This is a genomic window from Neisseria flava (genome assembly GCF_982712965.1).
Genome location: NZ_CEXQBZ010000114.1, coordinates 1 through 57,030 on the forward strand (window position 1 = coordinate 1; position 57,030 = coordinate 57,030).

The 57,030-nt window shown below is 51.7% G+C and carries 53 protein-coding genes and 1 pseudogene (1 of these 54 only partly in view); 14 read left to right on the top strand and 40 right to left on the bottom strand.

The window, feature by feature from the left end; genetic code table 11:
• The first annotated feature begins 159 nt into the window (after positions 1-159).
• Complete coding sequence (locus AC5M9B_RS06835; protein ID WP_019270061.1) at positions 160-378, top strand: tautomerase family protein; 219 nt, start codon at positions 160-162, stop codon at positions 376-378.
• A gap of 194 nt (positions 379-572) precedes the next feature.
• Here the strand turns inward: AC5M9B_RS06835 and AC5M9B_RS06840 are convergent, their stop codons facing one another.
• Entirely contained in the window at positions 573-1,031 is a 459-nt protein-coding gene (locus AC5M9B_RS06840; RefSeq protein ID WP_101809709.1) for a c-type cytochrome, read from the bottom strand.
• 126 nt (positions 1,032-1,157) lie between these two features.
• Between AC5M9B_RS06840 and AC5M9B_RS06845 the strand changes: the two genes are divergently transcribed.
• Positions 1,158-1,985 (top strand): SDR family oxidoreductase, encoded by an 828-nt coding sequence (locus AC5M9B_RS06845; RefSeq protein WP_455007382.1) that lies wholly within the window; start codon positions 1,158-1,160, stop codon positions 1,983-1,985.
• Positions 1,986-2,047: 62 nt separating this feature from the next.
• On the opposite strand, the gene AC5M9B_RS06850 is transcribed toward AC5M9B_RS06845, so the two are convergent.
• The 19 genes from AC5M9B_RS06850 to leuC all read right to left on the bottom strand — a co-directional run bounded on the left by AC5M9B_RS06850 (position 2,048) and on the right by leuC (position 17,573).
• Entirely contained in the window at positions 2,048-2,716 is a 669-nt protein-coding gene (locus AC5M9B_RS06850; RefSeq protein WP_455007381.1) for a DUF3108 domain-containing protein, read from the bottom strand.
• A gap of 51 nt (positions 2,717-2,767) precedes the next feature.
• Positions 2,768-3,805, bottom strand: coding sequence for a hypothetical protein (locus AC5M9B_RS06855; protein ID WP_455007380.1), 1,038 nt, complete (start codon positions 3,803-3,805; stop codon positions 2,768-2,770).
• 37 nt (positions 3,806-3,842) lie between these two features.
• Complete coding sequence (gene purN, locus AC5M9B_RS06860; protein WP_455007379.1) at positions 3,843-4,469, bottom strand: phosphoribosylglycinamide formyltransferase; 627 nt, start codon at positions 4,467-4,469, stop codon at positions 3,843-3,845.
• A 225-nt stretch (positions 4,470-4,694) separates the two neighbouring features.
• A complete protein-coding gene (locus tag AC5M9B_RS06865) occupies positions 4,695-5,516 on the bottom strand; it encodes an FKBP-type peptidyl-prolyl cis-trans isomerase (protein ID WP_107825368.1) in 822 nt (273 codons plus the stop codon).
• A gap of 129 nt (positions 5,517-5,645) precedes the next feature.
• Positions 5,646-6,086 carry a DNA polymerase III subunit chi gene (locus AC5M9B_RS06870; protein WP_019270068.1) on the bottom strand — a complete coding sequence of 147 codons (441 nt, stop codon included), beginning with the start codon at positions 6,084-6,086 and terminating at the stop codon, positions 5,646-5,648.
• Positions 6,087-6,210: 124 nt separating this feature from the next.
• Positions 6,211-7,821 (bottom strand): NAD(P)-binding protein, encoded by a 1,611-nt coding sequence (locus AC5M9B_RS06875; protein WP_487648418.1) that lies wholly within the window; start codon positions 7,819-7,821, stop codon positions 6,211-6,213.
• Between the two features lie 67 nt (positions 7,822-7,888).
• The gene (gene speD / locus AC5M9B_RS06880; RefSeq protein ID WP_487648419.1) at positions 7,889-8,281 is read right to left on the bottom strand and encodes an adenosylmethionine decarboxylase; all 393 of its coding nucleotides are present in this window, start codon (positions 8,279-8,281) and stop codon (positions 7,889-7,891) included.
• A complete protein-coding gene (locus AC5M9B_RS06885) occupies positions 8,278-8,439 on the bottom strand; it encodes a hypothetical protein (RefSeq protein WP_167333215.1) in 162 nt (53 codons plus the stop codon). The genes speD and AC5M9B_RS06885 overlap by 4 nt, the downstream gene beginning before the upstream one ends.
• A gap of 3 nt (positions 8,440-8,442) precedes the next feature.
• Positions 8,443-9,963, bottom strand: coding sequence for a DUF4178 domain-containing protein (locus AC5M9B_RS06890; protein WP_487648420.1), 1,521 nt, complete (start codon positions 9,961-9,963; stop codon positions 8,443-8,445).
• 160 nt (positions 9,964-10,123) lie between these two features.
• On the bottom strand, positions 10,124-11,146 hold the full coding sequence (locus AC5M9B_RS06895) for an SPFH domain-containing protein (RefSeq protein ID WP_455007375.1): 1,023 nt from the start codon (positions 11,144-11,146) through the stop codon (positions 10,124-10,126).
• Between the two features lie 86 nt (positions 11,147-11,232).
• Positions 11,233-11,631, bottom strand: coding sequence for a DUF350 domain-containing protein (locus tag AC5M9B_RS06900; RefSeq protein ID WP_186805608.1), 399 nt, complete (start codon positions 11,629-11,631; stop codon positions 11,233-11,235).
• A gap of 377 nt (positions 11,632-12,008) precedes the next feature.
• Positions 12,009-13,079 carry a 3-isopropylmalate dehydrogenase gene (gene leuB, locus AC5M9B_RS06905; RefSeq protein WP_039855700.1) on the bottom strand — a complete coding sequence of 357 codons (1,071 nt, stop codon included), beginning with the start codon at positions 13,077-13,079 and terminating at the stop codon, positions 12,009-12,011.
• Positions 13,080-13,145: 66 nt separating this feature from the next.
• Positions 13,146-14,009 carry a DUF1444 family protein gene (locus AC5M9B_RS06910; protein ID WP_146736498.1) on the bottom strand — a complete coding sequence of 288 codons (864 nt, stop codon included), beginning with the start codon at positions 14,007-14,009 and terminating at the stop codon, positions 13,146-13,148.
• Between the two features lie 37 nt (positions 14,010-14,046).
• Positions 14,047-14,508, bottom strand: a complete 462-nt coding sequence (locus tag AC5M9B_RS06915) for a NanQ anomerase/TabA/YiaL family protein (RefSeq protein ID WP_070656611.1) — start codon at positions 14,506-14,508, stop codon at positions 14,047-14,049.
• Between the two features lie 95 nt (positions 14,509-14,603).
• The gene (gene leuD, locus AC5M9B_RS06920; RefSeq protein WP_049230214.1) at positions 14,604-15,245 is read right to left on the bottom strand and encodes a 3-isopropylmalate dehydratase small subunit; all 642 of its coding nucleotides are present in this window, start codon (positions 15,243-15,245) and stop codon (positions 14,604-14,606) included.
• A gap of 76 nt (positions 15,246-15,321) precedes the next feature.
• Complete coding sequence (locus AC5M9B_RS06925; RefSeq protein ID WP_009311431.1) at positions 15,322-15,459, bottom strand: lipoprotein; 138 nt, start codon at positions 15,457-15,459, stop codon at positions 15,322-15,324.
• 32 nt (positions 15,460-15,491) lie between these two features.
• A complete protein-coding gene (locus tag AC5M9B_RS06930; protein WP_003742168.1) occupies positions 15,492-15,629 on the bottom strand; it encodes an entericidin A/B family lipoprotein in 138 nt (45 codons plus the stop codon).
• A 216-nt stretch (positions 15,630-15,845) separates the two neighbouring features.
• The gene (locus AC5M9B_RS06935) at positions 15,846-16,067 is read right to left on the bottom strand and encodes a lipoprotein (RefSeq protein WP_029609583.1); all 222 of its coding nucleotides are present in this window, start codon (positions 16,065-16,067) and stop codon (positions 15,846-15,848) included.
• Between the two features lie 96 nt (positions 16,068-16,163).
• The gene (gene leuC / locus AC5M9B_RS06940; RefSeq protein ID WP_487648421.1) at positions 16,164-17,573 is read right to left on the bottom strand and encodes a 3-isopropylmalate dehydratase large subunit; all 1,410 of its coding nucleotides are present in this window, start codon (positions 17,571-17,573) and stop codon (positions 16,164-16,166) included.
• Positions 17,574-17,840: 267 nt separating this feature from the next.
• On the opposite strand from leuC, the gene gshA reads away from it, so the two are divergent.
• The 3 genes from gshA to AC5M9B_RS06955 all read left to right on the top strand — a co-directional run bounded on the left by gshA (position 17,841) and on the right by AC5M9B_RS06955 (position 21,791).
• Entirely contained in the window at positions 17,841-19,193 is a 1,353-nt protein-coding gene (gene gshA / locus AC5M9B_RS06945) for a glutamate--cysteine ligase (RefSeq protein ID WP_487648422.1), read from the top strand.
• A gap of 137 nt (positions 19,194-19,330) precedes the next feature.
• A complete protein-coding gene (locus AC5M9B_RS06950; RefSeq protein ID WP_487648423.1) occupies positions 19,331-21,556 on the top strand; it encodes a DNA internalization-related competence protein ComEC/Rec2 in 2,226 nt (741 codons plus the stop codon).
• A 13-nt stretch (positions 21,557-21,569) separates the two neighbouring features.
• The gene (locus tag AC5M9B_RS06955; RefSeq protein ID WP_487648424.1) at positions 21,570-21,791 is read left to right on the top strand and encodes a hypothetical protein; all 222 of its coding nucleotides are present in this window, start codon (positions 21,570-21,572) and stop codon (positions 21,789-21,791) included.
• A gap of 124 nt (positions 21,792-21,915) precedes the next feature.
• Here the strand turns inward: AC5M9B_RS06955 and clpP are convergent, their stop codons facing one another.
• The 4 genes from clpP to ppsA all read right to left on the bottom strand — a co-directional run bounded on the left by clpP (position 21,916) and on the right by ppsA (position 27,575).
• Positions 21,916-22,536 (bottom strand): ATP-dependent Clp endopeptidase proteolytic subunit ClpP, encoded by a 621-nt coding sequence (clpP, locus tag AC5M9B_RS06960; RefSeq protein WP_487648425.1) that lies wholly within the window; start codon positions 22,534-22,536, stop codon positions 21,916-21,918.
• Between the two features lie 87 nt (positions 22,537-22,623).
• Positions 22,624-23,934 carry a trigger factor gene (gene tig / locus AC5M9B_RS06965; protein ID WP_487648426.1) on the bottom strand — a complete coding sequence of 437 codons (1,311 nt, stop codon included), beginning with the start codon at positions 23,932-23,934 and terminating at the stop codon, positions 22,624-22,626.
• Positions 23,935-24,266: 332 nt separating this feature from the next.
• Complete coding sequence (locus tag AC5M9B_RS06970; protein WP_487648427.1) at positions 24,267-24,953, bottom strand: peptidoglycan DD-metalloendopeptidase family protein; 687 nt, start codon at positions 24,951-24,953, stop codon at positions 24,267-24,269.
• Between the two features lie 237 nt (positions 24,954-25,190).
• A complete protein-coding gene (gene ppsA / locus AC5M9B_RS06975; protein WP_146736306.1) occupies positions 25,191-27,575 on the bottom strand; it encodes a phosphoenolpyruvate synthase in 2,385 nt (794 codons plus the stop codon).
• A gap of 418 nt (positions 27,576-27,993) precedes the next feature.
• Between ppsA and ppsR the strand changes: the two genes are divergently transcribed.
• Complete coding sequence (gene ppsR / locus AC5M9B_RS06980; protein WP_487648428.1) at positions 27,994-28,815, top strand: posphoenolpyruvate synthetase regulatory kinase/phosphorylase PpsR; 822 nt, start codon at positions 27,994-27,996, stop codon at positions 28,813-28,815.
• 220 nt (positions 28,816-29,035) lie between these two features.
• Positions 29,036-29,875, top strand: a complete 840-nt coding sequence (locus AC5M9B_RS06985) for a DUF4198 domain-containing protein (protein WP_146736307.1) — start codon at positions 29,036-29,038, stop codon at positions 29,873-29,875.
• Between the two features lie 83 nt (positions 29,876-29,958).
• Here the strand turns inward: AC5M9B_RS06985 and fghA are convergent, their stop codons facing one another.
• Positions 29,959-30,807 carry an S-formylglutathione hydrolase gene (gene fghA, locus AC5M9B_RS06990; protein WP_146736308.1) on the bottom strand — a complete coding sequence of 283 codons (849 nt, stop codon included), beginning with the start codon at positions 30,805-30,807 and terminating at the stop codon, positions 29,959-29,961.
• Positions 30,808-31,256: 449 nt separating this feature from the next.
• Here fghA and AC5M9B_RS06995 point away from each other — a divergent pair, with 449 nt between their 5' ends.
• Entirely contained in the window at positions 31,257-32,969 is a 1,713-nt protein-coding gene (locus AC5M9B_RS06995; RefSeq protein WP_146736309.1) for a proline--tRNA ligase, read from the top strand.
• A 326-nt stretch (positions 32,970-33,295) separates the two neighbouring features.
• On the opposite strand, the gene ubiT is transcribed toward AC5M9B_RS06995, so the two are convergent.
• The 7 genes from ubiT to alaS all read right to left on the bottom strand — a co-directional run bounded on the left by ubiT (position 33,296) and on the right by alaS (position 42,345).
• Positions 33,296-33,736, bottom strand: coding sequence for a ubiquinone anaerobic biosynthesis accessory factor UbiT (gene ubiT, locus AC5M9B_RS07000; RefSeq protein WP_003756427.1), 441 nt, complete (start codon positions 33,734-33,736; stop codon positions 33,296-33,298).
• Positions 33,723-34,640, bottom strand: coding sequence for a U32 family peptidase (locus AC5M9B_RS07005; protein WP_487648429.1), 918 nt, complete (start codon positions 34,638-34,640; stop codon positions 33,723-33,725). The genes ubiT and AC5M9B_RS07005 overlap by 14 nt, the downstream gene beginning before the upstream one ends.
• 12 nt (positions 34,641-34,652) lie before the next feature.
• A complete protein-coding gene (gene ubiU, locus AC5M9B_RS07010; protein ID WP_094574703.1) occupies positions 34,653-35,660 on the bottom strand; it encodes a ubiquinone anaerobic biosynthesis protein UbiU in 1,008 nt (335 codons plus the stop codon).
• Positions 35,661-35,942: 282 nt separating this feature from the next.
• Positions 35,943-36,548, bottom strand: a complete 606-nt coding sequence (locus AC5M9B_RS07015; protein ID WP_487648430.1) for a class I SAM-dependent methyltransferase — start codon at positions 36,546-36,548, stop codon at positions 35,943-35,945.
• 204 nt (positions 36,549-36,752) lie between these two features.
• Positions 36,753-37,574, bottom strand: coding sequence for a CPBP family intramembrane glutamic endopeptidase (locus tag AC5M9B_RS07020; protein WP_487648431.1), 822 nt, complete (start codon positions 37,572-37,574; stop codon positions 36,753-36,755).
• A 461-nt stretch (positions 37,575-38,035) separates the two neighbouring features.
• Complete coding sequence (locus AC5M9B_RS07025; protein WP_261729525.1) at positions 38,036-39,700, bottom strand: DUF262 domain-containing protein; 1,665 nt, start codon at positions 39,698-39,700, stop codon at positions 38,036-38,038.
• Between the two features lie 20 nt (positions 39,701-39,720).
• Positions 39,721-42,345, bottom strand: coding sequence for an alanine--tRNA ligase (gene alaS, locus AC5M9B_RS07030; RefSeq protein ID WP_487648432.1), 2,625 nt, complete (start codon positions 42,343-42,345; stop codon positions 39,721-39,723).
• Positions 42,346-42,573: 228 nt separating this feature from the next.
• On the opposite strand from alaS, the gene AC5M9B_RS07035 reads away from it, so the two are divergent.
• A complete protein-coding gene (locus tag AC5M9B_RS07035; RefSeq protein WP_141752069.1) occupies positions 42,574-43,704 on the top strand; it encodes a polyamine ABC transporter substrate-binding protein in 1,131 nt (376 codons plus the stop codon).
• Positions 43,705-43,776: 72 nt separating this feature from the next.
• On the opposite strand, the gene AC5M9B_RS07040 is transcribed toward AC5M9B_RS07035, so the two are convergent.
• The 4 genes from AC5M9B_RS07040 to trpS all read right to left on the bottom strand — a co-directional run bounded on the left by AC5M9B_RS07040 (position 43,777) and on the right by trpS (position 48,201).
• Positions 43,777-45,300, bottom strand: a complete 1,524-nt coding sequence (locus AC5M9B_RS07040; protein ID WP_070656705.1) for a phospholipase D family protein — start codon at positions 45,298-45,300, stop codon at positions 43,777-43,779.
• A gap of 146 nt (positions 45,301-45,446) precedes the next feature.
• On the bottom strand, positions 45,447-46,451 hold the full coding sequence (locus AC5M9B_RS07045) for an adenosine deaminase (protein ID WP_070656706.1): 1,005 nt from the start codon (positions 46,449-46,451) through the stop codon (positions 45,447-45,449).
• Between the two features lie 17 nt (positions 46,452-46,468).
• A complete protein-coding gene (locus AC5M9B_RS07050) occupies positions 46,469-47,008 on the bottom strand; it encodes a hypothetical protein (protein WP_070656707.1) in 540 nt (179 codons plus the stop codon).
• Positions 47,009-47,190: 182 nt separating this feature from the next.
• A complete protein-coding gene (gene trpS, locus AC5M9B_RS07055) occupies positions 47,191-48,201 on the bottom strand; it encodes a tryptophan--tRNA ligase (protein WP_070539253.1) in 1,011 nt (336 codons plus the stop codon).
• Positions 48,202-48,460: 259 nt separating this feature from the next.
• Here trpS and clpB point away from each other — a divergent pair, with 259 nt between their 5' ends.
• A complete protein-coding gene (gene clpB / locus AC5M9B_RS07060) occupies positions 48,461-51,034 on the top strand; it encodes an ATP-dependent chaperone ClpB (RefSeq protein WP_070656708.1) in 2,574 nt (857 codons plus the stop codon).
• A gap of 114 nt (positions 51,035-51,148) precedes the next feature.
• On the opposite strand, the gene AC5M9B_RS07065 is transcribed toward clpB, so the two are convergent.
• Entirely contained in the window at positions 51,149-52,057 is a 909-nt protein-coding gene (locus tag AC5M9B_RS07065) for a Dyp-type peroxidase (protein ID WP_070656709.1), read from the bottom strand.
• 133 nt (positions 52,058-52,190) lie between these two features.
• On the opposite strand from AC5M9B_RS07065, the gene AC5M9B_RS07070 reads away from it, so the two are divergent.
• Together AC5M9B_RS07070 and AC5M9B_RS07075 are read left to right on the top strand one after the other, a co-directional pair.
• Complete coding sequence (locus AC5M9B_RS07070; protein ID WP_070656710.1) at positions 52,191-53,288, top strand: metallophosphoesterase; 1,098 nt, start codon at positions 52,191-52,193, stop codon at positions 53,286-53,288.
• A 191-nt stretch (positions 53,289-53,479) separates the two neighbouring features.
• A complete protein-coding gene (locus AC5M9B_RS07075) occupies positions 53,480-54,076 on the top strand; it encodes a LemA family protein (RefSeq protein WP_019269977.1) in 597 nt (198 codons plus the stop codon).
• A 127-nt stretch (positions 54,077-54,203) separates the two neighbouring features.
• Here AC5M9B_RS07075 and AC5M9B_RS07080 read toward each other — a convergent pair whose 3' ends face one another.
• Positions 54,204-54,350: a hypothetical protein gene (locus AC5M9B_RS07080; RefSeq protein WP_003767024.1), complete on the bottom strand. Its 147-nt coding sequence runs from the start codon at positions 54,348-54,350 to the stop codon at positions 54,204-54,206.
• 164 nt (positions 54,351-54,514) lie between these two features.
• Here AC5M9B_RS07080 and AC5M9B_RS07085 point away from each other — a divergent pair.
• Positions 54,515-54,640, top strand: a pseudogene (locus AC5M9B_RS07085) (IS5/IS1182 family transposase); the annotation flags it as partial.
• Positions 54,641-54,658: 18 nt separating this feature from the next.
• Here AC5M9B_RS07085 and lgt read toward each other — a convergent pair.
• The gene (gene lgt, locus AC5M9B_RS07090; RefSeq protein WP_070656712.1) at positions 54,659-55,513 is read right to left on the bottom strand and encodes a prolipoprotein diacylglyceryl transferase; all 855 of its coding nucleotides are present in this window, start codon (positions 55,511-55,513) and stop codon (positions 54,659-54,661) included.
• A 112-nt stretch (positions 55,514-55,625) separates the two neighbouring features.
• Positions 55,626-56,756, bottom strand: coding sequence for a M14 family metallopeptidase (locus AC5M9B_RS07095; protein ID WP_070656713.1), 1,131 nt, complete (start codon positions 56,754-56,756; stop codon positions 55,626-55,628).
• A 92-nt stretch (positions 56,757-56,848) separates the two neighbouring features.
• Here AC5M9B_RS07095 and AC5M9B_RS07100 point away from each other — a divergent pair, with 92 nt between their 5' ends.
• Positions 56,849-57,030 carry the 5' portion of a pseudouridine synthase gene (locus AC5M9B_RS07100; protein WP_070656714.1) on the top strand. Its footprint extends 4 nt past the window's final position, so the window shows 182 of its 186 coding nt (coding positions 1-182); its start codon is at positions 56,849-56,851; its stop codon lies off the right edge, out of view.

The following is a 57,030-nucleotide window of genomic DNA, read 5'->3' on the forward strand; positions in this document are numbered from 1 at the left end:
TTCAGCACCTTAGAGAATCGTTCTCTTTGAGCTAAGGCGAGGCAACGCCGTACTGGTTTAAAGTTAATCCACTATATTTTTCTTCCTGCGCAGGCGGAAGCAAGAAGGACGGTATGAATCGGTTTATTTGAATTTACTACATTTTCAGAAAGGACAATGATGCCTTACGTCAATATCAAGGTAACGGGCGGCAGCGAGGCTCCGAGTGCCGAACAGAAAGCCAAGCTTATCCATGGCGTTACCGAGTTGCTTGCCCGTGTGTTGAATAAAAACCCGCAGACCACGGTCGTCGTCATTGACGAAGTGGATATGGATAACTGGGGTATCGGGGGCGAGAGCATTACCGTGCGCCGCGCCAAATCGAAAAAATCAGGATAAGCGCGCCTTGTCGGGAATGGATAGCGTCATATCGGCTTGCGTCTGCGTGAAAAGAGAAATGACAGCGGTACAAAAAGCCGGTTTGGGATACTTGTCCGCAATGTTCGGATATGACTTTTTTCCTGTTCATTGAAACTCAAAAGGTCGTCTGAAACTGAATTTCAGACGACCTTTTTGTGTTTCTGCGCAGCGGTTTATTCTTCCGGAGCGCGGAAGGTGTCGTGGCAGGATTTGCAGCTTGCGCCGGTTTCGCTGTAAGCGGCTTTGATTTCTTCCAACTTGCCAGTTTGTGCGGCGGCGTTCAGTTTCTCAACGGCTGCGGCGAATTTGTCTTCTTCGGCTTTGAATTTAGCCGCATCAGACCAAACCGCAGGCAGGGCGCGGCCGTTGCCTTTGTCGTCAGATTGGAAGAAGGTGAAAGGTTTTTTGCTGCTTTCGGCAAAGGTTGCCGCAGCCTGCTTGAATTTCTCTACGTCGTAAGGCTCTTCGCCTTTTACCATTTTGCCCATGCCGGAGAACTCGGGCATCATGGATTTGAACGCAGTGGTACGGTCTTCGGAGATCGGGCCTTTGGGTTGCGCGGGTGCGCCGCCACCGCAGGCGGAAAGGGTCAGGGCAGCGAGCAGCGCCGCTGAGAAGAGTTTGGTATTCATGGCTTTTGTGTCCTGTGATAGTATTTTGTTATTCATATTTTTCAGACGACATCCGAAGAGGTCGTCTGAAAAGTTGCAATCATACCTGAAATGGGTTTACAAAACGAGAAAAGAAAGGAAATAGTTATGGCGATTTTGGTTACCGGCGCGTCGGCAGGTTTCGGCGAGGCGATGTGCCGCACGTTTGCTCAGGCAGGTTATTTCGTTATCGGCGCGGCACGGCGCGGCGAGAAACTGCAGGCATTGGCGGCTGAGTTGGGCGAGCGGTTTTATCCTTTGGAAATGGACGTTTCGCGTACCGAGTCGATACGCAACGCGCTCGACAGCCTGCCTGAAAATTTTGCCGAAATCGATTGCCTGATCAACAACGCCGGATTGGCGTTGGGTTTGGAAACGGCGGACAAGGCGGATTTCAGCGATTGGGAAACCATGATTCAAACGAACATCGTCGGTTTGACTTTCCTGACGCGTCAAATCCTGCCGCAAATGGCGGAGCGCAAACAAGGCTATATCATGAATCTGGGTTCGATTGCCGGCAGCTATGCCTACGAGGGCAGCAACGTGTACGGCGCGACCAAGGCATTTGTGCGCCAGTTCAGTATGAACCTGCGTGCGGAATTGGCGGATAAAAACATCCGTGTCACCAACATCGAGCCGGGTTTGTGCGGCGGTACCGAGTTTTCCAACGTCCGCTTTAAGGGAGATGACGAGCGGGCGGAAAAGGTTTATGAAAACGTCGAATCCATTCAGCCGCAAGACATCGCGGATACGGCTCTATGGCTTTATCAGCGTCCGGCATACATGAACGTCAACTCCATCGAAATCATGCCCGTCGCCCAAACGTTTGCCGGTATGAAAGTGATCCGCAATGCGCCGCCCGTACCTGTACAGGCGGAGAATTTCGAGAAACAAAGCATGTCTTTGTTTGCACGGATTAAGTCGTGGTTTAAGTAGGGTTTTGAAAGAAGAAAGGTCGTCTGAAAATGGTTTTCAGACGACCTTTTTAGTTAGGGATTTCAGGGTTTGACAGGTTTGCCGTTGATGCTGACGGAAGTCAGTTTCAAATCGTAGGTTTTGCCGTCGTCGGTATAGCTGATTTGGGCAGGGATGTTGCCCAAGGCGGTGGCGAAAGAATAGATTACAGTGTCGTCGCCGCGTTGTACGCGGTATTTTTCGACGGGTGTGGCTTTGCCGTTCAGGGTATAGCTGCTGCTGCCGATTTTGCTCATACCGCTGACGGGATAGATTTTTTTGCCGTTGGTGATACTCAGGCGGGCAGGCAGTTTTGCATCGTTGGCGGCAAGCTGCCATGCCAGCGTGAATAAATCGCTGATGTTGCCGCCGACGGTTTCGGTTTGCAGCTCGCCTGTTTTACCGTAGGTAACCTGATTACCTCTAAATTTGGCTTCAGCATAGGTTTTGCCGCCGCGGACGTCTTTGTAGTAACTCGGGCGGATGGTGTTGCCGCTGATGGTGCCGCCGGATTCGAAGCGGATGCTGTACATCGGGACTTTGATTCTGGAAACGATGGTGTATTGGTTGCCGCTGCGTGTGAAGGTCATGGTGGCGGGGATGCCGTAGCTACCGGAATATTTCAGGGTGGCTGATTTGGGCAGCTCTGCGGCATAGACGCTTGTGGCGCTCAGGACGAGACCGGCGGCGATAAGCAAGGCTGGTGTTTTCATGATATTTCCTCCTGTTTTGGGTCGTCTGAAAGGGTTTCAGACGAGCTTGGTTTATTGGAGATTGCCCGAACCGAACATAAATTCTATCTGGCTTTGGTAATGGCTGTTGCCGTTGCGTTTGTCGAAGTCGGCGGCAAGCTCGTGGGCATGTTGCGCCGCATCTTCGTCAAAGGGGTAGAGTGCGATGAGGTAGTCCAAATAGAGCATATTGTCGTTTTGGGCATGTTGAATAATGGCGTCGCCGTGCCGGTTCATCAAATCGAGGGCGCGTTGCGACTGTCCGAGTTTGTAAGCCAGTTGGGAGAAGAGGGGGATAAGGCGTACGAAAATTTCGTCTTCTTCGGCGTTGATTTTGTCTATGGCTTCATCCAAAAGACGCTCTGCTTCCGGATATTTGCCCAGCCGTATCATGCTGTCGATGACGGGATGGTAGGTAATATGCGGCACTTCGGCGCAGGTCACTTCGCCCGTTAAGATGGGTTGGGCGGTGTCGATGGCTTTTTGATACTGTCCGATGAAATGGTAGAAGTTGACTTGTTCGGTCTGTTCGCACGCGGGACAGTCGGAAAATTCGTCCGTCGCGGTTTGCTGCCATTTTTGGAAATTTTCTTTGGCGGCGGTGTGGTCTCCGGTCAGGATGTTTTGCAGCATCAGGGTTTTATAAAATGATGAAAGACTGAACCGCATGTTTTCATAGTGGTAACGCATTGTTTCGTTCGCTTCCTCGATTTCCTTTTTGTCGAGAAAAAGGTCGCGGGCAAGCGTAGGAATGATCCATTTGAATTTCCACTGGCAATCGATTAAATCGTAGAAGCCTTCGGGAAAGCCGTCGTCTTCAGGATGCTGCTCGTAGCTTTCGTCACAGCGGTCCAAGTGATGGTCGATCAGCCAGTTTAGGCAGTGCAGCTTGAAACCGGGAGAAAAGGATTGGTTGCTGAGTACGTCGCCGACAACAAAATTGCATAATGCCAACGTTGTTTCAGGGTTGTTTTTGAGGCTTTGGTTGAATAAATCGATGGCTTTGCTTTGGCGTTGACGGTAGTCGGATTCGGAAATGATATCCAAAAGGGTCAACTGGTTTTGGCTCATGGTTTTTCCTTGTATTGTGTCGCGAATTGGGAGTGGATTACGCGAGCAGGGTTTGCCCTTCGGCGTTGCGTGCTGAATTGAAAACTCGGTTGCCTTCGATTTTCAGACGACCTGCGACGAAATCGGCAACGGCTTGCGGGAATAGGCGGTGTTCGACGGTAAGGACGCGGGCAGCAATGTCGTCGGGTGTGTCGCCGTCAAGTATCGGGACGATGCCTTGCGAGATAATCGGACCGCAGTCCAGCTCGGGGGTCACGAAGTGGATGGTACAGCCGGCAACGCGGCAGCCGGCTTCGAGGGCGCGTTCGTGGGTGTGCAGACCGGTGAAGGCGGGAAGGATGGACGGGTGGATGTTGATCAGGCGGTTTGGGTAATGGGCGCAGAATTCGGGCGTGAGAATGCGCATAAAACCTGCAAGGACGACCAAATCAGGTTGATAGGCATCGATTTTCTCCATCATGGCTTGGTCGAAATCGAGGCGGCTAGGGAAGTCTTTGTGGTTGAGGCTGTCGGTGGAGATGCCGCGCTCGGCTGCCCAAGCCAGTCCGGCGGCAGTTGCGCTGTTGCTGAGGACGGAGGCGATGCGGGCATCGGGAATGGAGGCATTGACGATGGCCTGCATATTGCTGCCGCGGCCGGAGATGAGGATAACGATGTTTTTCATGGTGTCGGGCTTTCGGTTTTTTTTCAGGCAGTCATTGTATAGCAAAATAAAATCGGAATGCTATGTGTGATACGGATGGGAATCGGATTTGCAAAGGTCGTCTGAAACGGATAAACCGTACCATTGCTGCCTGAAAACAGATAACGGCAGTTGGGAGTTGGGGTGGATTTGTAATGAAAAATGCCCGAAACAGATTAGGTTCGGGCATTGGGTTAAAGCGCGGGCTTATTGGACTTTTTTGATGTCAACTTGACCGGGGGCAGGCTGGAAGTCTTCGGGTTTGCCGATTTTAACCAGCTTCACGTCGAATACCAAAGTGGAATTCGGACCGATTTTACCACCGGGAACTGCCTGATCGCGGTAGGCAAGTTTGGACGGGATATAGAATGTGGCTTCGCCGCCTTCTTTCAAGAGTTGAATGCCTTCGGTCCAGCCAGGGATGACTTGGCTGACGGGGAAGGTAGCAGGGCTGCCGCTGGCTTTACTGCTATCGAAGACGGTACCGTCAATCAGGCGGCCTTCGTATTCGACAACGACGATGTCGTCTTTGGTAGGCTGTTTGCCTTCACCTTCTTTGGTGATTTTGTATTGCAGGCCGGAGGCGGTGGTTTTCACGCCTTCTTTAGTTGCATTTTCTTTAAGGAACGCTTCGCCTTTTTCCAAGTTGGCTTTGGCGTCAGCTTGAAGTTTTTCTGCGGCTTTGGTTTGTTGTTCGGTCAGGAATTTCATCATGACTTCTTGCGCTTGGGCTTCGGTCATTTTGTTTTCTTTGCCTTCATAAGAAGCCTGCATGGCTTCGATGAAGACTTTCATATCGATTTCCGCACCTTGATCTTTCATTTGTTTCAAAGATCTGCCGATGTCCATACCCATTGCGTAGCTGGCTTGTTGGGTCGGTGTGCCGATAGAAGATGCGTCTGTTGCAGCAGAAGCTGCGGATGCGGGAGCAGAGGCAGCCGCAGGTGTATTGGCGTCTTTTTTATCGCAGGCGGTCAGTGCCAATGCGGCGGCGATTGCCAATGCGCTAAATTTGAAAGTTTTGTTCATGGTGTTTTCGTCTTTTAAAAGGGTCAGTAAAAGAAAGTCGGGATTATAGCCCAGTTTGATTCAAAAGGAATCAAAGCTGTTTAAATTTTTGGCTTGGAGTGTAAAGCTGTTTTCAGACGACCTTCGGTTTCAGGCTTTTCCAGTCATATTGTGGTGTTCGATGGTAAAGCCGCTTTTTCTGTATGCGCTGAAGCGTTCGCGTGCGTCGGCGAGTTCTTCTAAACTGCTGCCTACGATTTCGAGTACGCGGGCGGGGATGACAGGGGCTTCGTTCCAAAAGTCGGGCGAGAGGTTGAGGACGGTGGCGTTTTCAAGTACGGTGGGCAGTGTGTTGCCGAATGCGAGCCATACGGGTGTTTCAGACGACATGGGTTGGTCAGGCTGCCAGATTTCGTGCGGAATGAAACTTTCGGGGATTTGCTGCCAAAGGTCGCGGTCGAGGCGGCGGATGGTCTCGGCAGAATCTGACCACACCAATATCTGTCCGCCGTCGCGTATGGCGCGCGCAATCAGGCGGCAGGCGAAGGCGGCGGGGTCGGCGGCGTGGGTGTAGAAAGTGGCTTTAGGCATGGCGAGGGAGTGGGGTGGGGAAATGGGGATTATAGTGAAAACGGGTTGAAAGGGCTATCGGGCTTCCTGCATTGGATTTCAAACCTTTTGTCTTTGTTTTTTCAGACGACCTTTTTTGCGGCTCTCAGCCCCGTTCCAACACCTTCCGTGCTGCTTCCACGCCCCAATACAAGGCTTCTTCAAATACCGAATAGCCGCTTAAATCGCTGTGGGCAAACAGCAATCCTGACGCTCGGTTTCTGATTTTTAACAAAGATTCATCGTTCAGATAACCGACTTTCGGCACACTCATGCCGTGTCCGCGTACCGTAACATCGACGTGTGAAACGTGTTGCCAGAAGCCCTCTCCGTAGGCGGTAATCAAGTCTTTAGCGGCCAAGTCGCGCAGTTCTTCGTCGGTGGCTTCGAGCAGTTGGCGGCGGACGGCTTGCGGGGTGTCGTGGTTGAGTGCGGCGTAGGCGGTGAAGATGGTGCGCTCGGGGCGGGCGACGCGGATGAGCTGGTTGGTGGCGACGACGTAGCCGAGCCCTTGGCTGCCGTAGATGACGTTATCCCACGCCGTTTCGCTGTTGTTTTTTTCTTTCGGGAAGCTGTGCAGCTCGAAATTGGCGACCAACCACGGGGCGTATTCGGGAATGTTCAAACCGTATTGCGCGGGATTTTCGACGATGCGGGCGGCGACCATCAACGGCATGGCGGAGATAACGTGTTGCGCGGTCAGGGCGACGGTTTCGCCGCTTGAATTGTCGCGCAGCCAAACTTCGATACGGTCGTCTGAAAGGGGTTTGATTTTGACGGCGGATGCGTTGACGGAAGCGGGTTTGTCGAAGCGGATGCGGTTTTCAGACGACCGTTGCCAACCTTCCTGCAAACCGGCATGGCGACGCAGGTTTTCAGAAAGGTGCGCCAGACCTTCGGGCCAGGTGAGGACGGTTTCCGCGCTGTTGCGTGCGGCGAAGTAATGCAGTCCGGCAAAGGCGGATACTTGCGCTATGCCCTGCCCGTAATCGTCGCGGCAGCAGTAATCGAGATACCACAAGAGTTCGGGCGAGGTGTAGCCCTCTTGCGCAAGCCATTGTTTGAACGTCAGGCTATCAAGTTTGCGCCACGTTTCGTCTGCCGATGACAAGGCAATTGGAATGGCGAAAATCTTTTTGCCGTCGCTGCCGTAAGCCTGTTTCAGACGACCGATCAAATCGAAAAAACGTTTGGAATCCGCATCTGTTTTCGGCAACAGGTGTTCCTGCCATTTATCCTGATACAAAAGGCGCGATTCGGGCGCATAAACCAAATCGGTTTCCCTGAAACTGCCGTCCGATTGCAAGATACCAAAATCCGCCAGCATCTCGCGCACATACGCGCTCTCTTTCGACGGCAACGCAAGATAATGCGCGCCGCTCGGCGCTTGCAGGTCGTCTGAAGCGGCGTAGGCGGCATTGTTGCCGTTGCGCTCGAACCCTTCCGCCAACAAAACATCACGATGACCGTGTTTCGCCAAATACCACAACGCCCCCAAACCCGCCGCGCCGCCGCCGAGTATCAACGTATTGCATTCGTAACGGCGGGTCGGCGGGCTGAGCAATTTCCCGTCGCGCAACAAATGCCCCAACGGCAGCCCGACGCGGTTGACGGAAACCGGCGGTTTACGGTTGAGGCGGTTGTAAGTCAGCCAAGAGAAAGAGGACGCAGCGGCAAGCGCGGCGGTATAACTGAGAAATTGACGGCGTGTCGGCATGGAGTTGAATGTCGGTTTAGGGTTCTGAGAGGTCGTCTGAAAACATCAAGACGGTTTCAGACGACCTTTACAGGTTTTGTTGTTCTACTGGCAGCTGAGTATCGTCCAATATTCCTTCGCCACGTTGCGCAACCGTCCAAACAGCCCATTCTGCCGTCAATTCCCTGCACAATATTTCCTTCACTTTTTCCAATTTCATGCCGCCGCAGATAAATGCGTCTATGGCGGCGAAGCGGTGTTCCGGCCAAGTGTGGATGCTGATGTGGGATTCGGCGAGCAGTAGGATGCCGGTAATACCACCTGCGCCGCCGAAGGTGTGGAAACGTTCGGCGAGGATAGTCGCTTCTGCGGCTTGGGCGGCGGCTTTGAGGACGGTTTTCAGACGACCCTCGTCTTTCAAGACGGCTTCATCACAGTCATATAAATCCAAAAGACCGTGGTTGCCGGGGATATGGGTCATTTATGACCTCCGGAATAACCGCTACCGCCGTAATAACCGCCGCCGTAATAGCCGCCGGAGTGCATACGTGAGCCGTCGGAGTCGGAAGAACCGTAGCTGATAATCATGGAAATGACGATGATGATGGTACTGAAAATGATGTAAGTAGTTCTCGACATGGTTTAATCCTCGTCCTCGTCTTTTTTGCCCATAGTCCACATTAACCAGGCTCCTATGAAGATGACGGAGGGGGTGGCAGGATTGTCGCTGATTATCAGAGCAGGGAGGTTGACGACAACCAAAATGGCGGTCATTACGATTCTCAGTGATTTATCAATACCGTCTGCCGCCATTTTTGCGGTGTAATGCGGTGTGCGGCTGCTCAGGCTAAATGCTTCGGCAACTTCGCTGTAATCAATCGGCACGCTTTTGCTCCATGCCATTTCGTGCGTGTTCAATTCGGCAGAAAGTTTGCGGTTTTGTCCGTCGCGGTAGTCGCTGTAATAGTTCAAATCGCCGCTTCGGATGCGCCAGTAGAACGCGCCGGCAGCGACTTCGACCCTGCCGCCGTAGTCGTAAAGTTTGCCGCAGCCTTGCGGTTGGCGGTTGCGGTCGAGGCGCGGCCATGTATTTTGGGTTTGGGAAAGGCTCCAGCCGTCATCGGATTCGACCAGCCACAGGAACCCCTGTGTCGGGTTGTAAAGCAGATATTCCGACCATTGGCCTTCGGGCGTGAGCGTGCGATTGGCGCCGCTGAACAGGTTGTCGAATGTTTCCTGTGCGTCGGTTTCGGCATATCTGACCGCCCCCATAACGTAAAATTCGCGGTTTTTCAGACGACCTTTCGAACCGACGGGCAGGGTAAACAGGCTTTGCTGCGCGGTGCGCATGGCGTTGGCAGTAATGAGTTCGGCTTTGTCTTTGCCGATTGCCAATTCGCTGCCGCAGCTTGGGCAGTTGAGATGGGAGGTGAGGCCGTTGACCCAGTGGACGGACGAGCCGCAGTTGGGACAGTTTTCTGAAGCGATGCTGCCTTTCAGACGACCTGCACTTTCTTTGATTTCGTCTTCGCTGCGGGTATTTTCCAGCTTCAAATCATCCAAGTTCACCATGCGGCCGAAGAAGGTTTCGGGGGTGTCGTCGCTGTAATCGAGCGTGATGAAAAGGTCTTCGCAACGCCAGTCTGCGACTTTGTTCTGACGGTCTTCGTTCAAAACAAACGGCAGCTCGCCTTGCGCGGCAGCGCGTTTCAGGCTGATGTGGCGCACGTCTGAGGCGACATAGCGTTTGTTTTGGAAAGTCAGTTCGCTAAATCCCGCCCGAATGTCCTCAAAGCGCGGCGGGTTGTCGGTTTCGACGGGCATGGTCATCACATACAAATCGCCTGCTTCCGAAAGCCAGCCCGTCCTGCCGTCGTCAAACAGCGCGTACCATTCGTTCCATGCACCGTCGTCGTATTGCACCTGAAGCCGCCCGACCAGGGTGAAGCGTTGCGTAACGAATGTGCCGGCCGTACCGATTTGCAGCGGGCTGAAATCTTCCAGCAATGCGGAATCGCGGCCGGAATCGACGATACCGTCATCCTGCCGCACCAGCATGCTGTTGCAGTAGCCGCACACCAGCGTAACGGCTGAGGCGGAATGCGCTTCGACAGGCGCGCCGCAGCTCGGGCAGTCGGTTTTAAAGAAGGGGGTGTTTGACATGTTTGCTTTTCGGAAGTGGGGTGGAAGTTTCAGACGACCTTGCAATAGTATGGGACGGATTGGGTTTTAAAAGTCGAAATATCGGCGGTTGAGTTCATCATAAATAAACTGACCGAACCGGTAAAGGCCGTCTGAAACCGTTTTCAGACGGCCTCTTTGATCAGCCGATCAACTGCTTCAACACTTCCGCTTTGGCTTTATCGTAATCCTCTTGAGCAATCAAACCGCCGTCCAACAGAGATTTGAGTTTCGCCAATTTTGCCTGCGGGTCTTCGGAGGCCGTCTGAACGGTTTGGGCGGGTTGTGCTGCCGGTTGTGCCGCGGGTTGCATCATACCCGCCATCGCGCCTGCCATTGCCTGACCGACGCCTGCGCCCACGCCCAAGCCTGCGCCGATTCCGGCAAGTCCACCTTCGTTTTGCGCGGCGAGCGGGATGGATTCGGCGGTTTGGTATTGGGTGTAGCGTCCCAAGTCGCCGATGACGCCCATGGAAATTTTCTTATCCAAGGCTTCTTGGATGGCGGCAGGCAGAGTGATGCTTTCGACGGTGAAGTTTTCCAGCGTCAAGCCGAGTTTGGCAAATTCCGCGCCGAGCAGTTCGCCGATTTTTTGCGACAGCAAAACTTGGTTTGCCGCCATGTCCAAAAACGGAATACCGGAGCTGCCGAACGCCGCCGCGAGTTGGGTGACGGCGATATTGCGCAACTGGGCTTCCAACTCCGCGCCGCTGTATTCTGCCGCTACACCGCTGACTTCTTTAAAGAATTTTGCCGGATCGCTGATGCGGTAGGCGTACATACCGAACGAGCGCAACTGTACCGCGCCGAATTCGGCATCGCGCACGGTAACGGGTTGCGACGTCCCCCATTTCCGCGCAAGCTGTTGTTTGGTATTGAAAAAATAAACATCGGATTTAAACGGGGATTCAAAGAGTTTGTCCCAGTTTTTCAGGTTGGTCAGCAGCGGCAGCGTTTGCGTGTTGAGCGTGTAACGCCCCGGTCCGAACACGTCGGCGGTTACGCCCTCATCGACAAACATCGCCATCTGCGCCTCGCGCACGGTCAGGCTCGCGCCGTTTTGGATTTCCTCATCGGCAATCGGGAAACGCCACATCAGCAGGCTGTCGTCGGGATTCGGCCATTGGATGACGTCGATAAACTGTTTCTTGATAAAGTTGAACATTGCGGTTCCTTATTTTGAAGAATGGGATAACACGGAGCGGGGCGGAAATGCGGGCAGCCGTATATTTTGCAAACTGTTTATATAAATCAGGTCAAACAAGCGGCATTCAAGATACCGATGGACACGGATACCGCGCCATAGAGTGCGCCGACGGCGGCGTTGTTGCCGATAAGTTCTTCCGTTGCGCCTTTAATCATCATCGTGGCGGCAAAATACACCAAAATCTGAATCACTGCCGCGGCAAAGCCCCACAAGATAAAATCGACGAAACTGACGCTGTGGGCAATGCTGGACGCGAGTGTCAGACAAAATCCGACCAGCGCGCCGCCGAATGACAAGGCGCAGGCAAGGTTGCCGTTTTTAATCAGCCGCAACTCTTCCGCAGGCGTAATACGCAGATACACCGCGCCGAAAACGACAGTCATCACTACACCCGCAAGCATATATTGCAGGTAAAGCAGGTATTGGGGCAGGGAAATACTCACGATAGGGATTCCTTGTCAGATATTTTTGATGCTTTTGATTATGCCATATTTCAATAGTAAAGGTCGTCTGAAAAGGGTTTCAGACGACCTTTTACTGTTTTTTGCTTTGTTTTGGGCTGTCAGGCTGGCGGAGGCAGAAGAGGGAATGAGACTATAGTGGATTAACTTTAAACCAGTACGGCGTTGCCTCACCTTGCCGTACTATCTGTACTGTCTGCGGTTTCGTCGCTTTGTCCTGATTTAAAGTTAATCCACTATATAACCTGTCCCGCACCATTCTCGATAAGGCCTCAAAAAGCTATAAAAATCGTTTGAAAAAATGCGCGGAGTTTTCCGCGCATTTTGCTTAAAACGTACTCTCGTTTTCAGATGACCTTTCACAAGGCGGCGAGTACGGCATCGCCCATTTCGGAGCAGGAAACGAGTTTTGTACCTTCTTCGTAAATATCGCCGGTGCGCAAGCCTTGTTGTAGCACTTTTTGGACGGCGCTTTCAACTTGTTGCGCGCGCGCTTCGTCGTTCAGGCTGTAACGCAGCAGCATGGCGAGGGAGAGGATGGTGGCCAGCGGGTTGGCTTTGTTTTGTCCGGCAATGTCGGGAGCGGAGCCGTGCGACGGTTCGTACAGGCCTTTGCCGTTTTCGTCCAGCGAGGCGGAGGGCAGCATGCCGATGGAGCCCGTCAGCATGGAGGCTTCGTCGGAGAGGATGTCGCCGAAGATGTTGCCGGTGGCGATGACGTCGAATTGTTTGGGTGCGCGCACGAGCTGCATGGCGGCGTTGTCCACATACATGTGTGAGAGTTCGACGTCGGGGTATTCTTTGCCGATTTCTTCAAAGATTTCGCGCCACAGTTCGGTGGTTTCCAAGACGTTGGCTTTGCCGACGGAGCAGACTTTTTTGCTGCGTTTTTGGGCGGATTGGAAGGCGACGTGGGCGATGCGGCGGATTTCGCTTTCGCTGTATTTCATGGTGTTGTAGCCTTCGCGTTCGCCGTTTTCCAAAACGCGGATGCCACGCGGTTCGCCGAAGTAAATGTCGCCGGTGAGTTCGCGCACGATGAGGATGTCGAGGCCTGCGACGATTTCAGGTTTGAGCGTGGAGGCGTTGGCAAGCTCGGGGTAGAGGATGGCGGGACGCAGGTTGGCAAACAGGTTCAGGTCTTTGCGGATTGCCAATAGGCCGCGCTCGGGACGCAGCGGGCGGTCGAGGTTATCGTATTGCGGGCTGCCGACCGCGCCGAGCAGGACAGCATCGGCTTTGCGGCAGAGGTTTTGCGTGAATTCGGGATAGGGATGGCCGTATTCGTCGTAGGCTTCGCCGCCTAGTGGGGCGTATTCGTAGCTGGCGTCCAGACCTTGGGCGATGAGTTTGTCGAGTACGCGGACGGTTTCGGCGACGATTTCGGGGCCTATGCCGTCGCCTCGGAGGATGGCGATATGTTTGGTCATTTTGGGTTTCCTTACGGGAAAGTTTTAGGTAAAGGGTAGGGTACCTGTTTGTCAGACGGCCTTAAATCAATTTGCTCTGAAAACGCTGATTGTACCATTATGGTACTGGTAAAGCTGGGTAGAAATCGCGTAGGCAGATTCTTCAAATGCCTGCAGGGTAATATTCGCCATCGCCTGCAAAGCTTCTTCATCGGACGGGCTGCAAACGAGCAAGGCGTTGCGTGCCGGGACTGCAAAAACAGGATTGGCGGGCAGCATAGGATCGTCTTTAAGTACTTCGTCTAAAAGCAAAATCAGGGAGGCATCATAGTCGTTGTCCAAATGAATTTGAGCCAATGACCAACCTTCAGCATGATGAATTTGGACACGTCCATTTATCCGTTGGCGCAGATTATCCATGGCGGTACGATACAAGGCGTCTTCATCTTCAATACCGGCCTCTTTCATATGTTCATGGTTGAGCGTATGCATGGATTCATCCGTATCCACCATATAAAGCAACATGATATCGCCCGCAATCGGTTTGAATACCAGGTAATCGATAGGTTCGGTTTCGTCCTTATTTGCGATCAGTCTGGTGTTTTCCAGATAAATCGTATTTTTAATCGTCGGAAGAATTTGTTGTGCTGAAACGCTGGCTTTAGTGTCTTGAATCTTACGGATAACCGCTAAATTGGCAGCAACAATGGCATTCAAGGCATCAGGATTTTGCAGATAACTTGTGTAATGGCTGCTCAAATATGTGCTGAACGACGCTTCATTATCTTCGGGAAAATGGACAATGATAGGCGAAGAAGCAATATCTTCACCCCAGTCGATTTTAACTTCAAAATGTAATTCGTCTTGGATACGACGGGCAAAGTATTCGACAAATTCCTGCCAGTTCATTAATTTGGGTTTGGAACGGAACAACCTGCTGAAAAAAGACATATTGTGTCCTGAATAAGGGTGTGAGGTCGTCTGAATATTACAGACGTTCAGTTTCAACACGGATTTTAAAAACGGCTTTGCGTATGTTTGGCCTGTCGCCGACCAGCGGAGCATGTGCGTCGTTGGGAAAGAAGAGGGCAAACTCGCCCGGTTGGAGCGTGAGCCAGGTTTCCGATTCGCAGTCGAAAAATTCGATGTCGCGCTTTTCGTCGTAGCCCAAACCGTTTTTCAGACGACCTCTGTCTATCCAGCCGTAGGTTTCCTCTCCGCTGATGGGAGCTTGGATGTCGATGTGTTTCAAATGCGCTTCCGGCTTGGCATCGGCTTTGCTCCTCATCGGTTCGCTGCCGATAAAGAGGCGGATGTTTGGATTTTCACACGGCACTTGTCCGTCGGGCAGGGCGGCGAAATCCAGCGTTTGCAACAGGCGGACGGCGTCGGCGAAGTCAGGGTGCAAAGCGGCGTAACGGGCGGCGTTGGTGATGGTGTCGGTAATCATGTTTTGAGGGAGGAGACGAAAAAAGGTCGTCTGAAAACTGTTTTTGCGTTTTAGCGAAATTCGCTACACTCGTTTTCAGACGACCTTTTTATGTATCAACCGTTAAACAGCCAAGGCTGGCTTTGGCGGCGTTTTTCTTCGAAATCGCGGATTTCGTCGGCGTGTTGCAGGGTTAAGCCGATTTCGTCCAAGCCGTTTAAGAGGCAGTGTTTGCGGTGTTCGGTAATGTCGAATTTAAATGTTTCGCCGTTAGGCGTGGTCAGGGTTTGCTCGGCAAGGTCGATGGAGAGCTGATAGCCTTCGTTGGCTCCGACTTCTTTGAAAAGCTGATCAACTTGTTCTTCAGTCAACACGATAGGCAGGAGGCCGTTTTTGTAGCAGTTGTTGAAGAAGATGTCGGCGAAGCTGGGGGCGATGACGGCGCGGAAACCGTAGTCGTCCAATGCCCAAGGGGCGTGTTCGCGCGAGGAGCCGCAGCCGAAGTTTTTGCGCGTCAACAGGATTTGCGCGCCTTGGTAACGCGGCTGGTTCAGCGAGAAATCGGGGTTCAGCGGGCGTTTGCTGTTGTCCATGCCCGGTTCGCCGTGGTCGAGGTAACGCCATTCATCAAAGGCATTGGGACCGAAGCCGCTTCGTTTGATGGATTTTAAAAATTGTTTGGGGATGATGGCGTCGGTATCGACGTTGCTGCGGTCGAGCGGGGCGACGATGGCGGTGATTTTGGTAAAGGCTTTCATGTTCTGTACTTTTTCGTTTGTCGAGGATTATAAAATGCCCCGATTTCCGGGGCATTTACGTTTAAATTTTGTTTAGTCAGTAGGTTTTGACATTTTCAGCGGTATTGCTGACAGCAGTACCGGCGGCGCTGACGTCTTTAGCTACGCCTGAAATAGTGTTGCAGGCAGAGAGCAAGGTCATCGCGGTCAGTGCGATTAGGGCAAATTTCTTCATGTATGGATTCCTGCGTGAAATTGGATTTTGGATTAGTAATTTTTTACAGACTCAGCGGAACCGCTGACTGCGTTACCGGCGGCGCTGACATCTTTGCCCATGCCGGAAATGGTATTGCAGGCAGACAGCAAGGTCATAGCGGTCAAAGCAATGAGGGCGAATTTTTTCATTTGAAGCTCCTAATAGTTTGAAAAGTACAGTCTGTGTTACTGTATTACTAATAATATTCGGCATCTTCACAAAAGGCAATAGTTGGTATAAATGAAAAAATGCGGAGTTACATGAATATAAACGGTGGTTTGAGTAAAGGTTTTTATAACTCTTATTGTTTGCGTAGTAGGCTGCCTGAAAATATATTTTAGGCAGCCTTGTGTAAAGATAGCAGTTTATTCAGTAGCTTCTTCAATTTTTTCGCCGACATGGGTCATGCCGCGGCCAACAGCGTTACCGCCTTTTTTCACGGCAGCTTTGGTTTTGTCCCAGCCGCGCTCGGCAGCGTTTTCTGTTTTATCCCAGTTGCGGCTGGCGTCATCTTTCGCTCCGGACCAAGTGCTGGAGCAGGCAGCCAGGGTAAGGGCAGCAAGGGTGGTTATCAACAGTTTGTTCATCATTGGATTCCTTGATTTAAGAGTTGGAGAATCTCCTTTGCGCGGAGATAGTGGTTACAGCCGGCCTTTGGTGGTTATGCAAGGTCGTCTGAAAGATTATGCCATGGTACGGATGTCGGTAAAGCGTCCGTTGACCGCCGCGGCAGCAGCCATAGCAGGGCTGACCAAGTGCGTGCGCCCGCCGTTGCCTTGCCGGCCTTCGAAGTTGCGGTTGGAAGTGGAGGCGCAGCGTTGGCCCGGAGTGAGGCGGTCGGCGTTCATGGCGAGGCACATTGAGCAGCCCGGTTCGCGCCATTCGAAACCGGCATCGATGAAGATTTTGTCCAAACCTTCTTGTTCTGCCTGCCGTTTGACCAAGCCGGAGCCGGGAACGATTAACACGCGCTGTACATTGTCGGCTTTTTTACGGCCTTTGGCGACGGCGGCAGCTTCGCGCAAATCTTCGATGCGGCTGTTGGTGCAGGAGCCGATGAATACGATGTCGACGAGGATTTCGTTCAGCGGCGTACCGGCTTGCAAACCCATGTATTCGAGGGCGCGTTCCATGCCGCTGCGTTTGACGGGATCGGTTTCTTCGGCAGGGTTCGGCACTTTGCCGCTGATGTCCAAAACCATTTCGGGCGATGTGCCCCATGTTACTTGTGGTTCGATGTCTTCGGCTTTGAAACGGTATTCTTTGTCGAATACCGCGCCCTCGTCGGAAACCAGCGTGCGCCAGTATTCGACGGCTTTGTCCCACGCTTCGCCTTTGGGTGCGAAGGGTTTGTCTTTGACATAGTCGATGGTGGTTTGATCGACGGCAACCATGCCGGAGCGCGCACCTGCTTCAATCGCCATGTTGCACAGGGTCATGCGACCTTCCATCGAAAAGCTGCGGATGGCTTCGCCGCCGAACTCAATGGCATAGCCCGTACCGCCTGCTGTGCCGATTTGTCCGATGATGTAGAGGGCGACGTCTTTGGCGGTAACGCCCGGTTTCAGACGACCTTCAACGGCAATCAGCATGGATTTGGATTTTTTCGCGGTAATGCACTGGGTCGCCATAGTGTGTTCGACTTCGGAAGTGCCGATACCGTGTGCCAGCGCACCGAACGCGCCGTGGGTAGAAGTGTGCGAGTCGCCGCAGACGACGGTCATGCCGGGCAGGGTTGCGCCTTGTTCCGGCCCCATGACATGAACGATGCCCTGACCTTTATCCATAAATGGGAAGTAGGCGAGTGCGCCGAACTCTTTGATATTTTTGTCTAAAGTATCGACTTGCAGCTTGGAAATTGGGTCTTGGATGCCTTTGTCCCAATCGCCGGTCGGGGTGTTGTGGTCGGCGGTGGAGACGACGCTGTCGATACGCCACAGCTTGCGTCCCGCCATTTTCAGACCTTCAAATGCCTGAGGGCTGGTGACTTCGTGTACTAAATGGCGGTCGATATAGAGCAGGACAGTGCCGTCTTCTTCTTCGCGGACGACGTGGCTGTTCCAGAGTTTGTCGTAGAGGGTTTGTGCGCTCATGATGGGTTATCTTTACTTATTAATAATAGGAGTAGATGGTTTGTTTTAATGGGCGGATTTTAGGCTTTTTACAGGGGTAGTGCAATAGAAATTTGTCTAATTTCTACATTTTCATATAAAAATCTAAAAATCAATTTCAAAAATTAGACAAATTGTAGAATTGTTGACAAAAAGAGGTATTTTATTTGAAACAATGCTTGTCGTACCGCCTAAAAAGGCACTATCATTTCCATCCGTATCCAACATCCGACATCAGAGGTATAGAGAATGAAATTACCGGTTATGGCTGCCGAACATCTGTCGCAACTTCAGGCGTTTGAAGCGAAAATCTTGTGCAACCACGCCAAAATTGAAGCATGGTTCCGTTCGCAATGGAACGCACACCGCCCGCCGTTTTACGGTTCGGTCGATATCCGCAATGCCGGTTACAAAATTTCGTCTATTGATATGAACCTGTTTCCCGGCGGTTTCAACAATCTGAATCCGAATTTCATCCCGCTGGCGGCAGTCGCGGCGCAAGATGCGGTACAGCGTGCTTGCGAAACGGCAAAATCCGTGTTGATTATTCCCGAAAACCATACCCGCAACACGTTTTACCTGCAAAACGTTTACGCACTCAGCGAGATTTTGCGCTCGGCAGGGTATGAAGTCCGTTTGGGCAGCCTGAATCCGGAAGTTACCGAGCCGACCGAGTTTGAAACTGCATTGGGCGACAAAATCCTGTTGGAATCTTTATTGCGTACCCGCGAGCGCGTCCATCTTGCAGACGGCTTCTCGCCTTGCGTCGTCTTGTTGAACAACGACTTGTCCGCGGGCGTTCCCGACATTCTCAAAGACATCAGCCAAACCGTATTGCCTCCGTTGCACGGCGGTTGGACGACGCGCCGCAAAACAGAGCATTTCAGCGCATACAACCAAGTCGCCGCCGAATTTGCCAAGCTGATTGACATCGACGAATGGCAGATTAACCCGTATTTTGAAAAAATTGGCGGTTTGGACTTCCAAGAGCGCGAAGGCGAAGACGCGTTGGCGGAAGCGGTAGAACGCGTGCTGGCAAAAATTCAAGCCAAATACGACGAATTGGGCATTACCGACCAGCCTTTCGTGATTGTCAAAGCCGACGCAGGTACTTACGGCATGGGCGTGATGAGTGTCAAATCCGCCGACGAAGTGCGCGGGCTGAACCGCAAAAACCGCAACAAAATGGCGAAGGTGAAAGAAGGCTTGGAAGTCAGCGAAGTGATTGTCCAAGAAGGTATTTATACCTATGAAACCATGAACGGCGCCGTGTGCGAACCCGTCGTTTATATGATGGACCGTTTCGTTATCGGCGGCTTCTTCCGTGTACACGAAGGACGCGGCGCGGACGAAAACCTCAACGCGGGCGGCATGGTGTTCGTTCCGTTGTCGAACAGCATCCCCACCGGCAGCGGCGACAACTCCCAAGAAGCCCCCGAAGCCTGCAAACGCGTATTCGAACAATGGGACTCGCTCGGCATGCCGCGCTCCGAAAAAGATTGCGATGTTGATAATGAACACAACCGCCTCTACGTTTACGGCGTAATGGCGCGCCTGTCGCTGCTTGCCGCCGCGCTTGAATTGGAGCAAACCGCTCCGTAAAGGATTATTTAAAATAGTAAAAGGTCGTCTGAAAGCCATAGTTTAGGTTTTCAGACGACCTTTTTCATGACGTTTGTAGGAAATTCAATTATTATCCCCACCTAATTTCAAAACTAATAATAAAAAGGGAAACCATTTTGCTGAAATATTATGGATTGCCGTTTTGGGTCGTCGGCGTCATCGCTTCGTTCGCTTTGCCGTCCGTACCGCATTGGGGCGTGTGGCTGGCGGCGGCATTGGTTTTGCTGGCGGCTTCGCGGCGGTTTGCGGCGGTGGGAATGATGTTGTGCGTCCTGCTCGGAGCGGCTTACGGCGTCTTTCGGATGGAAGCGGCTTTGTCGGCACAATGGCCGCTGAACGAGGCTTCGGAGTCGGTGTTGACGGTTGAAGTCGCGGATATGCCGCGCGGCGACGGGCGGCGGGTGCAGTTTGCGGCGAAGGCGTGGACGGAGGATGGGCGGCAGTTTGATTTATTGCTGTCGGATTATCAGAAACGCGATTGGGCGGTGGGCAGCCGCTGGAAGGTGTCGGCACGGCTCAAGCCGGTTATCGGCGAAGTGAACCTGCGCGGGCTGAACCGCGAGGCTTGGGCGTTGGCAAACGGTTTGGATGGCGCGGGTACGCTGGGCAAAGGCAGGAGCTTGGTTCGCGAGGGCGGCGGTGTCGGCTTGGCGGTGTGGCGCGATGCGGTCAGCCGCCGTTGGCAGGCTGTCGGGGCGGACAGTCCGGATTTTTCGGACGGTATCGGTCTGATGCGGGCTTTGAGCATAGGCGAACAATCGGCGTTGAGGCCCGAACTGTGGCAGGCGTTCCGACCTTTGGGTTTGACGCACTTGGTCAGTATTTCGGGGCTGCACGTTACGATGGTGGCGGTGTTGGCGGGTTGGCTGGTCAAACTGATTTTCAGACGACTGCCTTGGATACCGGCAAAACCACGCGTGTGGATTTTGGCGGGCGGCGCGGCAGGGGCTTTGTTTTATGCGCTGCTGGCGGGCTTTTCCGTGCCGACGCAGCGCAGCGTTTTGATGTTGGCGGCGTTTGCCTGGGCTTGGTGGCGCGGCAGCCTGTCTTCGGGCTGGACGGCGTGGTGGCAGGCTTTGGCGGTGGTGTTGCTGCTCGATCCGTTGGCGGTTTTGGGCGTCGGCACTTGGCTGTCGTTCGGCTTGGTTGCCGCCTTGATTTGGGCTTCGGCAGGTCGTCTGAAAGAACGCGGCTGGCGTTTGGCTGTACGCGGACAATGGGCGGCAACGGTGTTGTCAGTGGTACTGCTGGGCTATATTTTTGCGTCGTTGCCCATCATTAGCCCTTTGGTCAATGCGGCGATGATTCCTTGGTTTTCTTGGGTGCTGACGCCTGTGGCGCTGCTGGGGTCGGTGTTGCCGTTCGTGCCTTTGCAATGGGCAGCGGCAGGTTTGGCGGAATACACTTTGCGCGGCTTGGTTTGGCTGGCGGAGGTGTCGCCTGAATTTGCCGTAGCCGCCGCGCCTGTGCCGCTGTTGGTTTTGGCTTTTGCAGCGGCTTTGCTGTGGCTGTTGCCGCGCGGTCTGGGTTTGCGACCGTGGGCGTGTTTGGTGTTGGCAGGATTTGTGTTTTACCGCCCCGACCGTTTGGACGACGGCTTGGCGCGGATTACCGTGATGGACGCTGGACAGGGTTTGTCGGTATTGATACAGACGCGCGACCGCAACCTGCTGTTTGACACAGGGACGGCGCAGGCGGCACAAACGGGTATCGTGCCGAGCCTGAACGCCATGGGTGTGCGCCGTTTGGACACGCTGATTTTGTCGCATCACGACAGCGACCACGACGGCGGTTTGGATGCCGTTTCCGATATTGAAATCGGCGAAACGCTGGCGGGGCAGCCTGAGTTTTATCCGAACGCAAAACTTTGCACCGAAGCGCAATGGCAATGGGACGGCGTGGATTTCGAGTTATTGAGGTCGTCTGAAAACCCAGGTAGCGAAGACAATGACAAAAGCTGCGTCTTCCGCATCGTTTCCGACGGACAGGCTTTGCTGGTTACGGGTGATTTGGGCGTGAAGGGCGAAGCGGAACTGGTAGAACGCTACGGCAGCTCGCTGTACAGCCAAGTTTTGATATTGGGACACCACGGCAGCAATACGGCTTCATCCGGCGGCTTCCTAAACACCGTCGCGCCCAAATATGCCGTCGCTTCCAGTGGCTACGCCAACGCCTACAAACACCCCACCCCCGCCGTCCAAACCCGCGTCCGCGCACACGGCGCAACTTTGTTGCGGACGGATTTGTCGGGCGCGCTGGTGTTTGAATTGGGCGGCGATGAAATCTTTAAAGGTCGTCTGAAAAGAGATAAGTTTTATTGGCAGAAAAAGCCGTTTGAATAAATGTATTTGCTGTATGGAGGAATTGGCTTTTCAGACGATTTTCTTCAGCTTTATCGGCAAGGCAGGGGATAACGTTTCTGTTGGTTTTTTTATAGTCGAAATATTGGTGGTCATCAGCCCAGATATGGGTTTGTTCGGAGGGATTTGGGGGAGGGAAGGCTGTATCCGACAGGTGGGGGGGAGCCGTATTTATTTTCTGTTGGCCAGTTTACAGTTGTTCAAAGAAAATGAATGAAACGGCGTAGTAAAAAAGTATGAATCTGAAAATAGTGTGTTGATAAAGGGGTTTCATAATAAAGCAAAGGTCGCCTGAAATCTTCAAATAGTTTTCAGACGACCCTTAATTTGTGCAAAAACATTTAAGCCTGCAAAGAAGAGCGATTTTCCAAAACTTGGTCAATCAAGCCGTATTCTTTGGCTTCTTCGGCGGACATGAAGTTGTCGCGGTCGGTATCGCGTTCCAAATCTGCCAAATCGCGGCCGCAGTGTTTCGCCATCAGGCGGTTGAGTTTCTCTTTGATTTTCAACAGCTCGCGGGCATGGATTTCAATGTCGGATGCTTGACCGCCCAAACCGCCGCTGATTAAAGGCTGGTGAATCATGATACGGCTGTTGGGCAGGGCGAAACGTTTGCCTTTTTCGCCTGCCGAGAGCAGGAATGCGCCCATGCTTGCCGCTTGTCCCAAGCACAAGGTGGAGACGTTGGGCTTGATGAAATTCATGGTGTCGTAAATCGACATGCCTGCCGTTACCGAGCCGCCGGGGGAATCGATGTAGAAGAAAATATCTTTGTCCGGATTTTCACTTTCCAAAAACAACAGCTGGGCAACCACCAAATTGGCGGACTCGTCGGTTACCGGGCCAATCAAAAATACGATGCGCTCTTTCAAAAGGCGCGAGTAAATATCAAATGCACGCTCGCCGCGGCCGCTTTGTTCGATAACGGTAGGAACGAGGTAATTATTGAAATCGAAGGACATTTTTGTCTCCTGTCAATGTTGCGAAAGCACCAAAGGGGTGCTTTGGTGCTTTCAAGTTGTCTGTTTCAGACGACCTTTTGAAGATGATTAGGCTTGTGCGCCCATCACTTCGTCAAAAGACAAAGCTTTTTCGGTTACTTTGGCTTTGCCCAAAACGAAATCAACGACGTTGCTTTCTACTGCCAAAGAAGTCGGACCTTGCAGGCGGGAAGGCTCTGCGTAGTACCAGTCGATCACTTCTTGAGGATCTTCGTAGCTTTCTGCGAAGTTGGCAACAACGGCTTTGATTTGCTCTTCAGTCGGTTCCAGTTTGTTTTCTTCAACCAGTTTGGCCAAAATCAGACCCAAAGATACGCGGCGTTCGGCTTGCTCTTTGAACATGTCCAAAGGCAGATCCAAGTTGGCAGCGTCAGCCATGCCTTGGTTGACGAAGTTTTGTTTCATTTCGTTTGCCAAGCGGGCGGCTTCTTCATTTACCAAAGCAACAGGCGCTTTCAGCTCTACGGCTTTGAGCAGCGCGTTCATTACAGATTCTTTGGTTTGTTCGTTCACGCGGCGCTCAACTTCGCGGCCTACGTTTTTCTTCACTTCTTCGCGCATTTTAGCAACGTCTCCGTCGGCGATACCCAATGCTTTGGCGAAGTCGGCATCAACTTCGGGCAGGTTGGGTTCGGATACGTTGTTCAATGTGATGGTGAAGACAGCGGATTTACCGGCAACGTCTTTACCGTGGTAGTCTTCAGGGAAGTTGACGGTAACGTCTTTGCTTTCGCCTGCCTTCATGCCGACTACGCCAGCTTCAAATTCAGGCAACATTTGACCTGCGCCCAATACGAAGGCGTAGTTTTTGGATGCGCCGCCGGCGAAAGGTTCGCCGTCGATTTTGCCTTCGAAGTCGATGATGACGCGGTCGCCGTTTTGGGCTTCGCGTTCAACATGGTTGAAGCGGGTGCGTTGTTTGCGCAGGATTTCTACGGTTTGGTCCACTTCGACATCGCCGACGGAAGCGGTTACTTTTTCGACTTCTTGTGCAGACAAATCGCCGATAACGACTTCAGGGAACACTTCGAAAATCGCAGCGATTTTCAGGGATTCTTTATCGTCTTGTTCTTCAACGCCTTCGAAACGCGGATAGCCGGCAACTTTCAATTCTTGGGCAACGGCAACATCGTAGAAGCGGCGTTGAACCATTTCATTGATGACTTCATTTTGAGCGCTTGCACCGTACATTTGGGCAATCATTTTTAAAGGAGCTTTACCCGGACGGAAACCGTCGATTTTTGCACGGCGTTGGGTTTGTTTCAGTTTTTTATCAGTTTCTGCGTTGATTTCGGACCAAGGCAGAGACAGCACTACTTTGCGTTCCAAGTTTTCTAAAGTTTCAACAGTTACGCTCATCGTAAGACCTTAATTTGTTGTGTTAAATAAAAAATGGGATTCCTTTTGCCAATGATGGCTGCAAAAGCGGCTCCAACCAATCAGGGCTTTTATCGTCCGTTGCTTGCAAAAGGCGGGAAAATTTAGCTGGCTATTATATCACAATGTTTGATTGACTGGATAATATCGTGAAATCATTACGAAACGGTTGCCACATCTGTCCACTCCGGCTTGCAAAAAAGTAGTTGAATAGGAGATAGACGACCGCATTCTGATAAACTTATGCGAAGATACAAAGGTCGTCTGAAAGTCGGGAGAGGGCCATTCAGACGACCTTTTGAAGTTTGAGGATGTTAATTGGGCAAGTATGGCATAGGATTGACGGCTTTGCCGTTCAGACGGACTTCGAAATGCAGCTTTACGCTGTCAGTGTCTGTGCTGCCCATCGTTGCAATCTGCTGACCGGCTGCAATCTGCTGGTCTTTTTGTACCAGTAAGGCATCATTATGTGCATAGGCTGTAATCGCATAATCATTGTGGCTGATTAAAATCAGTTTGCCGTAACCCCGTACTTCTTCTCCGACATACAATACTTTCCCCGCAGCTGCAGATTTTACAGGCTCTCCGGATGTACCTGCTATATCGATGCCTTTGTTGGTTGTTCCGTTGTACTGCTTGATAACGGAGTTGCGTCCGTTTTCGACAGGCCATAGTAAGTTCAGGCGGTTGATCGGTGCGACAGCCTGAGTTGCTTGGTTTGATTGGGAAATAGGGCGCGTATTGCGTCGGATACGTAATACTTGACCTACTTCGATTTTAGAAGTGTCTTGCAAGTTGTTCCAAGATGCCAAGGTATGGATGCTTTGGCCGTGGCGTTTAGCAATCTGGGATAGCGTATCGCCAGGCTTGACTCTGTAATAGCCATCGGGAACCGCACCCGTCGGTGAACCACTTCCGGCGCAGGCAGCCAGAAAAAGTGTCAGACAGAAAGGGCTTAATCGTTTGAAGGTCGTCTGAAAAAAGGGAATGGTATTCATCATATGTCTATTTAATAAAAATCAGCGAATGAATTGTCTTCAGACGCTTTATTTGGGTGAAGGTTCATCGGCTTTTGAGATGTTTTATGAATGCCAAATGGCGGCAGAATTTTATCTTTTTGATTAGAAGCATATTTTACTCAGCGTAAAATAAAGTCAAATTATATCTGCCGTTAGATGGCTAAAACAAATCCCCCGTCCGCTTTAGGGATGGGGGATTTTTAGATTTTATAAAAAATCTTATTTATTCAACTCATTAGCCAAATACAGCCAAGTTTCGATGACGGTATCCGGATTCAGGGAAACGCTTTCGATGCCTTCTTGAACCAGCCATTTGGCAAAGTCCGGATGGTCTGATGGGCCTTGACCGCAGATGCCAACGTATTTGTTTTGCTTGCGGCAGGCAGAGATTGCCAAATGCAGCATCACTTTGACGGCAGGGTTGCGTTCGTCAAACGATTCGGACACCAAGCCGCTGTCGCGGTCGAGGCCGAGGGTCAGTTGGGTCATGTCGTTGGAGCCGATGGAGAAGCCGTCGAAGTATTGCAGGAATTGTTCTGCCAATACTGCGTTGCTCGGCAGTTCGCACATCATGATCAGGCGCAGGCCGTTTTTACCGCGTTCCAAACCGTTTTCTTTCAAGGCTTTGACGACGGCTTCGGCTTCGCCCAACGTGCGGACGAACGGGATCATGATTTCGACGTTGGTCAGACCCATTTCGTCTCGGACGCGTTTCAAGGCTTTGCATTCGAGGGCGAAGCAGTCTTTGAAGCTTTCGGCGACATAACGCGCTGCGCCGCGGAAGCCCAGCATCGGGTTTTCTTCGTGCGGTTCGTAAATGCTGCCGCCGACCAAGTTGGCGTATTCGTTGGATTTGAAGTCGGACATACGGACGATGGTTTTACGCGGATAAACCGATGCGGCCAATGTTGCCACGCCTTCGGCGATTTTATCGACGTAGAAGTCGACAGGGGAGGCGTAGCCGGCGATGCGGCGGGTAATTTCCGCTTTTAATTCATCGTCTTGTTTGTCAAATTCCAACAAGGCTTTCGGGTGGATGCCGATTTGGCGGTTGATGATGAATTCCATGCGTGCCAAGCCGATGCCTTCGCTCGGCAGGTTGGCGAAGCTGAATGCGAGTTCGGGGTTGCCGACGTTCATCATGACTTTAACCGGCGCTTTGGGCATATTGTCCAAGGCAACGTCGGTGATTTGTACGTCCAGCAGGCCGGAATAGATGAAGCCCGTATCGCCTTCGGCACAGGATACGGTAACTTCTTGACCGTTGCTCAGCAATTCGGTTGCATTGCCGCAGCCGACTACGGCAGGAATACCCAGTTCGCGCGCGATGATGGCGGCGTGGCAGGTACGACCGCCGCGGTTGGTGACGATGGCAGAAGCGCGTTTCATTACCGGCTCCCAATCCGGGTCGGTCATGTCGGTAACGAGTACGTCGCCTGCTTCAACGGAATCCATTTCGGATGCGTCTTTTACCAAGCGGACTTTGCCTTGACCGACTTTTTGACCGATGGCGCGGCCTTCGCACAAGACGTTTTTGTCGCCGTTGATGTCGAAGCGGCGCAGGTTGCGGCCGCCTTCTTCTTGGGATTTCACAGTTTCGGGACGGGCTTGCAGGATGTAGAGTTTGCCGTCCAAGCCGTCACGGCCCCATTCGATATCCATCGGGCGGCCATAGTGTTTTTCGATTGTCAGCGCGTAGTGTGCCAACTCGGTGATTTCTTCATCGGTAATGGAGAAGCGGTTGCGGTCTTTTTCGGGAACATCGACGTTCATCACGGATTTACCGGCTTCTGCTTTGTCGGTAAAGATCATTTTGATTTGTTTCGAACCCATGGTTTTGCGCAGGATGGCAGGTTTGCCCGCTTTCAGCGTGGGTTTGAATACATAGAATTCATCGGGGTTGACCGCGCCTTGTACGACGTTTTCACCCAGACCGTAAGATGAAGTCACGAAAACGACTTGGTCGAAGCCGGATTCGGTGTCGAGGGTGAACATGACGCCGGATGCGCCGCTGTCGGAACGCACCATGCGTTGCACGCCTGCGGAGAGGGCGACGATGTCGTGTTCGAAGCCTTTATGAACGCGGTAGGAGATGGCACGGTCGTTGTATAAAGAAGCGAATACATGGCGCATGGCTTCTTTGACGTTTTCTAAGCCGTTGATATTCAGGAAGGTTTCCTGTTGACCTGCAAACGATGCGTCGGGCAGGTCTTCGGCGGTTGCAGAAGAACGGACGGCAACGGAAATGTCCGCGCCGCCTGCGTCTGCAACCATTTTGTTCCATGCCGTTTCGATTTCGGCATCCAGTTGTTCGGGGAAGGGCGTATCCAAAATCCATTGGCGGATTTCTTTACCGACGCGCGCCAGTTCGGCGACATCTTCTACATCCAGTTGTGCCAGTGCGGCGGAAATACGCTCGCTCAGTCCGTTGTGCGCCAAAAATGCGCGGTAGGCTTCGGCAGTAGTGGCAAAGCCGCCGGGGACGCGGACGCCTTTTTCAGTCAGCTGACTGATCATTTCACCTAGGGAGGCGTTTTTGCCGCCCACGCTTTCAACATCAGTCATACGCAGGTTTTCAAACCAAATTACGTAGTTGTCAGCCATTTGTGTGTCCAATCCAAGATATGTTAAAAAAGAAACGAATACGCTTTGTTATTTTAAGCGATTCAAACGACCGCTGTCATGCTTTTTCTGTCTCGATTTATTTGCGGGTCGTCTGAAAAATTGCGGGCTTCAGGCGTGTAGTCAAATGAAATCTGATGGGGAAACCATTATTCCCATTGTCTATTTCTTTGTAAAACATAAGGTTTGAAATAGATTAATGACTGATTGGTAGAGTTTGGAAAGGTTTTGGATGGGTATAAAATTTTAAGATAATTTAATTATTGGAATAAAAATGCGTTTATAAAGTAGTTTGATTTTGGCGTAGTTGGGTGTAATTTAAGCGTATTCCCTTTATTTAGAAGGTTTCAGCTGCTATGATGACTGCCTGCAACCATTTAAAATTTTAGAGGATAACCGAATGACCGCACCGCGCCATGTGTTTTATATTTCCGACCGTACCGGCCTGACTGCTGAAAATATCGGTGAGGCCCTGCTGAATCAGTTTGGCAGAATCGAATTCAAACGCCACACCTATCCTTTCATTGATACGCCTGAAAAAGCGCGTACCGTCGTCGAAATAGTCAACCGCAACGCTCAGGAAAACGGTTTGCGCCCGATTGCCTTCGTCAGCGTCGTTAATGACGAAATCCGTGAAATCATCAAAAAAGCGGGCGCTTTCCATATCAATTTTTTCGAAACCTTCCTCGGGCTTTTGGAAAAAGAACTCAACACCGAGGCGGTTGCCGCCGAACAGGGGCACCACAGTATCGGCAATACGCAACGCTATGATGCGCGTATGGAGGCGGTCAATTTCTCGCTCAACCATGACGACGGCGTCAGCGATAAAAACCTGAAAGAAGCCGATGTGATCCTGATGGGCGTATCGCGTTCAGGCAAAACGCCGACCTGTCTTTACCTCGCCCTGCAATACGGCATCCGCGCCGCCAATTACCCGCTGATTCCCGACGATTTGGAATCTACCGACCTGCCGCGCATAGTCAAACCTTACAAAGACAAGCTGTTCGGCCTGACCATTCAACCCGAACGCCTGCAGGCCATCCGTCAAGAGCGCCGTCCGAATTCGACTTATGCCAAAATCGATACCTGCCGCAGTGAGATTTCCGATGCGCAAAATATGTTCAAACGCCATGGCATCCCGTTCACCAATACGACGGATAAATCGGTGGAGGAACTTGCCGTCCATATCCTTCAAGCCTGCAAATTGAAGCGGCGTTTTTGATTTTCTTAAAGTATGAGCAAGAGGTCGTCTGAAAAGCAATTTTGTGTTTCAGACGACCTCTTGTTTTCTATCATTCAGTCTAAATAGATTTCTAGTTCTTTGTAACTAAAAACAATCATCAATAATATTTACATTTTGAAATAAAAAGAGTAAGGTTGCCTTGCTTTTCGGGCTTTCCGTTGGCTTTTGAACCGTAAACAATCAAATTTGAGGAAGAAACATGAAAAAATTATGGATACTTGGCGCATTAGGCTTGAGCATGGCGGCGCAGGCGCATGATTTGTGGGTGTCGGCTCCGGTGCGTTTGGATTCGGGCAGTACGTTGAAAGCAGATTTGGGTTACAGCCATGATTTCCCGAATGTTGAAAAAATCGCCGACGACCGCGTGCATATTTTCAAACCGCTGCAATTGACGGACAAATCCGGAAAAACGGTCGATTTGACGAATAAAGGCGAAAATTACCAATATGTTTCCAAACCCCGCCTGAAAGACGGCTCTTATTGGGTCGGTGCGGTGTACAAACCGACTTTCTGGTCGCAAAACAGCGAAGGCTGGAAACAGAAAACCTTGAAAGACCTGCCCGGCGCGACTTATTGCGAACAGGCCCAGATGTTCGGCAAAGCGTTTTTGCAAGTGGGTAGCGCAGGTGTGGATGAAAGCGTATTGACCCGTCCGGTCGGTCATGAATTGGAACTGGTGCCGCTGAAAAATCCGAATGAAGTCAAGGTAGGCGGCCTGCTGCCGATTAAAGTGCTTTATAAAGGCAAACCATTGGCAAAGGCGACAGTAACGGCAAGCTCGGATACGCTGGCGGAAATGGATTTGGCGGCGACACACGACCACCGCGAGCCGCAAGGTTTCTCAGGGAAAACGGATAAAGACGGCGTCGTCAACGTGATTCCTTTGATTGAAGGTTTGTGGAAAATCAAAGCCGTCCATCAGGCAAACTATGCCGATAAAAGCGTTTGCCAAGAGGACAAGTCGTATGCAACGCTGATTATGCCCGTCGGAACGAAACGCGCGGCTGAACGGCATGAACACCATCATCATCAACACTAATTGAGTGTGAAAGATCAAAAAGGTCGTCTGAAAAAGTTTTCAGACGACCTTTCTTTATATAGTGGATTAAATTTATAGTGGATTTACAGACCCAATGCCTCAGCATGAAACTCGATATGCGAGTCGATAAAGCTGGAGATGAAGAAATAATCGTGTCCGTAGCCGGGGCGGACTTTATATTGCATATTAAAGCCGTTGGCGCGGGCGGCGTTGACGAAGGCTTCGGGTTGCAGTTCGTCGGGGAACAGCGGATCGGCGCCGCCTTGGTCGATGAGTATCGGCAGCTTGCGTGAGGTCGTCTGAACGAGCGATGTGCTGTCGTAAGCCTGCCAAGCATTCGATTCCGCGCCCAGATAGGCGGCAAACGCCTGCTTTCCGCCCCGGCTGGCAGTCGGGTGGCACAAGGGGGCAAACGCGGAAACAGCGGCATAGAATCCCGGATTTTTCAGGGCGATGGAAAGCGCGCCGTGCCCGCCCATGCTGAAACCTGCGATGCTGCGTTCTTGAGTGGCGGGGAAATGCCGTTCCACCCACTCGGGCAATTCATGGCTGATATGGCTGTACATCTGATAATGCGCCGCCCACGGCTGTTCGGTCGCATCGACGTAAAATCCCGCGCCTTGCCCGATAAATTCGTTCGCGCTGTCGCTGATATGGCTGCCGCGCGGCGAAGTGTCGGGGAAAACGACGATGATGTTCCATTGCGCGGCGAAACGCTGGATGCCGGTTTGGCGTATCAGTTCCGAGCCGTCGCCGTGCAGCCCCGACAAAAAATATAAAACTGGCGCGGGATAGCCTTTCAATACTTGCGGCGGCAGGTAGATGCCGAAGGTCATGTCGGTTTGGCAGGTTTCGGAAAAGCAGCGGTATTGCTCCTGATGGCCGTTGAACATTTTGGCGCGGGAACGCAGGTGTAATTCGTGTGCGGACATAGATAAAATGGCGTGAAAAAAGCGAAGGCATCATCTTAACAGAAAGACCGCCTTACGGGCTTTTAAAAACCTATCGAACGGTATGGTTTCAGACGATACTAATCTATACACAAACTCTGTGGATAAGTTTGTTGATAAGCTTTGGGTAATCGGAAATTTTGCTTTTGGAACAACCCAAGTCTTTCAGTGCTTAAAAAATAGTCAAATAAAATACAATAAAATCAATTAGTTATAAAAATAAAAATTTTCAAAGCCTTTATGGGAAAAATCTATAAGCAAAACAAGCCAATGCGAAATTGTGTATAAAAAGTGATTGACACGCCCGATAAATGTCAAATGGATTAACTCAAAAAGAAAGGCTGCGGCGGCTCCCGCATAGGGAAAAACTTCAATCCCCCTGCCTTTCGCGTTACAATACGCGCTTACTTTTTTACACAGAAAAACACACCATGAAAGCCAGCCAATTTTTCATTTCCACCCTGAAAGAAGCCCCTGCCGAAGCCGCGCTTGCCAGCCACAAGCTGATGATTCGCGCCGGTCTGATTAAAGCCAACGCGTCCGGCCTTTATACTTGGATGCCGATGGGGCTGCGCGTGTTGCGCAAAGTCGAAAACGTCGTGCGCGAAGAAATGGCGCGCGCGGGCAGCGTGGAGTTGCTGATGCCGGTGGTGCAGCCTGCCGAGCTGTGGCAGGAGTCCGGCCGCTGGGAATTTTACGGTAAAGAACTGCTGCGCCTGAAAGACCGCCACGACCGCGATTTCTGCATGGGCCCGACCTGCGAGGAAGTCATCGCCGACATCGTGCGCAAAGAAATCAACAGTTACAAACAGCTGCCGAAAAACTTTTACCACATCCAAACCAAATTCCGTGACGAAGTGCGTCCGCGCTTCGGCGTGATGCGCGCGCGCGAGTTTGTCATGAAAGACGCTTATTCCTTCCATGCCGACTACGCCTCGCTTCAGACGACCTATGATGCCATGTACGACGCTTACTGCCGCATCTTCACCCGTCTGGGCTTGGAATTCCGCCCCGTCGCCGCAGACACCGGCAGCATCGGCGGTACCGGTTCGCACGAGTTTCAAGTGTTGGCGGAAAGCGGCGAAGATGTGATTGCATATAGCGACACTTCCGATTACGCCGCCAATATCGAGCTGGCTCCGACCTTGCCGCTCAAAGGCGAACGTGCGGCTGCTCAGGCAGAGTTGACCAAAGTACACACGCCGAACGTCAAAACCATTGATTCATTAGTTGATTTTCTCAGCATTCCGATTGAAAAAACACTGAAATCCATTGTCGTCGAAGGCGAAAACGAAGGCGAAATCGTCTTATTGTTGTTGCGCGGCGACCATGAGTTCAACGACATCAAAGCCGAAAAACTCGCAGGCGTGAAATCGCCGCTGACCATGGCAGACCCTGCCGCCATCCGCGCGCAGTTCGGCGCAAACGGCGGCTCGCTCGGCCCTGTTGGCTTTAAAGGCAAAGTCTATGCCGATTTCGCCACCGAGAAAGGCGCGGACTGGGTCATCGGCGCGAACGAAGACGACTACCACTATACCGGCTTCAACTTCGGCCGCGATGCCGCCGAGCCTGAGTTTGTCGATTTGCGCAACGTCGTCGAAGGCGACGAAAGCCCCGACGGACAAGGTCGTCTGAAACTCGCGCGCGGCATCGAAGTCGGACACGTTTTCCAGTTGCGCGACAAATACACCCAAGCCATGAACGTAAGCTTCCTCGACAACAACGGCAAATCGCAAATCATGGAAATGGGCTGCTACGGCATCGGCATCACCCGCGTCGTTGCCGCCGCCATCGAGCAGAACAACGACGAAAAAGGCATCATCTGGACCAAAGCAATGGCACCGTTTGAAGTCGTTATCGTACCGATGAACTACAAAAAATCAGACGCCGTACGCGAAGCCGCCGACAAAATCTACGCCGAACTGCTGGCAGCAGGCGCGGATGTCCTCCTCGACGACCGCGACGAACGCGCAGGCGTGCTGTTGAACGACTCCGAGCTTCTGGGTATCCCGCACCGCATCGTCATCGGCGACCGCGCCTTAAAAGAAGGAAACGTCGAATATGCCGAACGCCGCGACAATCAGGCGCAAACCGTAAGCTTGAATGAAGTCGCCGGCAAAGTATTGGCTGCATTGAAAGACTAATGACAGTTTAAGCCAAATGCAGATGAAAAAAGGTCGTCTGAAAACTGGAAACAGGTTTCAGACGACCTTCTTTATTGTGAAATCAGAAGCTTAACGGATGAATGCTTTGCCTTATAGCGAACAGACTTAACTTTAAATACGGCATATTATCAAATTCCATCATTCCCGCGCAGGCGGGAATCCATCGTAAAACTTGAGAAACCTTGATTTGAAAAACAGTTTCTGAATTTCAAAAACGGATTCCCGCCTACGCAGGAATGAAGACAACCGGTAAATTGCGTGTCGAAAATAAAGTCATTCAGCTACATTTCTGAACGAATCCGCATTCAGTCGGACAACTGCCGCTTCAAAAACCAATCGCCGAACGGCCAGTCCACGCTGTCGAGCAGGTTTTTGGTAATCAGACCAAGCTCGGTATCGCCTTCGATTTGCAGTTTGCGGTTGAAAAACAGGGTATCCGGGTCTTCCTCGCGCATCATCATCCGCATGAAGTCGATGCCGTTGGCGGCAAGGCGCAAATCGGGCGTGCCGAAGAAATCCGCGTCGATGAATTTTTCGGCATTGGCGGTAAAGCGCACCTTGATGCCCGCGTCCAATACGTCAATTTCGAAGGTTCGGCCGTCAAACAGGCTCATGTCGGCGGGCAGCAATCCGCGTTTGAGCATGGTGTTGAGGGCAAAAACCAAAGCGAAACGCGGCGGCCTGCCCGGTAATTTACCGCCGATTTTTCCCGCCCATGCGGGCAATACGATTTCAGGCAACGCCATAATATTCCTCCTTCACGGCTTCGATACCCGGCTGGCCGTGCCAATAGCCGTCCACCAGCGTGCCGGTGGTCAATCTTTCCAATTCGGGCAGCGCATCCGCCAGGGCGGTTTTGCCGTCCAATACATCGCGGTGGATACGGACGATTTCCGCCATGCCGTGCATCTGCGGCGACAGGCGCAGCATGTTCACGCCGATTTGCCGCAAATCCTCATGGTGTGGCAGCAGGTTTTGGCAGCCGTAAGACATGGTTTGGATGCCGTTGATGGTTAAAAACGGCTTGCCCTCACGGGTATTCATATCCATACCTTGCTCGTAATCCAAACAGCGGAATTCGCAGCCGTCTTTGTTCAGGTTGTAATGCCGCGCGGTAAAGCAGCGCGACGAATAGGCAAGCGGCATTTTGCCCCAAGCAAACAATTCCGTTTCGATGTCGTCTGAAGCCTTGATGATTTCAGCAACTTTGTCGCGACTCAACTCGGACGGCGCAATCCAGCGGTATACGCCCAGTTTTTGGAAAAGCGCCAGCGTGCTTTCGTTGTAAATGTTCAGGCTGGCGCCGGCGACAAACGGAATGCCGTGTTCGCGCGCCAGTTTGACCGCGCCCATGTCGTTGGCTTCGACTTTGAATTTGTCCTGTCCGGTGATTTTGCGTAGGCGTTTCAAGTCGGATTCGCTCTCAAGCAGAACCTGCGACGAAAGGATAATTTCCTTGCCGCTTTCCGCCAAATCTTGCGCCAGGCTGACCCAGTCGGCAAAACGCATTTTCTGGCGGCGCGAACACACCACTTCGCCCAGATAAATGGTATCCACCGGCGCATCCAGCATGGAAGCGTAAAATTCCAGCAGCGCTTCCTTCTGCCAGAAAAACAAAACCGGCCCCAACGATAGTTTCATCGGATTCATTTTCCCTCCCCCTTATTTCCACGGACGGCTGTATGCGCCCAAGGTCGTCTGATGCCCTTCCGAAACCTTGCTCAGCGCGTTGTTCCACACCGGATTGACTTTGAAATGCGCCGGATCGGCAGCGGCCGCATCCAAAGCCTGCCGCAGCGATTTGGTTACCTGCGCCGTGTACATCGGGCTGCGCTGGCGGCCTTCGATTTTGATGGCGGACACGCCGATTTTGATGAGTTCGGGCAGCATTTCCAAAACGTTCAGGCTGGTCGGCTCTTCCAGCGCGTAATAGGTTTCGTCGTTTACCTCGAAACGGCCTTTGCACAAAGTCGGATAGCCTGCCGGTTCGTCCGGTTTGTACTGGTCGATTAACACTTGGTTCAGCCGCACGTTCATGCGGTCGGGTAACTGCTCCCAGCGCACCGCCTTCGCCGGCGAACACACGCCCTGCATATTCGGCGATTCGCCCGTCGCGTAACTCGACAAAATGCAGCGTCCTTCCACCATCACGCACAGACTGCCGAAACCGAACACTTCGATTTCCACATCCGTATTGTCAATCACATGTTTGACCTGATCGACCGTCAAAACGCGCGGCAGCACGGCACGGCGGATACCGAACAGCTCCTTCATCATATTGATGGCTTCGTAATTGGTCGCCGAACCTTGCACCGACATGTGCAGCCTCAAATTAGGATGACGCTCGGCGGCATAAGCCATAATCGCAGGATCGGCAACGATTATCGCGTCCGCCCCCAGTTGCACCGCCGTATCGACAGCCCGATGCCACCGCTCGATTTGCCCCGCCTGGGCAAAAGTATTGATGGCCATCAGCACATTGCGGCCGCGCGCATGGGCGTAAGCCACCCCTTCCTGCGCCGATTTCATATCGAAATTCAGCCCCGGAAAATTGCGCGCATTCGTCGCATCTTTCAGCCCCATATAAACCGTGTCCGCGCCATTGTCCACCGCCGTCTTCAAAGCAGGCAGATTACCGGCGGGACAAACCAACTCAGGGATTTTCGGCATTTTGCGTTCCTCGACTCTTGCAGTTTGTTATTCAAAAATCAATATCTAGTATGATTTCGGGTATTTTAGAGATTTGGACACAAGATATTATGATTTAAATCAATTGTGAAATCAGGTTTGGATAGCGTATGTTTTAGTTAACATAATTTAACTATGTTAAATATCAAGTTAATCAGCGGGTTAACTTTTCTAGCTTGATAATATGAGATTAGTTATTATCTATTAAATTTACAGATTTTTACAATAAAAGGTCGTCTGAAACCTGTTTCAGACGACCTTTATCTAAGCGAGAGGCAGACGGCTGCTTGCTTTGAAATTCAAAGTAAAATTGCGTTTGCTGCCATATTCATCCGCCGTCTCAAACCCGTTTTGCCGCATCAACTCGCGTAATTCGGTGCGGCTCGGTTTATCGGGGTCGCCTGCTGTTTCGGAAACCGACAGCAGCCCGTCAGGACGAAGCAGCCTGCGGAACTCTGCCAAATATTCGGCTTGGTTGGCGACTTCGCCCAACACGGTAATCAGCACAATGCGGTCAAACGATTGGTCGGGAAAATCAAAATGCGTGCCGTCGCACAGATAATAATCCACATTTTCGATATGCCGACGACGCAAACGTTTTTCCGTATACGCCAACATTTCCGGCTGTATATCCGCCGCCACCAATCGTCCTTGCGGAACTGACTGCGCCAGTGTCGGGCTGAAATAACCCGCCCCGCAGCCCACTTCTAAAATGCGGTGGTGCGGCGCAAGGTGTAGCCGTTGCACGATTTGTTGCGGCGAAAGTGCCCAGTTGCGCAAAGGAATCAGCAGCGTGAACGCAAGCTGATGCGGGAAGATTTTGCCTTTTTGCGTAAGTCCCTGCCAAATGCTTTTGAGCGTCTTAAACATAAGGATTCCTTTGGGTAATGTTGTTTTGCATTGTGCCTGCACAATATACAGTATAAAAATAGTGTGCGTTTTTTCCAATCATCACAAAAAGCAGCCTGCACTTCGATTTTTGAAAGTTCAGGCTGCTTTTTATATAAAGAGGTCGTCTGAAAATAGATTTCAGACGACCTTTGATATTCAGTTCCGTTGGATATATAACCCAAACTACGGTTGCTTACCATTAAATGAACACATCGCCTTATGCCAAAAAACCATCACGATTGCCGCCGCAATGATGATGATTCCGTATGGAATCATACCATTGCCGTTTTCATATGCCGCCCGTCCGCCCGGAAAGCCCGTACGCGCGGTATTGGCAACCGTGTGGCATGCAATCAATACAAATACCGAACCGTCGCTGCCGTTATACAGCCATACATAGATAATTCTCACGGCAACCGTCCCTACCAGCCCCCATGCGATCAGTTCGGCAGATTGCCCCACGGTAATCATGGACGGCAAATGCCACAATGCCCACGGCACCCCGATAATCAGCGCCGTAACGAGCGGGGTAAAACGCCGTTGCAGACTTTCCGTAGCGTAGGCGGCATAGCCCAATTCCTCGGCAACTGCCGCGATAAAGAACATGACGAACGCACCGGCAAGCGGCGCAAACGATACGGATAAGGCAGGTATGGTTTGTCCTGTTTGGCGTATCGCGACATAAGTCAGCAGATAAAGCAGAGGAAAAATCAGTATTGCCGTCCAAAAATAGGCAGAATGCTTGATCCGCCCGTAATCAAACACACGGCCAAACAGTCCACGCACCGCCGCCATTCCGCCCTCGCGATAACGCAGCAACGCGGCGGCAATCGTCGGAGTGAGTGCCGCGCCGATGTCGGTCAGCGGCAGATTATCAGGCAGGGGACTGTGTTTGAGAAACAAAGACAGCAGCCAAAACGGCGCACTCAAAGCGTACACTAGCAGAAAGTATTGCCACGGATACGAATAACCGGCTGTCGGTTTTTCTGAAGAGGGGTTCTGCATGTTATTCCTGTTTGTTCAGTCAATAAGTTGGCGGGGAAGCCGGTACGGCTTGCTACATAATGTACAGTATAAAAATATTGCGCATTTTTTTCTAATTATTATAAAAAGCAGCCTGCACTTCGATTTTTGAAAGTGCAGGCTGCTTTCGATAGAGAGAGGTCGTCTGAAAATTATTTTTCAGACGACCTTTGATATTACAAGTAATATGAGGATTTCGTTGGACCATGAACCAAGCTGCATTTGCTGCCGACTGGATTACGACATGGTTTGAAATCATTCGGTAGCAACAAAAACCGCGTGCGTGCGTACCGTACACACTCTACACCTCAATCTTAAGGTTTGCGTCGCCCGCAGGGAGGGTGTGGGGCGTAGCCACGCACGCGGTTGACAGGGGTGCGGGCTACGGCTTGCTGAAAATGGGAAATGGCGTTTTCAGGCTGCCTAATAACAGAATAAATATATTACTTATCCAACAACCTTTTTTTAATTTCTTTACTCACCAATTTGGCTCGCTCCTCAAAAAAGGTATCATAATCATCATCCCAAATACCAAATTTTTCTAAATCAGGAATTAAATGGGTCTTCATTGTTTGATCTAATTCATCATTTTCTTGTTGGAATTTTTTCATGTATTTAGACGGTTTTTGTGCTCCAATTTCTCTTTTATTCAAGAAGTCATCCACAATAGTAATATTAAGAATATGATTGATATAGAACTCTTCTGCTCCTTGTTTATTCAGATATGATTTAGGGAAAAAGTGGTGGTAATTTTTGCTATTTGCCTGTTTTAACCAGTCATTTCCAATATTAATATTGGCATTATTGCTAAATGATTTTGGTTGCTGGTAGGCATAAATACATAAGATTGCTTTAATATAGCTTTTCCCAGCACTAAACCATCCATTTTCTTCAATGGCTGCTTCTGAGCTATCAACATCCCAATCATAATTAGGTTTCTCATTTTTAATAATTTTATTAATTCTTTTTATATCTTGTGCTAGCTTACTTTCAACCGCTGAGGAATATCGCTCTGCCAACGCACATCGCCAGAAAAAATCTTGTAGATATTTGGCTTGCTCTTTTGATGGTTTGGCATTCGGTTCTTTATAGAAAAAGTAAGAAAATGGAACAAGTAATGCGTTATAGGGTAATAATTGAGATACTGGAATGCGATAACTACTACGGAAGTAATCCACGGCATTTTTCACAGCTTCGACTAAATCATTCCACGTATCGATAAATTTTTGGCGAGGAATTTTTAAAATATCATGTCTTGTGCATTCATCTTGCAAAATTAACGACATAATTTGTAGGATAGAAGCATCAGATATGGTTTCGTATCCAACTTCACTTAATTCTTCTAGCAATTTTTCAAATTTTTCAGACAAGTCAAAATTTTGTTTTTCATCAAAAGTTTTTGCAACCATAATTTCAAATAGCGTAAGAGATTTTCCTCCTGTGTTAATCCGAGTGAAAACCTCAGTTGCAATTTCTATTGGTGCTTCTTTAAATTGGACAATAGAAAACTCATAAGTCTTGATACTATTTCTGTATTTATCTATTTTGCCAACATGGCTAGCATATTCTGAAACCAATTTTACTAAATCAGCATTAAGTAAATCTAGAATACTAATGTAATTGGTAGCATCTAATTTTGATACATCAGTAATAACAATATCTTGATTGTAATCGGCTGTTAGGTCAATATAAATTTTTGAAAAGTTATCTTCTTTGTTATCACGTTTAATACTTGCACCACGCAAACAAGCAAATAAACTAGTCAAACGTTGTTGTCCATCTAAAACATAATCAACGTATTCCCCATCTTCGCTATTGGGTAATGTGATATTGCCCAAGTTACGCACGGAACGCAGCTGTTCTTTCGTGCGCCAGAAAATAAATGTTCCTATGGGATACCCTTTGATAATACTATCCATCAGTTTGGCAGAATCAGAAACTGACCAAACAAAATTTCTTTGAAATTGTGGAATTTTAATTTGCCCTTTTTCAATTTCTTGTAAAAGTGATGGATAAGATTGACTTGAAGGTTTAGGTAGATACATTTTTGTCTCCATGAAGATAAAAATAAAATTTTTAAACAGGCAGCCTGAAAACCAATTTCCCATTTTCAGGCTGCCTTTCTACATCAAGCCAGCTTCGCACCAACCCAATCTTTCGCGCTATTCAGCATTTCAGGCAGTTTCGCAGCATCCGTCCCCCCGGCCTGTGCCAAATCCGGTCTGCCGCCGCCTTTGCCGCCGACTTGTTCGGCTGCGAACTTGACCAAATCGCCGGCTTTCACTTTGTTTGTCAGCGGTTTGGATACGCCGGCGCACAGGGAGACTTTGCCGTCGTTTACTGCCGCCAAAAGAATCACGGCGTTGTCGGATTTGCCGGTTAAATCGGTAACGATTTCGCGCAGGGCGGCTGCGTCGGCTTCGATTTGGGCGGCGACGAGTTTGGCTGCGCCCAAGTCTTTGGCGTTGTCCAAGAGTTTGGCGCCTGCGTGGACGGCGAGTTCGGCTTTGGCTTTTGCCAACTCTTTTTCCAAGGCTTTGGTGTTTGCGGCGTTGGCTTGGATTTTGGCGAGTACGTCTTTTTCGGTTTGGGCTTTGACTTCGGCGATGATGTTTTTCACCAAACTTTCTTGGTTTTGCGCCCATGCCAGCGCGGCAAGGCCGGTGATGGCTTCTACGCGGCGGATGCCTGCAGCGATGCCGCCTTCGCTGATGATTTTGAAGAAGCCGATGTCGCCGGTGCGGGCGACGTGGGTGCCGCCGCACAGTTCGGTGGAGTAGTCGCCCATGGTGATGACGCGGACGAAGTCGCCGTATTTTTCGCCGAAGAGCATCATTGCGCCGGATTTTTGCGCGTCTTCAATGGACATGGTTTCCACTTTGACGGGCACGTTGGCGATAATCGCGGCGTTGACGCGGCGTTCGACTTCGGCGATTTCTTCCGCGCTGATGCCTTGCGGATGGGAGATGTCGAAGCGGGTCAGCTCGGCGTTTTGCAGGCTGCCTTTTTGTTCGACGTGCGTGCCCAAAACATCGCGCAGGGCTTTGTGCATCAGGTGGGTAACGCTGTGGTTGCGCATGATGCTGTCGCGGATGTCGTTGTCGATTTCGGCGGATACGGCATCGCCGACTTTCAGACGGCCTGATACGACCGCGCCGAATTGTCCGTGTACGGCGGCTTTGATTTTCTGCGTGTCTTCGACGCGGAAGCGGTTTTCGCCTGCGAAGATAAAGCCCACATCGCCGACTTGGCCGCCGCTTTCGGCGTAGAACGGGGTTTGTTCCAAAACGACCACACCTGCTTCGCCTGCCTGGAGTTCGTCCACGGCTTCGCTGCCTTTGTATAAGGCGATGATTTTGGTGTCTTGGCTGCGTTTTTCGTAGCCTGTGAACTCGGTGTCCGCGCCTGTGTAGTCCAGTTGCGCGTTGGCTTTGAAATTTTGCGCGGCGCGGGCGCGGGCGCGTTGGGCTTCCATTTCGCGGTTGAAGCCTTCCTCGTCCAAATCGATATTGCGTTCGCGGCAGATGTCGGCGGTCAAATCGTAGGGGAAGCCGTAGGTGTCGTAGAGTTTGAAGATGATTTCGCCGTCTAATTTGTTGCTACCTTTGGTCAAGGCGTTTTCCAGCAAAGCCATGCCGGTTTCCAAAGTTTGGGCGAAGCGGCTTTCTTCGTTTTTCAGGGCTTCTTCGATTTGTGCTTGTTTTTCTTTCAACTCAGGATATGCGTCGCCCATCGCTTTCACCAAATCAGGTACGAGCTTGTAGAAAAATGCCTGTTTCTGACCGAGTTTATAACCGTGGCGCACGGCGCGGCGGATGATGCGGCGCAGTACATAGCCGCGGCCTTCGTTGGACGGCATCACGCCGTCGGCAATCAGGAAGGAGCAGGAGCGGATGTGGTCGGCAACGACTTTCAGGCTCGGTTCGTCCATGCTGAACGGCGCGCCGGTTTCGCGGGCAACGGCTTTGAGCAGGTCTTGGAACAGGTCGATTTCGTAGTTGCTGTGAACGTGCTGCATCACGGCCGCCATGCGCTCCAAGCCCATGCCGGTATCGACGGACGGTTTGGGCAGCGGGTTCATGTTGCCTTGCTCGTCGCGGTTGAACTGCATGAATACGCAGTTCCAAATTTCAATCCAACGGTCGCCGTCTTCTTCGGGGCTGCCGGGAATGCCGCCCCAAATTTCTTCGCCGTGGTCATAAAAAATTTCGGAACACGGGCCGCAGGGGCCAGTGTCGCCCATCTGCCAGAAGTTGTCGGACGCGTATTTTGCGCCTTTGTTGTCGCCGATGCGGACGATGCGCTCGGCAGGCATACCGATTTCGTTCAGCCAGATGTTGTAGGCTTCGTCGTCTTCGGCATACACGGTCGCCAAGAGTTTTTCTTTGGGGATGTTCAGCCATTCGGGGGAAGTGAGGAATTCCCAAGCGAAGTGGATCGCGTCGCGTTTGAAGTAGTCGCCGAAGGAAAAGTTGCCCATCATTTCAAAGAAGGTGTGGTGGCGGGCGGTGTAGCCGACGTTTTCCAAGTCGTTGTGCTTGCCGCCGGCGCGTACGCATTTTTGCGCGGTGGTGGCTCGGTTGTAAGCGCGTTTGTCGAAGCCGAGGAACACGTCTTTAAACTGGTTCATGCCGGCGTTGGTAAACAGCAGCGTCGGGTCGTCGTGCGGCACGAGCGAGGAAGAGCGGACGATGGTGTGGCCTTTGGATTCGAAGAATTTTAGGAATTTTTGGCGTAGTTCGGAGGTTTTCATGATGTTTCGATGTCTCTACTAAAAAGGTTTCAGACGACCTTCCCGGCCGTATGTAATTGTGAAAAGAAAATGGGTGCTATATTACCGCAAAACCTTGTTTCTAGCTATTGAATCAGGGACTTTCAGACGACCTTCCGACTATTGCCTCAATGGAAATTGCTATCAGATAGTGCGTGCCTGATTTATAATCCCTTACTTTCCCTTCCACCCGATATGCAAGGAATGATAATGACCAAACATCTGCCACTTATCGCCCTAACCGCCGTCATGCTCGCCGCCTGCGGAGGTTCAGACAAGAATGCCTCCGATAAAGCGGGTCAGGCGGGAAACCAAAATGTATTGAGGATTTACAACTGGTCGGAATACGTCGATCCTGAAACCGTTGCCGATTTTGAAAAGAAAAACGGTATCAAGGTAACTTACGACGTGTACGACAGCGATGAGACGCTGGAAAGCAAAGTATTGACCGGAAAATCGGGCTACGACATCGTCGGCCCATCCAATACCTTCGTCGGCAGGCAGATTAAGGCGGGGGCTTATCAAAAAATCGACAAATCCCTGATTCCCAACTATAAAAACCTCAATCCCGAACTGATGAAGCTGATGGAAGGCGTCGATCCGAGCCACGAATACGCCGTTCCGTTTTATTGGGGAACGAATACCTTCGCCATCAATACCGAGCGCGTGAAAAAAGCCTTAGGCACGGACAAACTGCCGGACAACCAATGGGATTTGGTGTTCAACCCCGAATACACATCCAAGCTCAAACAATGCGGCATCAGCTACTTGGACAGCGCGGCGGAAATCTATCCTATGGTGTTGAACTACATGGGTAAAAACCCCAACAGCAACGATACCGAAGACATCAAAGCAGCAACCGAGTTGCTCAAGAAAAACCGTCCCAACATCAAACGCTTTACCTCGTCCGGCTTCATCGACGACTTGGCGCGCGGCGACACCTGCGTCACCATCGGTTTCGGCGGCGACTTGAACATCGCCAGACGGCGCGCCGAAGAAGCAGGCGGCAAAGAAAAAATCCGCGTCATGATGCCCAAAGAAGGCGTAGGGATTTGGGTGGACTCCTTCGTTATCCCGAAAGATGCGAAGAACGTCGCCAACGCCCATAAATACATCAACGACTTTCTCGACCCCGAAGTCGCCGCGAAAAACGGCAATTTCGTTACCTACGCCCCTTCCAGCAAACCCGCACGCGAATTGATGGAAGCCGAGTTCAGGGACGACCGCACCATTTTCCCTAGCGACGAAGATTTGAAAAACAGCTTCATCATGGTTCCTATCCAGCCCACCATTTTGAAATTCATGGTCCGCCAATGGCAGGGCGTGAAAGCCGGTAAATAATTTGATACGGATGGATTAAAGGTCGTCTGAAAACTTGAAATAGAGGTTTTCAGACGACCTTTTGTTTGGGTTTTACAGCAATCCTTCTATCGGCAGGATGGAGAGGATTTTAGAGGTAACGCGTTTCCAAAATTTGGCTTCCGGCTCGGTGGAGTAGGTTTTTTGAGTGGTGGGGTCGTACCAGTGAAGTTTGTTGTATTTGTCGAGGGTGACCTGATAGGCGTATTTGGGGGTGGTATTGACGAGGGTGCGCTGCATTTCGCCTGCGATTTTGGGACTTTCGAGGACGACGCCCATTTCGGTGTTGAGTCTGGCAGAGCGCGGGTCGAGATTGAATGAGCCGATGAAGACGCGTTTTTCGTCCACGATGAAGGTCTTGGCGTGCAGGCTGGTAGCGGAGCTGCCGGTCAAGCCGCGGTCTTTGGTGGTGGGGACGGCGTGGTTGGGTTGCAGCTCGTAGAGTTTGACACCGGCTTTGAGCAGGGGTTTGCGGTATTTGACGTAGCCCGAATGGACGGCAGCGACATCGGTTGCTTGGAGTGAGTTGGTCAGGACGGTGACGTCTACGCCGTATTTGACGAGTTGGTCAAGCGCGCGCACGCCTGATTTGGTGGGAACGAAATAGGGCGAAACGAGATAAACGCTTTTTTCGGGCGTTTTCAGGGCGTCCTGCATGCGGTCAAAAATGGGCGGTTTGTGGCGGTCGCGGTCCAGCCCTTTGGCGGGATCGTCGCTGATCAGGCGGGTATGGACGCTTTGCCAGTCTATGCTGTTGCTCTGCATTTTTTTATAGAGTTCGGAATTTTCGATGTTGCTGCGGTAACGGCTGAGGGTTTCGTTTTTGTCTTTGTCGTTGTAACCCAGCTCTTGAAAGCCTTTTTCGATATCGCCTTTTTTGATGATGCTGGCGACAGTGTAGGAGGAATGGCTTGCCCAATAGCGGTCGAAGTCTTGGGAAACTTCGGGCACGACGCGGCCGGTGGCGAGGATGTCGAGGTCGGCAAAGATGGTGTCTTCACCGACTTTGAAATATTCGTCGCCGATATTGCGCCCGCCGAGGATGGTGGCGCGGTTGTCGGCGGTAAAGGATTTGTTGTGCATCCGGCGGTTGAGACGCGGGAAGTCGGTCAAATAGCCGAGCGCGCGCCATTTGCGGCGGACGAAGGGGTTGAACAGGCGGATTTCGATATTGGGATGGCTGTCGAGGGCGAGCAGGACGTTGTCCAGCCCGTTGGTGTTGTTGTCGTCAAGTAGCAGTCGCACGCGTACGCCGCGTTCGGCGGCACGGTGGATCAGGTTGAACATGAGCTTGCCGGAGAGGTCGTTGTGCCAGATGTAGTATTGGAGGTCTAGGGTGTGGTCGGCGACTTCAATCAGGGCGGCGCGGGCGACGAAGGCTTCGTGTGCGTCGTTGAGCAGATAGACATTGGAAATATCGCCGCTGGTTTTGGCAGTGGCGGTATTGAGCAGGGCATCCATGCGTGGGGCGGAACGGATGTCCAGATAGTGGCTCTCAGGGCGCTCTTCCAGTGAGGGCAGACCGGCGCAACCTGTTAGAAAAACCGGAAGCATAAGGATGAGATGGATTTTTTTCATTCTTGAGGGTGTTTCAGACGACCTTCTGCGCTAAAACGGTATTTTTATTTAGAAGGGTCGTCTGAAAAGAAGTTCGATGTTTATACGGTTCGCATTTTAACCGAGAAAAAAGCCGGCCGGATTGCTTTTTCAGGTCAGCTTCGTGTTTAAACATGGACGTTGTCGATTTCGGCGTACCGTTTTGCTTTTTCTTCCTTACTTAAAAACGAGGCTTTGAACGAGTTTTTGCACAATGTGCGGATGTCTGCTTCATTCAAACCCAATGCATCGGCAAGTTCGATGAAATTTTGGTTGAGGTAGCCGCCGAAATAGGCGGGGTCGTCTGAATTGACGGTAACCAATACGCCACGCTCAAGCATACGACGCAGGTTGTGTCGGGACAGGTCGCTGACGACTTTGAGTTTGAGGTTGCTCAATGGACAGACGGTCAGGGGCATTTGTTCGGCAATCAGAAGTTGCATAAGGGTTTCGTCTTCTTCGGAGCGTACGCCGTGGTCGATGCGGACGACTTTCAGTAAATCCAACGCTTCCCAAACGTATTCGGGCGGGCCTTCTTCGCCGGCATAGGCGACAGCGGGAAAGCCTTGTGCGCAGGCTTGGGCGAAGACGCGCTCGAATTTTGAAGGTGGGTTGCCGAGTTCGCCCGAATCCAGTCCGATGCCGTCGATATGTCGTCTGAAAGGCTGCGCTTGGGCAAGCGTTTCAAACGCGGATTCTTCGCTCAAATGCCGCAGGAAACACATAATCAGCCTGCTGGAAATACCCCATTTTTCCTGCGTTTCCAGGCGGGCGCGGGTAATGCCGTTGATGACGGTTTCAAACGCTACGCCGCGCGCAGTATGGGTTTGCGGGTCGAAGAAGATTTCAGTGTGGACGACGTTGTCCTCGCGGCAGTGGGCGAAATAAGCGGTGGTCAGGTCGTAGAAATCCTGTTCGTGGAGCAAGACCGCCGCTGCTGCGTAGTAAATATCAAGGAAGGACTGGAGGTTGTGAAAATCGTAAGCGCGGTGCACGGCGTCCACATCCGCATAGGGAATGGAAACGCCGTTGCGTTCGGCGATGGCGAACATCAATTCCGGCTCGAACGTGCCTTCGATATGGACATGCAATTCGGCTTTAGGCCGGGCGCGGATTAAGGCGTGGACGGACATGGACGGTACTCGCTCGGTCAATAATGGCGGCGGCGGAAGAAGAACATTCCTTCGCTGTCCACTTCAAGGATATAGCGGCCGTTTTGAACGGCGGCATAACCGCTTTTACCCGCCTGATACGGTTGCAGGGCGGCATGAGAGAGGAGGTAGCCGGTCAGTTTGCCGCTATCTTCGGCGATGTTGCCGACCAGTTTGGCAAATAAGGCATGGCATTTGCCGTTTTCAGTCCAGCCCAAAGGCTCGCCTTTGTCGCCGGTTTCCATACATTTGCCGCTGATGACTTCCAAATCGTTGGGGTGGTTGCCGATCAGCCGGATGACGTTTTGTTCGGACAAGCCGTTAATCGGATAGCTGATTTGTTTTTTGTTGTCGTTGGTTTTGCCTTCGCTGCTTTGTCCTAAGTCTAAGCCTGCGATGGCGTTGTCGTCGATGTATTTGACTTTAAATACGGGCTTTGGCGCGGCTTCGGCGGCATTTTGTGCAGGCTCGGCAGGGGCTTCGGATTTGCCGCAGGCTGCGAGCAAAAGGGCGGATAAGAGAATTGGAAAGGCTTTCATCGGATATTCCTTGTTCTAAACAGGAAAAGGTCGTCTGAAATATATAGTGGATTAACTTTAAACCAGTACGGCGTTGCCTTGCCTTGCCATACTATCTGTACTGTCTGCGGCTTCGTCGCCTTGTCCTGATTTAAATTTAATCCACTATAAGCAGACTGCTTTTTCAGACGACCTTTTGAGATTTACTTCAATGGGCGGATGCCGACGGCGTCGCGTACTTGGTTCAGCAGTTCGCGCGCTTCTTTGCGCGCTTTGGTGGCACCTGCCTGCAGGATGTCTTCGATTTGCGAAGGATTGGCGGTCAGCTCGTTGTAGCGTTCGCGCGGTTCTGCCAGCTCGGCGTTGATTTTGGCGGCCAAGAGTTTTTTGGCTTCGCCCCATGCCAAGCCTTCGGCAAGCATTTGCGTGAACGCTGCGGTTTCAGACGGCGTGGAGAAGGCTTTGTAGATTTCAAACAAGGGGCTTTCGTCGGGTTGTTTCGGCTCGCCCGGCTCTTTCATGTTGGTGATGATTTTGTTGACCGATTTTTGGGTTTTCTTGTCGTTTTCCCAAAGCGGAATGGTGTTGCCGTAGGATTTGGACATTTTGCGTCCGTCCAAGCCGACCAAGAGTTCGACGTTTTCGTCGATTTTCACTTCGGGCAGGGTGAAGACTTCTTTGAAGCGGTGGTTGAAGCGGCCGGCGATGTCGCGCGCCATTTCGACGTGTTGGATTTGGTCGCGGCCGACGGGCACTTCGTTGGCGTTGAACATGAGGATGTCGGCGGTCATCAGGATGGGGTAGCTGTACAGACCCATTTCTACACCGTGATCGGGGTCTTCCTGATTGTTTTCAACATTTGCCTGCACGGCGGCTTTATAGGCGTGGGCGCGGTTCATCAGACCTTTGGCGGTGATGCAGGTCAGAATCCAGTTCAATTCCATCACTTCGGGAATGTCGCTTTGGCGGTAGAAGGTGGTGCGTTCGGGGTCGAGTCCGCAGGCAAGCCAAGTGGCGGCAACGGCTTGGGTGGATTGGTGAATCATCTCCGGCTCGTGGCATTTGATGATGCCGTGGTAGTCGGCGAGGAAGAGGAAGGATTCGGTATCGGGGTTTTGCGCCGCGCGGACGGCGGGGCGGATGGCGCCGACGTAGTTGCCCAGATGCGGGATGCCGGTGGTGGTTACGCCTGTGAGGACGCGTTTCTTGCTCATGGGGATATCCTTAATGGCTCAAGGTCGTCTGAAATGAAATAGGGATTGATTATACCTGATTCCCAACGAGTTTTCAGACGACCTTTTTATAGTGGGCATATCGACTTATTCACAGCTTTTTCTGATTTAATCTATTTTAAAAACAGATTGATACTATATTTTTTAATATTTTGGTAAATTTTCTCTTGAGTTATCCACAGGCGGCACTATATAGCGTTTATTAGAAAGATATTCGTTTCAGAAGAAAGGAAACCTAAAGATGAGATTCGACAAATTAACCGCCAAATTCCAACAAGCCCTTGCAGAAGCTCAGAGTTTGGCGTTGGCTGCGGACAGCAGCTATCTGGAAGCAGGCTTCGTGCTGAAAGCCCTGCTTGACGACCAAAACAGCGGAGCCGCCGCGCTCTTGGCTCATGCGGGCGTGAATGTGCCGCAGGTGAAGCAGCGTTTGCAGCAGCATTTAAACAGCCTGCCGAAAGTGTCCGGTCAGGGCGGCGATATTCTGCCCAGCCGCGAATTGCAGGCAGTGTTGAACCTGATGGACAAAGCGGCAACCAAACGCGGCGATGCCTATATCGCCAGCGAACTTTTCCTGCTTGCCTTGGTGCAGCAGAACGATGCGACCGGCAAAATCCTGAAAGAAGCCGGTGCGACCGAACAAAACATCAATGCCGCGATTGACGCGGTACGAGGAGGACAAAACGTGAACGACGCTAATGCCGAAGACCAACGCGATGCGCTGAAAAAATACACGCTCGACCTGACCCAGCGCGCCCGCGACGGCAAACTTGACCCCGTTATCGGCCGCGATGACGAAATCCGCCGCGCGATTCAGGTATTGCAACGCCGCACTAAAAACAACCCCGTGCTGATCGGTGAGCCGGGTGTGGGTAAAACCGCCATTGTCGAAGGTTTGGCGCAACGCATCGTCAATGGCGAAGTGCCTGAATCCCTGCGCAACAAACGCTTGTTAGTTTTGGATTTGGCGGCATTGATTGCCGGCGCGAAATACCGCGGCGAATTTGAAGAACGCTTGAAAGGCGTGTTGAACGACTTGGCGAAAGACGATGGCAACACCCTGATTTTCATCGACGAAATTCATACTTTGGTCGGCGCGGGCAAAACCGACGGCGCGATGGACGCGGGCAATATGTTGAAACCGGCTTTGGCACGCGGTGAACTGCATTGCATCGGCGCGACCACCTTGGACGAATACCGCCAATACATCGAAAAAGACGCGGCACTCGAACGCCGTTTCCAAAAAGTATTGGTCGGTGAACCTAGCGTGGAAGACACCATTGCCATCCTGCGCGGTTTGCAGGAACGCTATGAAATCCATCACGGCATCGACATTACCGACCCCGCCATTGTTGCCGCCGCAGAGTTGAGCGACCGCTACATTACCGACCGCTTCCTGCCCGATAAAGCGATTGATTTGATTGACGAAGCCGCCAGCCGCATCAAAATGGAGCTGGACAGCAAACCCGAGCAGATGGACAAACTCGACCGCCGCATCATCCAGCTCAAAATGGAAAAAATGCACGTTGCCAAAGAAAGCGACGACGCCAGCAAAAAACGTTTGGAACTGATAGACGAGGAAATCGACGGTCTGCAAAAAGAATACGCCGATTTGGACGAAATCTGGAAAGCCGAAAAAGCCGCGTCTTCCAGCACCGCCGACATCAAGAAACAGATGGACGACATCAAAGTCAAAATCGAGCAGGCCAAACGCCAAGGCGACTTCGCCCGCGCGTCCGAACTCGAATACGGCGAGTTGCCGAAATTGGGTGCGCAGTTGCAGGCGGCGGAAAGCAACCCCGACGGCAAAAAACAAAACAAACTTTTCCGTACCGAAGTCGGCGCAGACGAAGTGGCTGAAATCGTATCGCGCATGACCGGCATTCCCGTATCCAAAATGATGGAAGGCGAACGCGATAAATTGTTGAAAATGGAAGAAGTATTGCACCGCCGCGTGGTCGGTCAAGACGAAGCCGTGCGTGCCGTGTCCGACGCCATCCGCCGCAGCCGCTCAGGCCTTGCCGATCCGAACAAGCCTTACGGCAGCTTCCTGTTCCTAGGCCCGACCGGCGTGGGCAAAACCGAGTTGTGCAAAGCCCTGGCAGGCTTCCTGTTCGACAGCGAAGACCACCTCATCCGTATCGACATGTCCGAATACATGGAAAAACACGCTGTTGCCCGCCTGATCGGCGCGCCTCCCGGTTATGTCGGCTACGAAGAGGGCGGCTACCTGACTGAACAAGTGCGCCGCAAACCGTACAGCGTGATTCTTTTGGACGAAGTGGAAAAAGCCCATCCCGACGTGTTCAACATCCTCTTGCAAGTATTGGATGACGGCCGCCTGACTGACGGACAAGGCCGCACCGTGGACTTCAAAAATACCGTCATCGTCATGACTTCCAACATCGGCAGCCAGCACATCCAACAAATGGGTACGCAGGATTACGAAGCCGTGAAAGAAGCGGTGATGGAAGAAGTGAAAGCCTACTTCCGCCCAGAAATGATCAACCGTATCGACGAAGTGGTCGTGTTCCACGGACTGGATCAGGAGAATATCCGCAACATTGCGAAAATCCAGCTCAAAGGCTTGGAAAAACGCCTAGAAGCGCAGCACCTGCACCTGAAAGTGGACGATGCCGCCTTGGATTTGATTGCCAAAGCCGGTTTCGACCCCGTGTACGGCGCACGTCCGCTCAAACGCGCTATCCAGTCGGAAATCGAAAACCCGCTGGCAAAAGCACTGCTCGAAGGCAAATACGCGCCCGAAAGCACGATTCATGTGAAAGAAGAGGGCGGCAAGCTGGTGTTTGCCTGATTTGAGCGCAGTTTGAGATAAAGTAATGAAAAAAGGTCGTCTGAAAACCTGATTACGGGTTTTCAGACGACCTTTCGTCTTAGGGTTTCGATATTTCACATCGGCAACGCGGTTTTATAAATTTTGCAAACGCTCGACCGAAGGGGCGTAGTAATATGCGCCTGATACAGCAGTAGAAAGATGCTTGAGCAGAAGGTCGGTTTTGCCGTCGGCATCGCCGAACATGTGCAAAAGCTGTACTTCGATGTTGTGCAGGGTGTGGCAGTAGGCAGTGAACATCAGGCCGTGTTCGCCGCTGATTTTGCCGAAGGGCAGACTGCGGCGGACGATTTTCAGACCCACGCCGTTTTCCTTCAGGTTGACGCGGCCTAAGTGCGAATCAGGCAGGCGAACGTCTTTGCTGAATTCTTCGTTGGCTTCTTTGCTGCGGCCGACGCTGGCTTCTTGTTCGGCAACAGGTACGGCATCCCATTTTTTCAGGTCGTGCAGGTATTTTTGCAGCAGGACGTAGCTGCCACCGGCATCGGGTCGGCCTTCGGGGATAATGGCGACATCGCGGACGTTTTCATCGCCTTGCGGATTTTCAGTGCCATCGACAAAGCCGTCCAGTCCGCGGTCTTCATACAGGCGCAGACCGTGTTCTTCGGTGGCGATGCTGATGCTGTCGCCGAACGCGGCAAAGACGGATTGGGCGAGCGCGTAGGCGGCGTTTTGGCGGTAGGCTTGGATGTGGATGTAAATATCGTGTTGGGTCGAAGGGGCAAGGCCGTTGCCCATGACGGGAAAAGGCTTGATTTCGCTGCCTTCTTCCGCGTGTCCGAACGCTTTCCATGCGTCGCTGCCGAAGGCGATGGTCATGCCTAAAATATCTTCGGGAAAGCGGGTTTTGAGTTTCTCCAAGGCTTCAAGCGAGCTTCGGCAGGTGGTTTTGATGTCGTCGTAGCGTCCGTCGCGAATGTCGGCTTCGATAAATATGCCAGCTTGGGCGTGGTCGGGAATGATGGCGGTTTGGGGGTGGTTCATTGCGTTTCCTTTCGGATTTTATGGAGTTTTTCAGGCGGTATTATAGCACTTAAGGTTTTCAGACGACCTCGTCTGAAAGGGGGATTATGATAGAATCCGCCGTTTGTGTTTTGATTTTCAACAGGTTCGCTTTATGTTTGGCACGATGTTTCTGATTATGATTGTATTGCTCCAACTTTTCACGTTCGGGCTGGGGCGTTCGTTGCAATGGCTGTTCGCGCCGGTGGTCGGGAAGGCGGGCAGGCGTTGGCTGATGGGCGTGTCGTATTTCGTGACCAACGGCTTGCTGGCGGGGCTTTTGTTGGAGTTGGGACATTTTATGTTCCGCATGATGGCGTTTTGGATGGTGTTGCTGCTGTTTGTGATGTATGCGGCACTGGCGACGTTTCTCCTGTTTCTGCTGTTGCGCAAATTCGTGGCAAGCCGGTCGCTGTCGCGCAGCCTGCGGCTGTTTGCGCCTCTGTTTGTGTTCGGCTTGATCGGCTTTGGGCTGTACAACGCCTATACGCCCGTCGTCCGTCATCAGACCATCGTGATTGATAAGAAAATGGACAAACCGCTGCGCATCGGCGTGGCAAGCGACCTGCACTTGGGGATTTTGTTCGGCGCGCGGCAACTGGATAAGCTTGTCGACATCATGAACCGCGAAAAAGTCGATTTAATCCTGTTGCCGGGCGATTTGATGGACGACAACGTCGATGCCTACCGCAAAGAGAATATGCAGCCGCATCTAGGTCGTCTGAAAGCGCCGCTGGGCGTTTACGCGACTTTGGGCAATCACGATATGTTCGGCGACAGCGCGCGCATCCGTCATGACCTCGAAGCGGCAGGCATTACCGTACTCGGCAATCAAGTGTTGCAACACGATGCGTTCCTGCTCGTCGGCCGCAATGATGATTTGGATCACGACCGTCCGTCTGTCGCGCAGTTGCTGGAAAACCACAATACCGACCAGCCTGTTTTACTAATGGACCACCGCCCGACCGAAGTCGAGGCGCACGCCACGCTGCCTATTGACGTTCAAGTTTCCGGCCATGTCCACAACGGTCAAATCGCGCCGGCAAACCTGATTGTGCGTACTTTATACCGTCTTGCCTACGGCTACGAGGAAATCGGCGGAAGACACTTTTTTGTTACGTCCGGCTACGGTTTCTGGGGGATTCCGCTGCGCTTGGGTTCGCAGTCGGAAGTGTGGGTGATTGATGTGAAGGGAAGTAATTTATTGAAATGAAGATATAAGGTGTATGAAAAAGGTCGTCTGAAGCAAAATTCGGACGGCCTTTTTTATGACTTATGGGCAAAAAAATCTATTTGGGCTATAATACCATCAAACTAAATCAACTCTGCGGATTGGTTTTCGTTCGCGAAAAATCTGCAAAATACTCAACACATTACTTCAATAAATAATCAAGGATGAGCATTATGGGAATCATTAGTCTTATTTTCATCGCCGTGATATTGGGCTTTCTGCTGATTAATTTCAAACAAAAGCTCAGCCGTTGTAAAAAAGATTACCAAGAATCTTTCGTTGCATTGCGTATCGCTTTGGCGTGTAGGCACCAGGCAGTCAGACATGTTTTAGATGCGTCAAAAATCTACTTGGGGCGCGAAGGTGGCGATATGGATAAAGGTTTGTTGTCCGCCTGTGGCGATGCAGAAGCGGTATTGAGCCAGGCATCCAAATCTTTTTCGCCGGAATCGCTCTCCCGCCTGTGCAATGCGGAAGCAGAATTAAACAAATTGCTCCGAAGCTTGCAAGAAGCTTTGGAAAAAAACTTAAAACAACGACCCGACGAAGGGTTGAAAAGCCAGCTTGAAATGCTGGATGCGGCTGAAAACGACGTTGTTTCCGCGCGCCGTGCTTACAACCGTTCCGCAGAACGCTACAACCGCATACTGAGAAAGTCCATGAGCGGAATTATTGCGAAAGTATTGGGTTATCATGTCAAAGCAAGCCTGATTAAATTTGAAGACAACAATGGCCCTCAAATGAGCAAACATTTACTCGCACGCTCGTAATCCTTGTTCGAAAGTATGACGAGTTTGGATGGGAACCCCTTTATTGTCATCATCCCTCGTGCAATAAAAAGGTCGTCTGAAAACCTGGAACATGGTTTTCAGACGACCTTTGTTTTTCAAAACGGAATCAACCGCCGCATGCGCCGCAGCAGCCGCCTTCGCTGTGGCCGCCGCGTTTTTCTTCGTTGTTGACTACGGGCAGCTCGACTTCTTCAGATTGTTCTTTTTTGTCTTCGGGCAGGTCGTTGACTTTGATTTTGTTTTCTTCTGACATTTTAGGCTCTCTTTAAAAAAGGGTGGAAAGGTGTGCCAAGATACCATCGGGCGGCGGATAAACCAAGTCGGATTTAAGATTTTTTGCGATTCGGTTTGATGAATCGCAAATCGTGCCGGGTTAGGATGGTTGATGTGCGGCTGATATGATGACGGGACGCTTGTTATAGTGGATTAACTTTAAATCAGGACAAGGCGACGAAGCCGCAGACAGTACAAATAGTACGGCAAGGCGAGGCAACGCCGTACTGGTTTAAAGTTAATCCACTATATCGCGTCCCGCTTGGGTTTTCAGACGGCCTTTGGGCATCAGTTCAGGCGGTTTTTCTTACCGAACCAGACAAAACCGATCGCACCCAAAACAATCATCGGAACGCTCAACCATTGTCCCATCGACAAGCCCAAGGTGAGCAGGCCGAGATAGTCGTCGGGCTGGCGGGCGTATTCGGCGATGAAGCGGAAGAAGCCGTAGCCGCCGAGGAAGAGGGAGGCGACTTGTCCGGTCGGACGCGGTTTTTTGGAGAAAATCCATACGACGATGAAGAGGCAGATGCCTTCCAGCGCGAATTGGTAGAGTTGCGAAGGGTGGCGCGGCAGCATGTGGTATTGCTGCATCCATTCTGCCCAAAGCGGGTTGCGCACGGCGGCATTGAGGTCTTCTGCGCGTGCTTGCGGGAAGCCCATTGCCCAAAAGGCGTTGATGTCGGTAATACGGCCCCAGAGTTCGCCGTTGATGAAGTTGCCGATACGACCGGAAGCCAAGCCCAGCGGAACGAGCGGCGCAACAAAATCCATGGTTTTCAAGGTACTGATTTTGTGTTTGCGGCTGAACAGCCACATGGCGATGACGACGCCCAAGAAGCCGCCGTGGAACGACATGCCGCCTTCCCAGACTTTGATCATGTCAAGCGGATGTTCGAGGTAGTATGAGAATTTGTAAAACAGGATATAGCCGAGTCGTCCGCCGAGTATGACGCCTACAACGCCCCAAGTCAGGAAGTCGTCGAGCATTTCTTGGGTAAAGGCGGTGTTGCCTTGCTTGATGCGGCGGCGTCCCAGCCATAGGAAAAGCATAAAACCGACGATATAGCTGAGGGCATACCAGCGGATGGCGACTGGTCCGATACTGATTGCAATGGGGTCAAACTGCGGATGTATCATCATGATGTGTGTTCCTTATTGGAAGGGCGGTTTATGTGTTTTTAGCCCGACAAAGGTCGTCTGAAAATCCCGATTTGAATTTTCAGACGACCTTTTGTGTGATGGGGAGAAATAATTATCGTAAATCATCGACAACGTTCAAGACAGCCGACAACATGGCTTCGCCCAAGCGCAGGGAGCGTTGACCGTTCCAGCCGAAGTCGTCGTCGGGCAGGTTGGCGTTGTCTTTAAACGGCATTTCCAGCGTATAGGCGAGGCAGTCGAAATGGTTGCCCACCCAGTTGGTCGCGAGCGTCATGTTTGCCTGACCGGGTGCGTCTTTTTCATAGCCGTATTCGTCTTGGAAGTCGGGGCTGGCGGAGAGCAGGGCGGCTTTGAACTGCGTTTCCAGCGCGGCGATGCGCGGATTGTAGTTCGGCACGCCTTCCGTACCGGCGACAAAGACAAACGGCAAGGCTTCGTCGCCATGAATGTCCAAGAACAAATCCACGCCGGTTTCCAGCATTTTTTCGCGCACGAGGAATACTTCCGGGCTTTTTTCCAAAGTCGGGGTTTCCCATTCGCGGTTGAGGTTCGCGCCGGCGGCATTGGTGCGCAGGTTGCCCAAGACCGAGCCGTCGGGGTTCATGTTCGGCACGATGTAGAAAGTGGCGCGGTCGAGCAGGATGCGCGCGGTCGGGTCTTGCGGGTCGAGCAGGCGGCCGAGCAGACCTTCTATAAACCATTCCGCCATCGTTTCGCCCGGATGCTGGCGCGCGATAATCCAAATTTTCATGTCGCTTTCGACTTGGTTGCCGATGGTCAGCAGATTGATATCACGGCCTTGCACGGTGCTGCCCAAGTCGTCGATGCGGCAAAGCCCGCTGCCTTGCGCGTCACCCAAGAGGTTTAAATGCTGCTCGTGGGAATAGGGTTCGAAATAGGCGTAGTAAACGCTGTTGGACAAGGGCGTATGGTTGATGGTCAACACGCCGTTTTCGTATTCGGTCGGGACGCGGAACCAATTTTGCCGGTCGTAAGAGGCGCACGCCTGATAACCTTCCCAGCCTTCGGGATAGGCCGAATCCGCCGCGTTTTCAAAGTGCATTACGCAATTTTGATACGCCGCACCTTGCAGGCGGAAATAAAACCATTGGGCGAAATCGGAAGCGTTGTCCGGACGCAGCTCGAGGCGGATATTGGCGGGGTTGGTCAGGTCTTTGACGACGACGGAGCCGGCATCAAATTGAGTGCTGATTTTAATCATGGGAGAGTCCTCGGTATATCGGGCAAACCGGATAACCGTTGTTTGAGAAAATGTTTGGGCGATACCGTATCCGTCGGCGACGGCAAACCGATATGCCCGAATCCGTTGATTCTACCATTCCGATGGGCGCATCCTCAACCGATAAGGGTTGCGGAATGTTGTTTCAGACGACCTTTGACGTTAAGATAAGGCAGTTTGGCTTTAAATCATGGCAAGACGGCAAAGCCGAAGAAACTAGCGGAGCCGATTTGTACCGATTCCAAGCGAATCCGCT

Coding starts and splice junctions, on each gene's coding strand:
- AC5M9B_RS06855 (WP_455007380.1), bottom strand. CDS start 3,805: ATGAGCCAAAACCAGTTGACCCTTTTGGATATCATTTCCGAATCCGAC.
- leuC (WP_487648421.1), bottom strand. CDS start 17,573: ATGAGCGCACAAACCCTCTACGACAAACTCTGGAACAGCCACGTCGTC.
- AC5M9B_RS06955 (WP_487648424.1), top strand. CDS start 21,570: ATGGAGGAATTGGCTTTTCAGACGATTTTCTTCAGCTTTATCGGCAAG.
- AC5M9B_RS06875 (WP_487648418.1), bottom strand. CDS start 7,821: ATGCCGACACGCCGTCAATTTCTCAGTTATACCGCCGCGCTTGCCGCT.
- AC5M9B_RS07075 (WP_019269977.1), top strand. CDS start 53,480: ATGGGAATCATTAGTCTTATTTTCATCGCCGTGATATTGGGCTTTCTG.
- AC5M9B_RS07025 (WP_261729525.1), bottom strand. CDS start 39,700: ATGGGAAATTGGTTTTCAGGCTGCCTGTTTAAAAATTTTATTTTTATC.
- leuD (WP_049230214.1), bottom strand. CDS start 15,245: ATGAAAGCCTTTACCAAAATCACCGCCATCGTCGCCCCGCTCGACCGC.
- AC5M9B_RS07050 (WP_070656707.1), bottom strand. CDS start 47,008: ATGAAAGCCTTTCCAATTCTCTTATCCGCCCTTTTGCTCGCAGCCTGC.
- clpP (WP_487648425.1), bottom strand. CDS start 22,536: ATGTCCTTCGATTTCAATAATTACCTCGTTCCTACCGTTATCGAACAA.
- AC5M9B_RS06970 (WP_487648427.1), bottom strand. CDS start 24,953: ATGATGAATACCATTCCCTTTTTTCAGACGACCTTCAAACGATTAAGC.
- leuB (WP_039855700.1), bottom strand. CDS start 13,079: ATGACCAAACATATCGCCATCCTCCGAGGCGACGGCATAGGCCCCGAA.
- AC5M9B_RS06890 (WP_487648420.1), bottom strand. CDS start 9,963: ATGTCAAACACCCCCTTCTTTAAAACCGACTGCCCGAGCTGCGGCGCG.
- AC5M9B_RS06845 (WP_455007382.1), top strand. CDS start 1,158: ATGGCGATTTTGGTTACCGGCGCGTCGGCAGGTTTCGGCGAGGCGATG.
- AC5M9B_RS07070 (WP_070656710.1), top strand. CDS start 52,191: ATGTTTGGCACGATGTTTCTGATTATGATTGTATTGCTCCAACTTTTC.
- fghA (WP_146736308.1), bottom strand. CDS start 30,807: ATGTCCGCACACGAATTACACCTGCGTTCCCGCGCCAAAATGTTCAAC.
- AC5M9B_RS07095 (WP_070656713.1), bottom strand. CDS start 56,756: ATGATTAAAATCAGCACTCAATTTGATGCCGGCTCCGTCGTCGTCAAA.
- alaS (WP_487648432.1), bottom strand. CDS start 42,345: ATGAAAACCTCCGAACTACGCCAAAAATTCCTAAAATTCTTCGAATCC.
- AC5M9B_RS07020 (WP_487648431.1), bottom strand. CDS start 37,574: ATGCAGAACCCCTCTTCAGAAAAACCGACAGCCGGTTATTCGTATCCG.
- AC5M9B_RS06850 (WP_455007381.1), bottom strand. CDS start 2,716: ATGAAAACACCAGCCTTGCTTATCGCCGCCGGTCTCGTCCTGAGCGCC.
- ppsA (WP_146736306.1), bottom strand. CDS start 27,575: ATGGCTGACAACTACGTAATTTGGTTTGAAAACCTGCGTATGACTGAT.
- AC5M9B_RS06835 (WP_019270061.1), top strand. CDS start 160: ATGCCTTACGTCAATATCAAGGTAACGGGCGGCAGCGAGGCTCCGAGT.
- AC5M9B_RS06935 (WP_029609583.1), bottom strand. CDS start 16,067: ATGAACAAACTGTTGATAACCACCCTTGCTGCCCTTACCCTGGCTGCC.
- tig (WP_487648426.1), bottom strand. CDS start 23,934: ATGAGCGTAACTGTTGAAACTTTAGAAAACTTGGAACGCAAAGTAGTG.
- AC5M9B_RS07035 (WP_141752069.1), top strand. CDS start 42,574: ATGACCAAACATCTGCCACTTATCGCCCTAACCGCCGTCATGCTCGCC.
- AC5M9B_RS07065 (WP_070656709.1), bottom strand. CDS start 52,057: ATGAACCACCCCCAAACCGCCATCATTCCCGACCACGCCCAAGCTGGC.
- AC5M9B_RS06995 (WP_146736309.1), top strand. CDS start 31,257: ATGAAAGCCAGCCAATTTTTCATTTCCACCCTGAAAGAAGCCCCTGCC.
- AC5M9B_RS06925 (WP_009311431.1), bottom strand. CDS start 15,459: ATGAAGAAATTTGCCCTAATCGCACTGACCGCGATGACCTTGCTCTCT.
- ppsR (WP_487648428.1), top strand. CDS start 27,994: ATGACCGCACCGCGCCATGTGTTTTATATTTCCGACCGTACCGGCCTG.
- speD (WP_487648419.1), bottom strand. CDS start 8,281: ATGACCCATATCCCCGGCAACCACGGTCTTTTGGATTTATATGACTGT.
- ubiT (WP_003756427.1), bottom strand. CDS start 33,736: ATGGCGTTGCCTGAAATCGTATTGCCCGCATGGGCGGGAAAAATCGGC.
- AC5M9B_RS06865 (WP_107825368.1), bottom strand. CDS start 5,516: ATGAACAAAACTTTCAAATTTAGCGCATTGGCAATCGCCGCCGCATTG.
- AC5M9B_RS06930 (WP_003742168.1), bottom strand. CDS start 15,629: ATGAAAAAATTCGCCCTCATTGCTTTGACCGCTATGACCTTGCTGTCT.
- trpS (WP_070539253.1), bottom strand. CDS start 48,201: ATGAGCAAGAAACGCGTCCTCACAGGCGTAACCACCACCGGCATCCCG.
- AC5M9B_RS07045 (WP_070656706.1), bottom strand. CDS start 46,451: ATGTCCGTCCACGCCTTAATCCGCGCCCGGCCTAAAGCCGAATTGCAT.
- AC5M9B_RS06910 (WP_146736498.1), bottom strand. CDS start 14,009: ATGTCTTTTTTCAGCAGGTTGTTCCGTTCCAAACCCAAATTAATGAAC.
- AC5M9B_RS07080 (WP_003767024.1), bottom strand. CDS start 54,350: ATGTCAGAAGAAAACAAAATCAAAGTCAACGACCTGCCCGAAGACAAA.
- AC5M9B_RS07005 (WP_487648429.1), bottom strand. CDS start 34,640: ATGAATCCGATGAAACTATCGTTGGGGCCGGTTTTGTTTTTCTGGCAG.
- AC5M9B_RS07015 (WP_487648430.1), bottom strand. CDS start 36,548: ATGTTTAAGACGCTCAAAAGCATTTGGCAGGGACTTACGCAAAAAGGC.
- gshA (WP_487648422.1), top strand. CDS start 17,841: ATGAAATTACCGGTTATGGCTGCCGAACATCTGTCGCAACTTCAGGCG.
- AC5M9B_RS06895 (WP_455007375.1), bottom strand. CDS start 11,146: ATGTTCAACTTTATCAAGAAACAGTTTATCGACGTCATCCAATGGCCG.
- ubiU (WP_094574703.1), bottom strand. CDS start 35,660: ATGCCGAAAATCCCTGAGTTGGTTTGTCCCGCCGGTAATCTGCCTGCT.
- AC5M9B_RS06840 (WP_101809709.1), bottom strand. CDS start 1,031: ATGAATACCAAACTCTTCTCAGCGGCGCTGCTCGCTGCCCTGACCCTT.
- purN (WP_455007379.1), bottom strand. CDS start 4,469: ATGAAAAACATCGTTATCCTCATCTCCGGCCGCGGCAGCAATATGCAG.
- clpB (WP_070656708.1), top strand. CDS start 48,461: ATGAGATTCGACAAATTAACCGCCAAATTCCAACAAGCCCTTGCAGAA.
- AC5M9B_RS06870 (WP_019270068.1), bottom strand. CDS start 6,086: ATGCCTAAAGCCACTTTCTACACCCACGCCGCCGACCCCGCCGCCTTC.
- lgt (WP_070656712.1), bottom strand. CDS start 55,513: ATGATGATACATCCGCAGTTTGACCCCATTGCAATCAGTATCGGACCA.
- AC5M9B_RS06885 (WP_167333215.1), bottom strand. CDS start 8,439: ATGTCGAGAACTACTTACATCATTTTCAGTACCATCATCATCGTCATT.
- AC5M9B_RS06915 (WP_070656611.1), bottom strand. CDS start 14,508: ATGATTACCGACACCATCACCAACGCCGCCCGTTACGCCGCTTTGCAC.
- AC5M9B_RS06985 (WP_146736307.1), top strand. CDS start 29,036: ATGAAAAAATTATGGATACTTGGCGCATTAGGCTTGAGCATGGCGGCG.
- AC5M9B_RS07040 (WP_070656705.1), bottom strand. CDS start 45,300: ATGAAAAAAATCCATCTCATCCTTATGCTTCCGGTTTTTCTAACAGGT.